Below are 57,671 nucleotides of genomic sequence, written 5' to 3'. Positions count from 1 at the left end.
CAACAGTTCAAAATTTTTATGTTACCGGCTGCAGTAAGGCTATTGAACTGCCGTTGCGTCGCACACTGCATCGTTCAAAACACTGCTCAGCCAAACCGCTCCGCAACAAACATTCCACCATCGAAGTAAAGTTTGTTATAAAATGGCATGTGCACAGCACGCAAAACTTTATAACAATATTTATCCGGGTATCAAAAAAAAACAGATACAAAAATGAAATCAATTAAAGAATGTTTACAGGAACGCATATTAATCATCGATGGAGCCATGGGTACTATGATACAACGGCATCAATTACAGGAGGCCGATTACCGGGGCGAAAGATTTAAAGACTGGCCGGTAGATGTTAAGGGAAATAATGATTTGTTGTGTATTACCCAACCCGAGATTATTAAAAATATACACCGCCAATACCTGGAAGCCGGTGCAGATATTATTGAAACCAATACGTTCAGCAGTACGGCCATTGCCATGGCGGATTATAAAATGGAAGCGCTGGCTTATGAACTGAATGTTGCAGCCGCAAAATGTGCCCGCTCTGTAGCCAATGAGTTTACCGCCAAAAATCCCGATAAACCGCGCTTTGTTGCCGGTGCCATGGGGCCGCTGAACAAAACACTCAGCCTTTCGCCCGATGTCAATAATCCAGGTTTTCGTGCTGTTACCTTTGATGAGGTAATGCAAGCCTACTACGAACAGGTAAAAGGTTTGGTACATGGCGGCGTAGATGTATTGCTGATTGAAACCATTTTCGATACCCTGAATGCTAAAGCGGCCATATTTGCCATTAAAAAATATTTTCGCGACCATCAGCAACCGGAACTGCCCATTATGATCAGCGGTACCATTACCGATGCCAGTGGGCGCACTTTAAGCGGACAAACACTCGAGGCGTTTTATACCTCTGTTATGCATGCACAACCCTTAAGTGTTGGTTTAAATTGTGCATTGGGTGCAGCAGAAATGCGCAGCCATATTGAAGAGTTATCGCAAATTGCTGCCGCATACACCTCTGCCTATCCCAATGCCGGCTTGCCTAATGCCATGGGCGAATACGATGAACAACCTCACGAAACGGCACATTTTATTGAAGAATGGGCAAAACAGGGCTATGTAAACATTGTTGGAGGTTGCTGTGGTACCACGCCTGAACACATAAAACATATTGCCAATAATGTAAAAAATATAAAGCCGAGGCCGTTACCTGTTGTTGAAAATGAAATTGTATAATCCTATACTAAGTGTAAATTATTGTTATGAGTGAGCTAATTGTAATACATCCTTATTTGCGTTTAGCAGGACTGGAACCCTTAGTGGTGCGACCCGAAACCAATTTTGTGAATATTGGAGAGCGTACCAATGTAACCGGTTCAAAAAAATTTGCCCGGCTTATTCGCGAAAATAAATTTGAAGAAGCGCTTTCTGTTGCCCGGCAACAGGTTGAAAATGGTGCGCAGGTGTTGGATGTAAATATGGATGATGCCATGTTAGATGGCGTATTAGCCATGACAACATTTTTAAACCTGTTACAGGCAGAACCCGATATTGCCAAAATTCCCATCATGATCGATTCATCTAAGTTTGCAATTATTGAAGCAGGCTTAAAATGTGTACAGGGAAAATGCATCGTCAATTCTATCTCCCTGAAAGAGGGAGAAGAAAAATTTATTGAACAGGCCATCATTTGTAAATCATTTGGTGCAGCAGTGGTGGTCATGGCTTTTGATGAAGCAGGCCAGGCCGATACCCTGCAACGCAAAGTAGAAATTTGTAAACGTGGTTATCAAATTCTTACAGAAAAAGTGCATTACCAGCCTCAGGATATCATTTTCGATCCAAATATTTTCGCCATTGCTACCGGTATTGAGGAACACAATAATTATGCAGTAGATTTTATAGAAGCTACCCGGCAAATAAAACAACTGATGCCAATGGCTAAGGTGAGTGGCGGTGTATCTAATGTGTCATTTTCTTTTAGAGGTAATGATGTAGTACGCGAAGCCATACATGCCGTATTCCTGTATTATGCTATTCAGGCAGGTATGGATATGGGTATCGTCAATGCAGGGCAATTAGCTGTGTACGATGAAATTGAACCTACATTAAGACAGTTATGTGAAGATGTGGTACTGAACCGGAATAATGACAACAACCAGGCTACCGAAGCCTTGATTGCTTATGCCGAAACTGTAAAAAGTAAAGGGAAAACAATTGTTAAAGATGAAGCCTGGCGCAATGCCCCTGTTGAAGAACGCCTGAAACATGCACTTGTAAACGGCATTACCGATTATATTGATGTAGATACTGAAGAGGCTCGCTTACAATATTCGCAGCCTTTAGATGTAATTGAAGGCCCTTTAATGGATGGCATGAATGTAGTGGGCGATTTATTTGGCGCCGGTAAAATGTTTTTACCACAGGTGGTTAAAAGTGCCAGAGTAATGAAAAAAAGTGTGGCCATATTAACGCCTTATATTGAAGCGGAGAAGGAAGTTCGTAAACAGGCACATTTGGCAGCAGGCACCGAAAATACAGAAGCAGCAGGTGCGGCAAAAATATTGCTGGCCACTGTAAAAGGTGATGTACACGATATTGGTAAAAATATTGTAGGTGTGGTATTGGGCTGTAATGGTTATGATGTAATTGACTTAGGCGTGATGGTGCCCACCGATAAAATTTTAGATACCGCTATTAAAGAAAAGGTAGATATTATTGGTTTGAGTGGATTAATCACTCCTTCACTCGATGAAATGGTGCATGTAGCCAAAGAAATGAAACGCCGCAATATGCAGCAGCCATTGCTGATTGGAGGTGCCACTACTTCACGCATACATACTGCCGTTAAAATTGCACAGGAATATCCAAATGGCGTAGTGCATGTGTTAGATGCTTCCAGAAGTGTAACAGTAGCAGGCGCTTTATTAAGTGCAGAACAAAAAGATGCTTTTTTACAACAAACTGCTGCTGAGTACCATAAATTACGTGAATCATTCTTAAATAAAAAGCCCGTAAAACAATACATCAGCTATCAGGAAGCGCTGACACATAAAACCAAAATAGATTGGAACAATTATACTGCTATTACTCCAAAATTTATAGGCAATAAAGTTTTTGATGATTTTCCTTTAAATGAATTAAGGCCTTTTATTGATTGGAAACCCTTTTTTATCGCATGGGAAATGCACGGAAACTTTCCGGATATTTTAACCGATGAAGTGGTGGGCGTAGAAGCTTCAAAATTGTATAAAGATGCCAATGCCTTATTAGATAAAATTATTCAGGAAAAATGGCTTACAGCAAAAGGCACCATTGGGTTTTATAAAGCCGGTAGCCATAACGATACCCTGTTGGTGCAGCATGGTAATGAAACCTACCGGTTAGAATGCTTGCGTCAACAGGTAAAAAAAGCTGCCGATCAGCCCAACTTATCATTGGCCGACTTCGTAAAACCTGCCAATTCAATCAATGAAGCAAATGATTATATAGGTGCATTTGCCGTTGCCATTCATGGTATTGAAAAACATATTAAAAAGTTTGAGCAGCAATACGATGATTATAATAAGATCATGTTACAGGCATTGGCCGACAGACTGGCTGAAGCTTTTGCAGAATGTTTGCATTATAAAGTTAGAACCAACTATTGGGGTTATGCTTCTAATGAACAGCTGAGCAATGATGATTTAATTCATGAAAAATACCAGGGTATTCGCCCGGCACCGGGTTATCCTGCCTGCCCCGACCATACCGAAAAATATAAGTTGTTTGCTTTGCTCAATGCTACTGAAACAACCGGCATACAATTAACCGAATCACTGGCAATGTATCCGGGAGCAGCAGTTTGTGGCTGGTATTTTTCGCATCCGCAAAGCCAGTATTTTGGTATTGGCAAAATTCAGCGCGATCAGTTGGAAGATTATGCACAACGTAAAAACTGGCCGTTGGAAGAAGCAGAAAAATGGCTAAGTCCGGTATTGGAATAGGTTGTACGCATTCAATTATGCTGCACAATGAATGAATATTAAAATTAATTGAATGCTGTAGCTGTAAAAAATTAGGCATATCTGCTGCATTTTGTATAGTTTCGCTCCCCGATAATCAAATTTTTTTATTATGTCATTAGTTGTTGTCGGTTCTATGGCTTTTGATGCCATTGAAACGCCTTTTGGAAAAAGCGATAAAATAGTAGGAGGTGCTGCCACTTATATAGCCTGGTGTGCCACTAATTTTACACCGGTTAAACAAATTTCTATAGTGGGGGGCGATTTTCCGGCAGAGGAATTGAGTGCTTTGAAAGCAAGAGGCGTTGATTTAGAAGGGGTGCAAATTAAAAAAGAGGAAAAATCTTTTTTTTGGAGTGGCCGTTATCATATGGATATGAACAGCCGCGATACATTAATTACCGAATTAAATGTACTCGCCAATTTTGAACCCAAAGTGCCCAAAAGTTATCAGGATTGCGAATTTTTAATGTTAGGAAATTTGGTACCATCTGTTCAGCGCAGTGTAATTGAACAATTACGCCAACGGCCAAAACTCATTGTAATGGATACCATGAATTTTTGGATGGATACCATGCCGGAAGAGCTGGAAAAAACCATTGCTATGGTAGATGTTTTGATGGTAAATGATAGTGAAGCCCGACAGTTAAGCGGTCAATATTCTTTAGTAAAAGCTGCAGCCACCATTTTAAGAATGGGCCCTAAATTTTTAGTGATTAAAAAAGGCGAACATGGTGCATTGTTGTTTCATGATAACAAAGTTTTCTTTGCTCCTGCATTGCCGTTAGAGGAAGTGTTTGACCCAACCGGTGCCGGCGATACTTTTGCTGGTGGCTTTATTGGTCACTTAGCCAAAACAAAAGATATTTCATTTGAAAATATGAAAACGGCAATTATTATTGGTTCGGCATTGGCCAGTTTTTGCGTAGAAAAATTTGGCACTGCCAAACTTCGTGAAATTTCAGCAAACGATATTACTGAGCGTATTGAAGAATTTGTACAATTGGTACACTTTGATATTAACCTGAAATAAAGGAAATTGAATGAAATGAATCGGGGCCGGAATACTGAAATGTATTTCGGCCTTTTTTATAAATCGCCCAATTGTGGCCTGATGATGATGTCTTCTACACAGGCTTGCGGTGATAAGTTTGCTGCTGAAAATATTAAATTGGCAATATCCTTTACTTCCATAATGCGTTGTGGGTCAATTCCACTGCCATACCAGCTTTCGGTATATACAGCGCCGGGCATTACAGCCGTTACTTTTACATGATGCGGTTTTAACTCTTCACGTAAATTTTTACTGAATCCCAATAAAGCAAATTTACTAATGCTATATGCTCCTCCGTTAGGATAGGCATTTAATGATGCAATTGAACAAATATTAAAAATATGTCCTTTTTTTTCTGATATCATTGCAGGGGCAATGATTCTGGTTAAATGATAAGCGCTAAAAAGATTTACCTGCATTAAATCCATCAGGGTACCTTCCGGTTCAGTTAAAATAGAGCCGGGCTTATATTGGCCGGTATTATTTACCAGAATATCCGGTGCGCCAATACCCAGGCACCAATCACCAAAAGCAGCTACTTCATTGTAATCAGACATATCCGTTGCCCTGAAATGAATAGTTGATTGCGGGTATTTTTGTTGCAATTCATCTGCTGTTGCCTCAAGTGTTACTGCATTTCTGGCACATAACAATAAGGTATACCCCTGCTCGGCAAATTTTCCTGCAATCGCTTTTCCCATTCCTTTTGAAGCGCCGGTAATAATGATATTCATGGTATTGCTGGTTAATTGGTAATAAATTCTGTTACATTTGTTCTCAAATATCGCACATTATTCAGAATAAATAATATGAAATATCAACATATATTTTTTGATCTTGACCATACGTTATGGGACTTTGAAGCCAATGCAAAAGCTACACTGCAGGATTTATATGCGCTGCATCAGTTGTCAGACAAAGGTATTGATTCATTCAACCATTTTTTTGAACGCTACAGTTATCATAACGAACGTTTATGGGATAGATATACCAAAGGGTTTATTAAACAGGATGAATTGCGTTGGAAAAGAATGTGGCTTGCTTTATTAGATTTTAAAATTGCAGATGAGCCACTTTCCCGGCAAATGGCTGTTGATTTTTTAGAAAGATTGCCATTCAAGAATGCAGTTTTTCCCTACACGAATGAAATACTCATTTACCTTACACAAAAAGGCTATCAGTTACACCTCATTACCAATGGCTTTGAAGCTGTTCAACACAAAAAATTATACAATGCCGGCTTGCAGGGTTATTTTAAAAAAGTAATTACTTCTGAGGTTTCCAATAGCTTAAAGCCCAATAAAGAAATTTTTTTATTTGCAATGGAACAAGCCGGTGCAGTTGCAGAAAACAGTATTATGATTGGCGATAATTTAGATGCTGATATTCAGGGTGCAGTGAATGTGGGTATGGATAGTATTTTTGTAAATCATTTGGGCATAGAGCCACATATTCAGGCCACTTATGCAGTAAGTCATTTACAGCAATTGGAAAATATTTTATAATTTTAGGAAATTAAAAACCGGCTACTCATGTTTGAATGGGCAGCCGGTTTTTTATGGGAATCAAAATATTTCTTATTTATACATGGCGGTAGTTCCGGACTTTTTGCAACAATCCTTTTTGCAAATTTTTTTGCACTCTTTTTTAGAACAGTCTTTACAATCTTTATTATTGCATTTCTTTTTTCCACCATCCTGAGCAATTACGGTTCCTGCCAATAGCAGAACCAGTATTCCTGCAGTTGCAAATTTTTTCATGTGTTGATGATTTGTTTGAATTAAAGTTAAGGAAATTTTAATTATTTGTACTGCCACAAATGTTAAATATTAAAAGTCCAGGTGGCTAAAACGGTTACTCCGCCCTGTACTTGTTGGTTAAGTTTTACTTTAATATTGGTATGTAAAGGCAATATAACATCTACCCGGCTGCCAAATTTAATAAAACCATATTCAGCACTCTGTTGCACTTTATCGCCCACTTTTGTATAATTACAAATGCGTTTGGCTAAAGCTCCGGCAATTTGTTTGTATAATACTTCACCATAACCATTTCTAACTACCACACTCCAACGTTCATTTTCAGTAGAGCTTTTCGGGTGCCAGGCTACCAGATACTTTCCTTTGTGATATTGGTTGTAAACAATTTCACCACTCATTGGGTTTCTGTTTACATGAACGTTGGCAGGGCTCATAAAAATGCTTACCTGAATACGTTTATCTTTAAAATATTCAGTATCTGTTATTTCCTCAATCACCACAACTTTCCCGTCTGCCGGACAAACAATGGCATTGTCCTGTATGGTTAATGTGCGATGCGGTATCCTGAAAAATGAAATAATAAATAATAACAAAATTAGAGTAATGATAAAAATGGCAATGGACAGCCATAGTACCGCGCCGCTTAAAAATGCAAATGATAAAACATTGATGAGCCCGAACAGCAAACTGGCAATGCCTATAGTACGGTAACCTTCGTGGTGTATTGTCATTCTAATTGGTTATGCTGCAAAGTTAATAGATGCAGGGTAAATTTGTAAATTCAGTGTTCTATTGGTTTTTCGCATATCCCGGATAATAGAATAGTACCCATTTTAATTTTAAATTCAAAATTAGTTGTTGCATAATTTTCGGAGCATAGTTAATACAATCTGCTTAATTTCAATTTTTGAATGAAGGTGGGCTTTGATGCTGTAATTTTTAAAATATTGATCCAGCAGCCTTCAACATCTAATCGTTAAATATTGTACAATGAAAAGTAGTTATGTTTTTTTAGGAATGGTATGGTTAATGACTTTTTCAAGGGTGCAGGCACAAAATATACAGCAAAAAAGCTCATTAAACGGCAATTGGCAGGTATTTGCGCCACTCAGTTATCAAGGTAACGGAAGTGTATACCGTTCTGCTAATGGCGCTCCGTTAGCAGATTATTGGCAAAATAGAAGCGATTATAAAATACATGCAACTTTAGATACTGTGCAGAATATACTCACTGCTTCTGAAACAATTACCTATACCAATAACAGTCCCGATGCGTTAAATATTTTGTGGTTGCAATTGGACCAAAATACCTATTTACCCAATGCCCGTTCTCAATATTATACCAATCGTATCCGAAATGAATCTACAAATGGTTTTCAAATTGCATCTGTGCAAATTGAAGAGAATGGAAAATTGCAGCAGGTAAACTATTTGGTGAATGATACCCGTATGCAGATACAATTATCAAAAGCGCTGGCAGCAAAAAATGGTAAAATTTTCATTCATATTCAATATCAATATCAGATTCCAGGTGCATTTGGCGGTAGAACCGATTATGTTGCTACGCAATATGGTAAAATTTTTGAGATAGCACAATGGTACCCAAGAATGTGTGTATACGATGATTTGGAGGGATGGAGTACTTTGCCATTTTTAGGTAGCGGAGAATTTTATTGTGATTATGGCGATTACGATTACACCATTACATTACCTGCAGGAATGATTGTGGCCGGTAGTGGCGAATTGCAAAATCCGGAAGAGGTATTAACTCCTTTGCAACTGAATAGGCTTGCCGAAGCTGCAAAAAGTAACCAAACCGTATGGATTAGAACACTTGCTGAAGTGCAACAACAGCCTGCTTTAAAGGGAAATAAAACCTGGCATTTTAAAATGTTTAATACACGAGATGTGGCGTTTGGTGCATCAAAAGCATATATATGGGATGCATCAAAAGTAAATTTACCAAGTGGTAAAAATTGTATGGCCATGTCGGTTTATCCGGTCGAAAGTATAGGGGATAGCGCATGGGGCAGGGCAACTGAATACTTAAAAAAATCAATTGAATATTTTTCTGAAAAATGGTTTGAATATCCCTATCCGGTAGCCATTAACGAGGCAGGCATTGCCGGTGGAATGGAATATCCGGGAATTGTATTTGATGGCATTACCGATAAAGGAAAAGAATTATACTGGGTAACTGCGCATGAAATTGGGCACAACTGGTTCCCCATGATTGTAGGATCTGATGAACGCAGGTATCCCTGGATGGATGAAGGCTTTAACACATTTATTGATGTGTATGCATCTGATGTGTTTAACCATGGCGAATATGCTCCTAAAAGAGATGGCGAGTATGCACCGGATGGAGGTAATCCTGCAGATGAAATAGTGCCTTATTTATCTGATCCGCATGCTCCGGTAATGATGACCAGGGCAGATGGTATTCCCGAAAAATATCGACATCCTATGGTATATTTTAAACCGGCGTACGGGTTGGTTTTATTGCGTGAAGTAATTCTGGGCCCTGATAGATTTGATGCAGCTTTTAAGCACTACATTCAGCAATGGGCTTATCGGCACCCTGCACCATTCGACTTTTTCAACACCATGAATAATCAGGGTGGCGAAGATTTATCGTGGTTTTGGCGGGAGTGGTTTTTTGACAATCAATCGCTCGATCAATCCATTGAAAATGTTGTGTATACAAATCAAAACCCGGCTGATGGTATAGATGTTACTCTTATAAATTTGCAATCCATGGTAATGCCAATACCCTTGGAAGTTAAATACACCAATGGCGCAAAAATGCAATTGCAGTTACCGGTAGAAACCTGGTTGCAAGGCAATCACAGAACGGTACATCTTGCTACCAGCAGCCCCGTAAAAAGCATTGTTATTGATCCCAAAAAGCTGTTACCGGATGAAAACAGAAAGAATAATGTATTTATGATGGCAACTGTGCAGCACAATTCTAATTAAGTTTTATGGTAAATTCCCATAACGTATTACGCAAAAAATATTGGCGGCAATTCTAAATGAATGAATAACTTTGAGTGAAAATCTGCTGAAATTGGCTGCTAACAATAGTATATTCAATTGTAATATTGCTGAATTGCAGTACCAAATAGCCTCTTATGAAGATGAGACTGCTTACAAGAAATTATTTTTTTGTGTCTTCCCCTCTCTTCAAAATCATGCCTATGCTATTTTGCAATCAAGACAATTAGCTGAAGAGGTTGTTTCAGATGTATTAATTGAAATTTGGAAACGCAGGGCAACCTTACTTGAAATAGAGAATTTAAGACTTTACCTGTTCGTGAGTGTTAGAAATGGTGCGTTAAAAAAATTACAGCAGGAGAAAAAAACATTTCGATACCAACCCATTCATGAGTTGAAGGTAGAATTGATTTCTGAATACATTCAACCGGATGAAACCCTTCAGCTTTCAGAAACAGCGCAACAATTAAAAGAAGCCATTCAACAATTACCACCACAATGTAAACTCATTTATAAACTGGCCAAAGAAGATCAGTTGAAATATCGGGAAATTGCCAGTATACTTCAAATCAGTGTAAAAACAATTGATCATCAATTGGCTATTGCACTTCGAAAGCTGGCAGAACGGCTTTCTATTTCCCGCAAACAAAAAAAATAATGATCCCCCTTTAGGGGATTTTCTTTTTTGAATACTCTTATTGATACAGAACTATGGAGAAAAATGACAGAATATGGCAATTATTGGCACGCAAGTTTACCAAAGAAGCTACGGAAGCTGAATTGGAAGAATTGGCTGGTCTTTTAAAACAAGATGAAGTCAATGCTGCAGTTGCTGCCATTCTTGAAGAAAACTGGCAAACATATCCGGATGTGGATATGGAATTTTTAGATGCCACTTTCTTATTGCACCTGCAACGTATGCAGGAGCAGGGTATAACAATGGGAACTGCCCATCAGAGAGATTCAACTGTTATTCATTCTGCACAACCACTTCATAGCAAACAACGTATCAATAAATACATGACAGCCGGTGTGTTCTCATTTATTTTGATATTGCTTATTGCAGGTTGGTGGCGTTTTTCAGAAAACAAGCAGCAGCCCATTCCACAACCTGCCGTTAAAACAGTAGAAATACCTAATGAAATTGTTACAAAAAATGCATCTAAAACAAAAATTATATTACCAGATGGTTCTACCGTTTGGCTCAATGCCGATAGTAAATTATGGTATTATAAAAGTTTTGGAAATGTACAACGTGAAGTTTATTTGACCGGTGAAGCATTTTTTGATGTTGCAAAAAATGCTGCGAAACCCTTTATCATCCATACCAAACTGATTGATGTAAGGGTATTAGGTACCTTATTCAATGTACGTTCATATCCGAATGATAAAACCGTAGAAACCAGTCTGGTAAGGGGTTTGGTGCAGGTTACTTTGCATAGTCGCCCGGATGAAAAGTACTTTCTGAAACCCAATGAAAAATTAGTAGTGTTGAATGTGCCTGATTCTGTAAATGCGCAGAAAAACATACAACCTGTTTTGAAAAACTTAGATGATAATCTTGTTGCCATTAAAAACTTAACACCGCTACAACAGGATGATTCATTAAAAATTGAAACTGCATGGACTAAAAACCGATTGTGTTTTATAGATGAAAGCTTTGATGAAGTAGCGCACCAGTTAGAACGTTGGTACGATGTACAATTTGTGTTTAAAAATGACAGATATAAAAATATAAGGCTAAACGGTTCTTTTGTAAATGAAACGCTAACTCAAGCGCTTGATGCGTTAAAATTTTCTACCAATTTTCATTATGAAATAAAAGATAAAACGGTTACCATTTATTAATTCAAATTTTAAAACGACTGCCTATGCCCATCCTCAACTCCGGTTAAATCAACAACTATATTCAAAAAAAAGCGGGAAATGCTGCAACATTCCCCGCCGGAAAAACACCAGAATGCTTGCTATGAATAGCAGGTTCTTAGCATTATTCACTTATTCAAACACTAATGTATGAAAAAATCGATTGCTGTTGCAGGGAAGTTGCGTCTTCCCTTAAAGCCATTAATTTATATGAAACTAACACTACTACTTAGTATTTTTTGCATTTTTAATGCCACTGCCGGTACCCATGCGCAAACGGTTTCTGTAAAAATGAATAAAACAGAAATAGCCAAGGTGCTGGGAAATATTGAGCAGCAGGGCGGATACAGATTTTTATTCAACAGCCGCTTGAAAGACCTGAAGGAAAAGGTAAACCTCAACGTTAACAATGCGGCCATTGAAACTGTGCTTGACCAATTATTTTCCGGCACCAGTTTAACCTATAAAATTTTAAGCAATAATTTAATTGCCATTCGTTCTGTTAATCCAGATGAACAGGATATTAAAATAACGGGAAAAATAGTAAACGAAAAAGGAGAACCGTTAAGCGGCGTAAGTATTTCCATTCAGGGTACATCAAAAGGTACGGTTACCGATAATAATGGTAATTACTCATTGAATGTTGCGCCTAATGCGGTTTTAATTGTTTCCTATATTGGCTATACCACACAGGAAGTAAAAGTAAATAACCAGAATGTGATTAATATATCATTGGTTGCTTCCGAGAAACAGTTAGATCAGGTAGTAGTAGTGGGATATGGTACCCAACGTAAACAGGATGTTACGGGTTCAATTGCTACCATTCAAGGTTCTGAAATTTCAAAACAGGCTTCTGTTAACCCCATTAGTGCATTACAGGGTAAGGTAGCCGGTGTGCAAATTACCAACTCTGGCGCACCGGGTAGTGCACCACAAATCAACATTAGAGGCCTAGGTACTTATTGGTCAAATACCGGCCCGTTATATGTGGTAGATGGTGTTTGGTTAAATGACGTTAATTTTTTAAACCCCGCCGATATTCAATCTATCAGTATTTTAAAAGATGCCTCCAGCGAAGCTATATACGGTATTAAAGGGGCCAATGGTGTTGTAATTATTACAACTAAAAAAGGAACGGGTGCTAATAGAAAGCCGGTAGTTAATTATACAGGTTATGTGGGTTATCAAAAAGCTACCAATCAGGTAAAAATGGCCGATGCTCATCAATATGCTGTTTTATTTAATGAATTGGGCAGAATGACAGGGGCTACCAACTTCTTAGATTCTTCGAAATTTGGCACAGGTACCAATTGGTTTGATCAGGTTTTACGCAATGCCATCATTACCAATCATCAGGTATCGGTAACCGGTGGTTCTGATAAAAACACCTATAATTTTTCTTTGGGTTATTTAACTCAACAAGGTATTTTAAAAACAAACGACTATACCCGTTATACTGCCAATCTGAGCAATGATATACAAGTTTCTAAAAACATTAAAGCAGGCTACACTGTAATTGGCAATTTTAATAATTCGCACAATGCACCAGGTGGAATTTGGCATGCATTGTATGCTGCTCCTCCTGTTTTACCTGTAAAATTTGCCGATGGTGTTACTTATGGCGATCCGGGTTATTATGGATTGGGTTCTGCAGTTAGCAATCCGCAGGCAACATTAGATTATAATAATTCATATAGCAGAGGATACAACTTTACCGGTAATGCTTATGTAGATATTCGCTTTGCCAGTCACTTTGATTTTAAAACAACCATTAGCGGGGTATATGGCGATAATGAATCTAAAAATTATGTGCCTGTTTATAAAGCTACCTCTACGCAACAAAATTCTGTTAGTAACCTGGGTGTTTCCCGAGGTGAAAACAGATCGTGGATCGCAGAAAATACCATTACTTATTCCAACACATTTGCTACCAATCATCGGGTAACTATTTTAGCCGGTCAGCATGCGGAATGGAATAATTATAATTTTATTTCAGCATCTGCACAAAATGTTCCGAATGTTAATTCCGGTAACTGGTTTTTGGGTTTGGGTAATAACCCCTATGTAAATGATGTGGATAATAGTTATAACCAGCAATATCCATTACAATCTACCATCTCCTCTTATTTTGGAAGAATCAATTATGCGTTTAAAAATAAATACATGTTGAATGCTACCATGCGTGCAGATGGTTCTTCTAAATTTACCGGAAGTGAAAGATGGGGATATTTCCCATCTATAGGTGCTGCATGGATTGTTTCTCAGGAAAATTTTATGCGCAATCAACACATATTTAATTCGCTGAAATTAAAGGCTAGTTGGGGTAAAGTGGGCAATGCAGGTGTACCCACATTTGTGAGTACACAACAAACCGTTTCAGGCGGCGCATACAGTGTAATTTATGGCAATAGTGGTACCGTTTCGCAGGGTGTAAGTGTTGCATCCATTCCTCCACCACCATTAAAATGGGAAAAGAGTGTTGGAACAGATATTGGCCTGGAAGCCTCTGTTCTAAATAGTCGCTTAACTATTGAGGCAGATGTGTACAATAAAAAAACACAGGATATTATTATGAATGTTTATTTGCCGGGCTCTGCAGGATTGGCCAACCAATTTATTACAACTAATGTGGGTGATGCACAAAATCAGGGTTTTGAATTATCGTTGAACTGGCATGATAATGTAAACAAAGATTTCAGTTACTCTATTAATGGTAATGTTTCTTATAATGAAAATAAATTTTTAAGTAACAGTGCAGGCGGGCAAAAAATTTATGATGGTGGTTCCGGTGCTACCGGTGGTCAGTTTACTACGTTAACAACAGTAGGCCAACCTATTGGGGTATTTTATGGATACAGAGTAGTGGGCATTTTTCAAACTGCTGCAGATGTAGCGAATTACAAAGACAAATCCGGTAACTTATTTCAACCCAATGCTCAACCGGGCGATTTTAAATATGCCAGCACAACAGGCGTAGGACCCATATCTGCTAACGACAGAGTAGTATTGGGCAACCCAAATCCAAAATACATTTATGGTATCAGTACCAATTTTGTTTACAAACAATTTGATTTGTCGGTTGATTTTCAGGGAGTAGCAGGTGTAGATGTGTACAATGCCAATAAGGGTTTGCGTTATGGTGCTGAAAACTGGACACAGGATTTTTACAATAACCGCTGGCATGGTGTAAATACTTCTAACAGTTACCCTTCTGTAAATATTGGCGGTGGTAATAATTACTGGCCCAATTCATGGTATGTAGAAAGTGGCAGCTATTTCAGAATTAGAAATATGCAATTGGGTTATACTTTACCGAATGCCCGTTTACAACATTTAGGTATCCAAACACTTCGGCTATATGTAAATGCGCAAAATGCATTTAATTTCTTTAGCTACAAAGGTTTCTCTCCTGAAGTGGGTGGTAGCCCGGGTAATATTGGTATCGACAACAATACCTATCCGTTATCTGCTATTTACAACTTTGGTGTAAATCTTTCTTTCTAAACTTATTAAAGCATATTATTATGAAAAATATATTGAAAATAAAATTGGTCACCCGGGTGGTAAAGCCGGCAATATTATGTTTGTCGATGGCAGTGATTGTTTCCGGTTGCTCAAAAAATTTTTTGGAAGTACCCGTTCAGGGTCAGCAACCCGCTACACAAATTTGGAAAACCGCTACCGATGCAGCTAATGCAGTAAACGCCATTTATGGAAATTTACGTAGTTGGAATAATGTGGCTTTTGCCCCTATTTGTGTAGAAAGCGTAGGATCTGATGATGCAGCAAAAGGCAGTGTGCCCAGCGATGCTACTTTCATTAACGCTTACGATAATTTTACTGTAACAGCTACTGATGGCCAGTTAGATGGTTTTTGGACAGGCCAGTATCAGAATATTAATTTATGTAATCAGGTGCTTGATAATGTGCCCAATATTAATATGGATGCAACTTTAAAAGCACGGTATTTGGCAGAAGCAAAATTTGTAAGGGCTTATTCTTATTTTAGATTGGTACGCGCTTTCGGAAATATTCCACTCATTTTACATGTGCCGTCAAAACCTGCTGAATTAAACCCTGTACAAAGTAAACCTGCTGATGTGTATACTGCCATTGAACAGGATTTAACAGATGCTGCCGGCGTTTTACCCGCTACTTATGGCCCTGCCGATATTGGCCGTGCTACCAAAGGTGCAGCATTAGCTTTGCACGCCAAAGTTGCCATGTATCAGAAAAAATGGAGTGATGTAAAAACATATACCGATCAAATTATTGCATCGGGTACCTATAGTCTTTTCCCTAGTCCGTATAAGTTGTTTAGAATTCCGAATGAGAATAATGTAGAATCCATTTTTGAAATTCAGTGCAATTATGTTGCGGGCAATGGCGGACTCTCTAATAGCCAGTATTCACAGGTGCAGGGTAACCGAGATGCCAATGCAGGATGGGGTTTTAATGTACCAACCCAAAATTTGGTGAATGAATTTGAGCCCGGTGATCCGCGTTTAAATGCAACCATTATGTTTGCCGGTACTACTACACCGGATGGTGACGTAGTGCCGTTGCCGCAAGCCGGTGCTCCTTCCATGTATAACATGAAATCTTATGTTCCCTTTGCATTAGCGTTAGTGGATAATCAGGGTGCCGATCAAAATGTTCGGGTAATTCGTTATGCTGAAGTGTTGTTAATGAATGCTGAGGCGAATAATGAATTGGGTAACACAGCAGCAGCATTGGCTTCTTTAGAAAAAGTAAGAGCCCGTGCCAGAGCACAAAGTGCTAACCCTGCAGTTGATTTACCCCCGGTTGTTACCACCGATCAGGCTACACTTCGTAATGCCATTTGGCACGAAAGAAGGGTTGAACTGGCCATGGAGTTTGATCGTTATTTTGATGTAATTCGTCAGGGCCGTGCAGCCACTGTTTTTGGCCCATTAGGTTGGAAAGCCGGTAAAAATGAAGTATGGCCTATTCCTCAAAACCAAATTGATATTAGTGGCGGGGTATTGGTTCAAAATCCCGGATACTAATTGTTTTATTCATTAATTAAACTTCTGATTATGAAACGGAATAAAAAATATAATTTTTCAACATATATTTCCGAAATTTTATTGTTGGCCGTTGGAATAACTTCCTGCCAAAAATCCTTCGATCCTGCCAGTTATGCACCTGCCCAAACATTTGGGGGTTATACAACATCAAGAGAAATTGCAGCTTCTAATCTGGTGGGCTATTGGGGCTTTGAAAACTCGCTGATTGACAGTGTTTCAAATAAAAATGGCAACGGAGTAGGTACTTCATTTACAACTGGTATTAAGGGAAATGCCTTGCAAGGTGCCAATAACGGCTATTTTATTACTACACCCAGCAGTGCAGTGGTGGGTTTAAAAAGTTTTACCATTTCATTTTGGGTAAATTCACCACAAAACACAAATGGTACTTTTGGATTGGTTTGCTTATCCAATACGCAGGATTTTTGGGGCAATATTGATATTTTCTTTGAAAATGGCAGTACACCTACCAATGCAAATTTAAAAGCGCATATTGAAAACTGGGTGAATCCTACAACTGATAACGACCAATGGTTGGGTACTTTTGCCGCAGGCAATATCTGGAATAAATGGTCACATATTGTGTTGACTTACGATGCTACCACTTCTACATTTGTTACTTATTTAAATGGCAGCGCTATCAATACTACCGTAAAAGCAGGAAATGGTCCATTAACTTTTCAAAATGCGTCAGCTTTAATTTTTGGTACTATGCAGTTTAATACAACACCTTCATTGGGTACTGCAGGTAGTGCGCAGGGGTGGGCCAGTTATATGCCAGGTGCTATGGATGAGGTGCGTATATACAATAAAGCCATTGCTGCAGCAGATGTAAAAGCTTTGTATCAGTTACAAAATTTGGGTAAATAATTTTTTCATTGTTGTAAATAAAAAAGTGTGTCCTGTGGTAATCATGCGTACAGCAGGATGCACTTTTTACTTTTATTATGAAACTTTTTTTTAAAAACGGTTGGATGGCTTTTATGCTGCTTGTTTTTTTTAGCGGTTGCAAGAAAAAAGATACAACTGTTTTACCAGGCCCTGCACCTGCACCGGCATCATTTAGCCTGAACAGTTTAAAGGTAAATGGGCAATACAGCGGATTTACCTATTACAATGTAAATACAACTCCCTTCATTTTATTTTCATTTACAGCCCCCATTAATAACACTTCATTGGCAAACAGTATTCAATTAGTGGGTGGCAGTGGTGTAGTAATACCCATCAATACTACATTGCAAAATAATGATAGTGCAGTTTTAATACAACCTGTTAATAACATTAACCCTATTACGTTATATACTTTAACTGTATCAACTGCATTACAATCAAAAGCCGGAGGAAATTTACAATCGCCGGTTTCGGTTAAACTCATTACAGCCATCGATTCAACCGATAAATTTCCCCAAATTGCCGATACTGCATTGCTTACGTTGGTGCAACAACAAACCTTTAAATATTTTTGGGATTTTGGTCATCCGGTAAGTGGTATGGCAAGAGAAAGAAATACGTCTGGCGATGTGGTAACAACAGGCGGTACCGGATTTGGTATCATGAGTATACTGGTTGGCGTGAATCGTGGATTTATTTCCAGAACTGACGGACTGAACAGAATCAATACCATTGTTTCGTTTTTGATGAATAATTGTACGCGTTACCATGGTGCCTTTGCGCATTGGATAAATGGCGCCACTGGGGCAACGGTACCTTTTAGTACGCAAGACAATGGAGCTGATTTGGTAGAAACTGCTTATTTAATGCAGGGCTTATTGTGTGCCCGACAATATTTTAATGGGGCTGGTACAACGGAAACCACTTTGCGCAACAACATTAACAAATTATGGAATGGAGTAGAATGGAATTGGTTTACACAAAATAATCAGCAGGTGCTTTACTGGCACTGGAGCCCTAATTATAACTGGAATATGAATATACAGATTAAGGGATGGAATGAAGCTTTAATTACTTATGTGCTTGCAGCATCTTCAACCACCTCTTCCATTAATCAGGCTGTATATACCAATGGATGGGCTTCGAATGGAGGTATGAAGAACGGAAATACCTATTACGAAAATGTATTACCGTTAGGACCTGCATTAGGCGGCCCATTGTTTTTTGCGCATTATTCTTTTCTCGGTATTAATCCCAATGGGTTGAATGATGTTTATGCCAATTATATGATACAAAACACAGCACATGCAAAAATAAATTATGCTTATTGTGTGGCCAATCCTGCACATTATAATGGGTACAGCAGCGCTGTATGGGGGCTTACCGCCAGCGATGATAATGTTTCCGGTTATTCAGCACATTCCCCAACTAATGATGTGGGTGTAATTAGTCCCACTGCTGCTATTGCCTCTTTGCCCTATACACCAACAGAATCTATGGCCGCTATCCGATTTTTCTATTACAAATTAGGCGATAAAATTTGGGGGCAATATGGATTTACCGATGCATTCAACTTAACCAACATCTGGTTTGCCAGCAGTTATCTGGCTATTGATCAGGGTCCTGAAATTATTATGATTGAAAATTACAGATCGGGGTTGTTATGGAACCTGTTTACTTCTTGTCCGGAAGTGCAAAATGGTATGCGTAATTTAGGTTTTACGGCACCTTATCTGTAAATGAAATATTGCATTATTGAAAAAACATTTCTTATGAAAAAATTATGTTTTATTTTGTTGTGTATGATTGCTATAATGCCTGCATCCTTTGCTCAATATAAAGCAGGCAATTCAAGATTATCAGACAGTGCGCTGTTAGATTTGGTACAACAACAAACATTTAAATATTTCTGGAATTTTGCTCATCCCGTTAGTGGTATGGCACGTGAACGCAGCAATGTGGCTTATGATTATGGTGATGAAGTGGTAACTACCGGCGGTACCGGTTTTGGCGTAATGGCTATGATTGTGGCAGCAGACAGGAAATGGGTACCACGTGATACCATTGCTGCAAGGTTGCTGAAAATGATTCGCTTTCTTTCAAAAGCTAATTCCTATCATGGTGTATTTCCACATTGGATGAATGGCACAACCGGTGTTACCATTCCTTTCAGTAGAAAAGATGATGGCGCTGATTTGGTAGAAACAGCTTATTTGTTTCAGGGTTTATTATGTGCCAGGCAATATTTTACAAATGATAATGCAGTAGAAACAGAAATCAGAAACCGTATTAATTGGTTATGGAATGATATAGAATGGAACTGGTTCACCAAAGGCGGACAAACAATTTTGTATTGGCACTGGAGCCCCAACAATGGATGGGCCATGAATTTTCCGATACGTGGTTTTAATGAATGTTTAATTACTTATGTGCTGGCTGCATCTGGAACCCGATATCCCGTTTCTGCCGATGTGTATCATCAGGGCTGGGTACAAAGCGATTTTTTTAAAAATGGTAAACAGTTTTATGGTATTACCCTGCCATTGGGTTTTGATGGTGGTGGGCCATTATTTTTTTCTCAATACTCATTTCTGGGGCTTGACCCTCGTGGTTTAAAAGACCACTATGCTAATTATTGGGAACAAAATCGCAATCATACATTAATTAATCATGCCTATTGTTTGGCTAATCCAAAGCAGTTTAAAGGCTATGGGCCCAATTGCTGGGGCTTAACCGCCTGCGATACCTACAATGGTTACAATGCTTTTTCACCTACAAATGATGCGGGTACCATTGCGCCAACTGCAGCTTTGTCTGCTTTTCCCTATACGCCCGAATATTCAATGAAAGCATTGCGTTTTTTTTATGATAGTCTTGGCTCAAAACTTTGGGGTGAATATGGTTTTAAAGATGCATTTAATTTATCAAAAAACTGGTTTGCTTCTTCCTATCTGGCAATTGATGAAGGCCCAATAGTGGTAATGATTGAAAATTATAGAACCGGATTGTTATGGAAATTATTCATGAGCTGTAAAGAAGTACAGGGAGGGTTAATAAAATTAGGTTTCCAAAGCCCATGGTTGCAACAGAAAAATAATTAAACAATGAAAGTTAAATTTTTTTCGCTTTTGATAATATTGTGCTTTGTACATGGCGTACAAGCGCAATGGCAACAGAAAACTTATTGTAATCCTATTAATATTGATTATGGTTATACACCCATTCCAAATTTTAGTGAGGCCGGCCGTCACCGTGCAACTGCCGATCCGGTAATTGTTCGCTATAAGAATGATTATTATTTGTTTTCTACCAATCAGTGGGGTTATTGGTGGAGTACTGATATGTTACACTGGAATTTTGTTTCCCGTAAATTTTTGCGTCCCTGGAATGCTGGCTATGATGAGCTTTGCGCTCCTGCTGTTGCTGTATTAAGCGATACAATGATTGTATTTGGCTCTACTTATACTTCAAATTTTTCTGTTTGGATGAGCACTAATCCTAAAGCAAATGAATGGAAACCTTTGGTTGATTCCTTTGCAATTGGTGGATGGGACCCCGATTTTTTTGTAGATACAGATGGTAAATTGTACATGTATAATGGTAGCAGCAACCGATATCCGTTATACGGTATTGAATTAAACAGGAATAATCTGGCACCTATGGGTTCCAGAAAAGAAATGTATTTATTGGAACCCTGGCGTTATGGATGGCAACGTTTTGGTGAGTATATGGACAATACCTTTTTAGATCCATTTATTGAAGGTGCCTGGATGACAAAACACAATAACAAATATTATTTACAATACGGCGCACCGGGTACTGAATTTAGTGGCTATGCTGATGGTGTGGTTGTGGGTGAACATCCTTTAGGTCCTTTTACGCCACAATCTGATCCGCTTTCATTTAAACCCGGAGGTTTTGCCCATGGTGCCGGTCATGGCAGCACTTTTCAGGATGCATGGAATAACTGGTGGCATGTTTCAACCATGGTTATTAGTGTTAAAAACAATTTTGAAAGAAGGTTGGGAATATGGCCTGCCGGTTTTGATGAAGATGATGTGATATATTGTAACACTTCATTTGGCGATTATCCACATTATTTACCCAATGTAATTAAAAACAGTAACCATGCTACTTTAAACGGTAGTGGCTTTACGGGATGGATGTTGCTGAATTACAACAAACCTGTTCAGGTATCTTCAACATTGGGTGCGTTTGAGCCGAATAATGCTGTAGATGAAAATATTAAAACCTACTGGAGTGCCGCTACCGGCAAAAAAGGAGAATGGATTCAAACAGATTTGGGCGCTCAGGATTCTGTATATGCCATTCAAATCAACTATGCCGATCAAAATGTAGACAGTAGTTTTTTAGGAAAACAATCCGGCTCTTTCCATCAATATAAATTGTATCAGTCCGCAGATGGCAGGAATTGGACTGTTTTAGTAGATAAATCTTTGAATACATCTGATATACCACATGATTATGTAGAACTACCAACACCGGTGCAAACCCGTTTTATAAAATTAGAAAACATACATATGCCTACGGGAAAATTTGCTATTAGTGGATTGCGTGTTTTTGGAAAAGGAATGGGTAGTGTTCCCGATTCTGTTAAAAACTTTATTGTTTTGAGAACAGAAAAAGACAAGCGGAGTGGCTGGCTGAAATGGCAAACCGTTAATAATGCCTATGCATATAATATTTATTTTGGAACACAGCCTGATAAGCTTTACAATTCAATTATGGTATATAACCAAAATGAGTATTGGTACAAAGGAATGGATAAAGAAAAGCCTTATTATTTTGCCATTGAAGCCTTGAATGAAAATGGAATATCGCAAAGAACAAAACCTGTTCTTGTAAAATAAATTTGCATTACCCAAAAATACAAAGTATGAAAAAAACGTCTTTATTATTCGCTGTTGTGATGATGTTCAATTATTCTGCAATAGCACAGCAATTACCTGCTTCGGTTAAAATGCACCAATTCATTGAAAAATTAATGCAGCAAATGACGCTGGAAGAAAAAATTGGGCAGTTGAATTTGCTGACACCCGGAGGAGGTATTCCAACCGGCGCCGTAGTAAGCACTGATGTAGAAACCAAAATTAAAAACGGACAGGTGGGTGGTTTATTTGGTGTAATTGGCGCCGATAAGGTATTACAGGCACAGCGGCTGGCAGTGGAAAAATCCAGGTTACACATTCCCTTAATTTTTGGTTCTGATGTGATTCATGGTCATAAAACAACTTTCCCTATTCCATTAGGCCTGGCTTGTAGTTGGGATACCACTTTAATTAAACAAACTGCCCGTGCTGCAGCAATTGAAGCTACTGCAGATGGATTGAGTTGGGCCTTTTCGCCCATGGTAGATATATGCCGCGATCCCCGTTGGGGCCGTATCGCGGAAGGTGCAGGGGAAGATGCTTTTTTAGGCAGCGCTATTGCCGGTGCCATGGTGCGTGGTTATCAAAACAATAATCTTCAGCAAGATAATACCGTTATGGCTTGTGTAAAGCATTTTGCATTATACGGTGCTGCTGAAGGTGGCCGTGATTATAATACGGTAGATATGAGCCGCATCAGAATGTATAATGAATATTTACCCCCTTATAAAGCTGCTATCGATGCCGGTGCAGGTAGTGTAATGAGTTCGTTTAATGTAATTGATGATGTTCCGGCAACGAGTAACCGTTGGTTGTTAACCGATTTATTGCGTAAGCAATGGCAATTTAATGGATTTGTGGTGAGCGATTATACATCTGTAAATGAAATGGAAGCACATGGTTTGGGAAATTTGCAACAGGTTGCTGCATTAGCGTTAAAAGCAGGGTTAGATATGGATATGGTGGGAGAAGGTTTTTTAACCACTTTAAAAAAATCATTACAGGAAGGCAAAGTAACCTTGAATGATATTAATACTGCCTGTAGAAGAGTGCTGGAAGCCAAATATAAATTAGGATTGTTTAACAACCCATATCGTAATGTTTCAGCCAACAGAGCATCTGTTATTTTATCGCCCGAACATATAGCACTTTCCCGAAAAGCTGCTGCCAAAGCTTGTGTATTATTAAAAAACAACAATAGCGTATTGCCTTTACAACATACCGGTACCATTGCCTTGGTTGGTCCTTTGGCTGATAGCCGAAGAAATATGCTGGGTACCTGGAGTGTTTCCGGTGACTGGCATCATGCAGTTACTTTGAAGGAAGGAATGGAAAATGTGGCCGGCCAACAGGTGAAAATTGTTTATGCCAAAGGCGCTAATATTTCAGATGATACCCTCTTCAATAAAAAAGTAAATGTATTTGGACCTGAAATTGAAATGGGGCCTACATCATCAGATGCCATGATTCAGGAAGCAGTGGCCGCTGCTATGCAAGCAGATGTGGTGGTGGCTGCATTAGGTGAAGCTGCCGATATGTCGGGTGAATCATCCAGCAGGGCTGATATAGGGTTACCCGAAAGTCAGCAAAAACTATTGCATGCACTGGTGCAAACCGGAAAGCCGGTAGTAATTGTGTTATTTAACGGAAGGCCTATGACGTTGGTAAAAGAAAGCCAAATGGCTACAGCCATTGTAGATGTATGGTTTGGTGGCACCGAAGCCGGCAATGGTATTGCAGATGTGTTGTTTGGCCATGAAAATCCTTCCGGGAAATTAACCGCTTCTTTCCCTTATAGTGTAGGGCAAATTCCGGTGTATTACAATCACTTAAATACAGGCAGGCCTTATGTTTTAGGTGGCCCAACCAAATTTAAATCAGACTATTTAGATATTCCTAACGCACCCCTGTTTCCGTTTGGTTTTGGATTAAGTTATACACGTTTTCATTATTCCCCGGTTACTTTATCTGACATTAATTTGAAAAATGGAAGAACCATTCATGCATCAGTAAATGTTACGAATACCGGTAATTATGATGGGGAGGAAGTGGTACAACTATACCTGCGTGATGAAGTGGCTTCTATTAGCCGACCGGTTAAAATGTTGAAAGGATTTCAAAAAATATTTTTAAAAAAGGGCGAAACCAAAACAGTTGACTTTCCGATAACGATTGATGTATTAAAGTTTTATAACAGCCAGTTAAAATATGTTACTGAGCCCGGAAAATATGAAGTGATGATTGGTACCAACAGTAATGAAGTGCAAACAGCTTCATTTACACTATTCAATAATTAAAAATTTGTGGTAGTCGTTTTTGTTAGATAGGGCCTGTTGCAATTACTTGCAATGGCCCTTTTTGTGCTATCAATGATTGGGTTTTATTTGTAGCGTTATTTTCTTTATCTTTTCTTTGAAATTAATTGATATGCAGCCGAATGATTTGTCTTTTCTCAATGATTTAAGAACGAATTTTCAATCAGGGGTTACCAAAACTTATGCTTTTAGAAAGCAGCAGTTACTGAATTTAAAAGCAGCCGTTCTTCAATTTGAAAATGACTTGTATACTGCGCTGGAAGCTGATTTAAAAAAAAGCAGGGAAGAAGCCTGGGTTACGGAAATTGGGATGGTGGTGGCTGAAATAAATCATGCTCTGCACCATTTAAAAAATTGGATAAAGCCAAAAATTGTTGGTACTAATTTAGCGAATCTGCCTTCTTCCAGTAAACTATATGCAGAACCTTGGGGCGTTGTATTAATCATTGCGCCATGGAACTATCCGGTTCAATTATTATTAAGTCCATTAGTAGGCACCATTGCTGCCGGTAATGTGGCGGTGGTAAAACCGAGTGAGTTTGCGGAGGCAACTGCAAATGTGTTACAAAAAATAATTGATACCACTTTTTCTAAAAATTATATTGCTTGCATTCAGGGAGATGGTGCTGTTGTGGTACCTGCTCTGATACGTTCATTTACATTCGATTATATTTTTTATACCGGCAGCACAGCCGTGGGTAAAATTATTTATAAAATGGCTGCTGAAAACTTAGTACCTGTTACCTTAGAATTGGGAGGTAAAAGCCCTTGTTTGGTGGATAAAGATGCAAATATAGCTGTTGCTGCAAAGCGGATTGCAGTAACTAAATTTTCCAACTGTGGTCAAATGTGCGTGGCACCAGATTATGTTATGGTACACCAATCTGTCTATGATGCGTTTGTGCAGGAATTGAAAAAAGTGATTCAACAATTTTTTGGGGATGATGTTGCCGGTAGTCCTGATTATGGTAAAATGATTAATGAAAAACAGTGGAATAGAGTAGTGGGCTATTTGGAACAGGGAACGGTATTAGAGGGTGGCACCTTTCAAAAAGAAAATCTTTATATAGCGCCAAGTTTATTAGCTGTTACTGATTTAAACGGGGCTGTGATGAAAGAAGAAATTTTTGGCCCGGTTTTACCTGTTATTCCCTTTCATACACCTGAAGAAGTAGATAATATCATCTCCGCAAACCCAAATCCGCTGGCGTTTTATGTGTTTACGCAATCCCAAAAAAATGCCGAAGATTGGATACAAAAAATACCATCAGGTGGTGCCTGCATTAATAATGCCAGTTGGCATTTAACCAATCCTAACCTGCCTTTTGGCGGCAGGGGTGCCAGTGGTATTGGCTTATACCATGGAAAATATTCCTTTGATACCTTCAGTCATAAAAAAGCGGTAATGCAAACGCCGGTTTGGTTTGATCCGGCTATCAAATACCCGCCTTTTAAAGGAAAGCTGAAACTCTTTAAATGGCTGATTCGGTAAATGATGCGTTTTTTTGAACAACATCCATCAATGATGTGTTGCATTGTTAGTACATTTTAAAATATAGTATGACAGTAAAACAAAGTTTGTTGAAATGGATATATCCCATTACCATGCAAATAGGTAAGTGGATGCCGGATAAAAAAAATTATCTGGTCAATTTACAACAAGTGATACCGCCGGTAGATTTTTACACTTTGCACGCCATTCAATCTGATGGCTCCGTTTTCAACTTTTCATCTTTACACGGGGAAAAAGTATTACTGGTAAATACTGCCAGTAATTGCGGTTTTACGGCGCAGTATAATGCGTTACAGAAATTATATGAAACTTATAAAGACCGGTTGATCATCCTGGCATTTCCATCCAATGATTTTAAAAATCAGGAACCGGATACGGATGCCAATATTAAAAATTTTTGCAGCTTGCATTACGGAGTACAATTTCAGTTAATGCAAAAATCGGTTGTGGTAAAATCTCAGGTGCAGCATCCTGTGTTTCAATGGTTGAGTGATGCGAACAGGAATGGATGGAATAATCAGGCACCAGTTTGGAATTTTAATAAATACCTTGTGAATGAAGCAGGTATGTTAACGCACTATTTTTCTTCTTTTGTTTCGCCTTTATCTCCTAAATTTTTGGCCGCTATTAAACAGTGATGCTGTAATTGCCGCTTGCCGCATAGCGATAGGAACGTACAAGTGTGCGACGCAACAGGCGCTGCACCACGATTTGTTGCCGGTAACATAATATTATACCGGGCATTTCTCGTGATAGTTAATCAGTTCAATGGGTGTGCGCTCAAAACTGTACCCTTCATAATTCTGTTCAATTTCAGATAAGATGGCAATAATTTCTTCTGTTTCTTTTACGGTCACCAATCTGTTGCGGTACTCTTTAATGCCCGGTAAGCCTTTTAAATAATTGGCGTAGTGGCGGCGCATTTCATTAATGCCAACGATGGGACCCTTCCATTCAACCGATTTTAAAAGATGGTTTTTACAAACGTCAATCCGTTCCCGTATAGTTGGTGAAGGTAATACTGTTTGTGTTTCGAAATAATGTTTAATTTCACGAAAAATCCAAGGATAGCCAATAGCGGCGCGGCCAATCATGATGCCATCTACACCAAACCTGTTTTTGTATTCAAATGCTTTTTCGGGTGAGTCAATATCGCCATTTCCAAAAATGGGAATTTTGATGCGGGGATTATTTTTTACTTTGGCAATCAGCGTCCAGTCGGCTTCTCCCTTATACATTTGTGAACGGGTGCGGCCATGAATGGCTAATGCTTTAATGCCCGCATCCTGCAAGCGTTCTGCTACTTCTTCAATATTTTTAGATTGCTCATCCCAACCCAAACGGGTTTTAACAGTTACCGGCAAATGCGTAGATTTTACAACGGATTCGGTCAGGCGTACCATTAAATCAACATCTTTTAAAACGCCGGCTCCGGCACCTTTGCTGACTACTTTTTTAACCGGGCAACCAAAGTTAATGTCAACCAAATCGGGTTGTACGGTTTCCACAATTTTAGCACTGAGCGACATGGCTTCTTCATCGCCGCCAAAAATTTGTATGCCAATGGGGCGTTCGTAATCAAATATGTCTAATTTTCTTCTGCTTTTAATGGCATCACGAATCAATCCTTCACTCGATATAAATTCGGTGTACATTAAGTCTGCCCCATTCTCTTTACATACTGCCCTAAAAGGAGGATCGCTCACATCTTCCATAGGAGCCAGTAATAAAGGGAAGGCCGGTAAGCTGATGTTTCCTATTTTTACCATTCCATTAAAAATTAATTGGTTGGTTAACAACCAAAGCGCAAATTTACAATCTTACAGATAAATTATGGATATGATTGAAAATACAACACCGGCACATGATGGTTTTGATGCCTTTACAGCAGAAAAGCCGGTTTTACGTAGTAGTAAAATTTCTTATTTTGGGCAGTTGGCCATTTTGATTGGCTTTGCGGGAATGGGTATTGTAGTGAGTAGTGTATTGGCAGTAATTATTTGGATGATGATGACGCACCAATCGTTTACCAGCATGGCTACCGATATTTTATTACCGGCTTATGCTAATGCAGCCAAACTAATTCAGTTGGTAATGTCTTTTTGTATGTTTTTTTTGCCGGCATATTTTTTATCATTGTTATTGAGCCGCAAGCCTTTGCAATACATGCAATATAATCGTAAAGTAAATATTCGTCAGGTATATTTGGTGATTGCAATGGTATTTGCGGGTTTGTTTTTAAGTGGTGCATTAACGCAGCTCAACCAAATTATTCCCATTCCACACAAATGGGAAGTGAGTTTTAAGGCAATGGAAAAAGCATATACCGATGGCGTGAAAGGGATGGCTTCCATGAAAAATTTTGGTGATTACCTGTACACATTGTTCGTTATTGCCATTGCGCCGGCCATTTTTGAAGAAACTTTTTTCAGAGGAGGGTTACAAAATATTCTGGTAAAATGGACTAAAAATGCGGCAGTAGGCATCATTATTACCAGTATCATTTTCAGTGCAGCGCACACCAGCTATTATGGTTTTTTACCCCGTTTTGGACTGGGCATTATTTTAGGCTATATTTATTATTACGGTAAAAATATATGGCTCAATATTTTGTTGCATTTTTTGAACAATGGCTTTGCTGTAACCATGTTGTATTTTGCTACCAAAAACGGACAGTTAAAAGAAGATGCTTTGGATGATACAACTTTTCCCTGGTATATTGGCATTGCAGCCGTTATAGCGTTAGTAGCATTATTTAAGTACTTTAAGCAGGTTACACCAACGCAGCAATCATTGGTATAAATTTTTTTTATGAAGGATAAACCCTCCTGGTATTTGTTATTCAGTACACAAAATTTTCCGAAAGCCAGCATTATAAAAGGGGTTTTGGAAGAAAACAGTATTCCGGTTCAGGTGCTGAATAAATTAGACAGCAGTTACCTGATATTCGGACAAATTGAAATTTATGTGCCCATGCATTTGAAAGATGTGGCACAGCATTTATTACAACGGTCGCTTTTAAATTAATTGAACGAATTGCTATGGCATTGAACCTGCAAACATTTAAAACCCGCACACTTACCGCATTGCTTTTTGTTATGATTATGCTGTCCGGGTTACTGATTAATCAGTGGAGTTTTTTTATATTATTTACCCTTATTCATTTTGGCTGCTGGCATGAGTATCAGCAATTAATTAAAAAAATATATCCGCCCTACAACGGTATTGGGTGGGTGCATGAATATGGAGTTATGTTTTTGGGATGGTGCTTTATGGTTTGGCGTTTTCATAACCCTTTTCCATTGGGCCAGGTAACCATGTATGGTTTGGGATGGTATTTGTTTTTATTAATGGCTGTTTTTTTAATGGCCAAAGAAATTGTGTTTAAGAAGGAAATAGATCTTAAAATAATCGGGTATTCCTTTTTGGGGCTTATTTATATATCATTGAGCTGGAGTTTAATGATGGATATTCGAATTGGTTTTTGGCCTGTAGCAGGTAGTAATAACGTACAAATTTTTCCGGGGCTTGCCATTGTATTGCTATTGATTGGTACCATCTGGATCAATGATACCATGGCCTATTTGGTGGGTTCCTTTATCGGTAAAAGGCCGCTTTCTGCTATTTCTCCCCAAAAAACCTGGGAAGGTACCATTGGTGGGGCTATTGTAGCCATAATTGTAGCTACTTTTCTGGGTATTCAGTTTACAGGTATTTCGCTAAACATTGCATGGGGTATTACCATTATTGCTACGGTGGCCGGAACTTTCGGCGATTTGTTGGAGAGCAAATTAAAACGAATGGCGGGTGTAAAAGACAGTGGACAAATTATGCCGGGGCATGGTGGTTTTTTAGACCGGTTCGATTCCTTGTTACTGGCTACGCCCATTGTTTGGCTTTTTTTATGGGCAATGAGTGGATTCCCTCTTTAAACTAACGGTATGAACTTTCATTTGGTGCTAACGTTAGTTAGTGTATTTTTGCAGCATGGGAAGAATTAAAACCGACACCAATAACTCTCGTAAAGAAGTAATTGTAGCCAAAGCCGCTACTTTATTCAAAGAAAAAGGTTACAAAGCAGCCAGTATGCGTGAACTGGCTGATATTGTTGGCGTAGAAGCCGCCAGCCTTTACAACCATATTAAAAGCAAAAGTGAATTATTACACGAAATATGTTTTAGTGTAGCCAATCGCTATGGGCATTTTATGGAAACTGTAGAAGCTGAAACTTGCAGTAGTATTGAAAAAATAGAAAAGATTCTCCGTTTTCATATACATGGCATGATTGATCATTTTGATGAAGTATATGTGAGCGATCGGGAATGGAAATACCTTGAAGATCCCTATCTGTCTAATTTCCAAAATCAGCGGCGTACTTATCGCAAACGTTTTGCTGCCATTATAGAATCGGGTATTCAAAAAAAAGAAATAAAACCCATCGATGCAACTACAGCGGTGCTGATTATGTTGCATGCCATCAGCGGCATTGAAAGCTGGCACAGAAGTAAACAACGCATTAGTGGTGATGTATTAGAAGAAAATATGATTACCATTCTGGTAGGCGGATTGAAAAATTAATGGATAGTACTCAATCAACCAGTTTCCCCAAATCATTAATTAAATCATTCGTTGTGGCACATTTTTATCCGGTAAAAGTGAATGAAGTATACCATGAAACCGATACGGCTGTTGTAATTGGTTTCGATATTCCAGATGAACTGAAGGCTGCATTTGCATTTACCGCAGGTCAGTACATTAACCTCCGGACATATATCAATGGGGAAGAAGTCAGGCGATCTTATTCACTGTGTTCTGCTCCTTCCGAACAACGGTGGCGTATTGCTGTAAAATTGTTGCCGGATGGTATTTTTTCAAATTATGCATTTCATTGTTTAAAACCCGGCGATAGTATTGAACTAATGCCCCCCATGGGTAAATTTTTTACCCCTTTACATCCCGAACAGCAAAAAAAATATGTTGCATTTGCTGCAGGAAGTGGTATTACGCCCATTTTATCCATCATTACCGCTACTCTGCAAACCGAAACTAAAAGTAGCTTTACATTAGTGTATGGCAATAAAAGCCGTGCTGATATGCTATTTAAAGAAGCCTTGGAAGCACTGAAAAATAAATACATGGATCGTTTTATACTTATACCTGTTTTTAGTAGGGAAAGAGTAGAAAGTCCATTGAACGAAGGACGCATTGATGCGCCAAAATGTGCTGTTTTAGCCAAACAGGCAATTGATCTTTCTGCCAGCGAATTTTTTATTTGCGGCCCTTTTGAAATGATTACCATTGTTAAAGATTTTTTGCTGCAAAAAGGTATTGCTGAGCAACATATTCATTTTGAGCTGTTTACTGCCTTGCATGCCAAACCAAGAACTGCAGCTATTGTTTATCAGGTGAATAAAAGTGTGTCTGCCAGTAAAGTTACCTTACAGTTAGACGGGCGTAGTTTTCAATTTCCATTGGCTGCTAATGGCATGAGTATTTTAGATGCAGCCCAGCAACAGGGCGCCGATGTGCCTTATGCCTGCAAAGGTGGTGTATGTTCAACCTGTCGTGCTAAACTATTAAAAGGTAAGGTAAATATGGAGGTAAATTATGCCTTGGAGCCTGATGAAGTGGCTGCGGGTTTTATACTTACCTGCCAAAGTCATCCTGCTTCTGATGAAGTTTGGGTAGATTATGATGCTAAATAAACTAACAATTGTTAGTAAATAGCCTGTATTTTTCTTATATTTGAAATCTAAATGGTTGGTTATGGATACAACAAAATTATCAGAGCAGTTTCAGCAAAAAATAGATAAGGATATAAAAATTGAGCCGCAGGATTGGATGCCGGATGAATATCGCAAAACATTAATTCGCCAAATATCGCAACATGCTCACAGCGAAGTGGTGGGTATGTTACCCGAAGGAAATTGGATTACCCGTGCCCCATCACTCAGGCGAAAAGCCATTTTATTGGCCAAAGTGCAGGATGAAGCCGGCCATGGCCTCTATCTGTATGCTGCTGCCGAAACACTGGGTATTACTCGCGACGAAATGTATCAGCAGTTACACAGCGGCAAAGCAAAATATTCTTCCATATTTAATTATCCCACCCTCACCTGGGCCGATATGGGTGCCATTGGCTGGCTGGTAGATGGGGCTGCCATCATGAATCAGGTGCCTTTATCGCGCTGCTCTTATGGGCCTTATGCCCGTGCAATGGTAAGGGTTTGTAAGGAAGAGAGTTTTCATCAGCGGCAGGGTTTCGAAATTCTTTTAACTTTATCGAAAGGCAATGCTGCACAACGTAAAATGTGTCAGGATGCCATCAACCGTTGGTGGTGGCCTTCGTTAATGATGTTTGGGCCTTCCGATAATGATTCACCACATACTGCGCAAAGCATGCAGTGGAAAATTAAACGATTTACCAACGATGAGTTGCGCCAAAAATTTGTAGATGTATGTGCTGAACAGGTAAAGTTTTTGGGAATGACCTTGCCCGATAAAGATTTAAAATGGAATGAAGCAAAACAGCACTATGATTTTGGTGCCATTAACTGGGATGAATTTTGGAATGTGGTAAAAGGCAATGGCCCCTGTAACAAAGAAAGATTGGCAACCCGTGTACAGGCATGGGAAAATGGTGCCTGGGTTCGGGAAGCTGCTTTAGCGTATGACGAGAAAAAAGCAGCAAGGCAGTACCGTTATAATACAACACAGGTTGAAAGCAAAATGCCTGTAGGATAGTTGAATTCATCATTTTTAAAGTAACTTTTATGTTGCAGTTAATAAAAAAATATTATTATGGCGATTATGGTGAAATTGAAGGGGGTGCTGCCCCGGCCTCTAATTCCCGTGAATGGCCTTTATGGGAAGTATTCATCAGAAGCAAGCAGGGGCTCGATCATAAACATGTGGGTAGTTTACATGCTGCAGATGCTGCTATGGCAATTGAGAATGCCAGAGATGTGTATACCCGCAGAATGGAGGGCATAAGTATTTGGGTGGTTGAAAGTAAATACATTCATGCATCTAATCCCGATGAAGCGGATGCTTTGTACGATCCCGCTAACGATAAAATTTATAGGCATCCCACTTTTTATCAGCTGCCCGATGAATTGAAATATATGTAGTGCCTTGCACCGCCGGTTTTTTAAAAGAATTTTTCATGGAGTCAGATACAATTGTTATGAATGAAACAGCAATTACAGATGCATTGATTGATTGCACACTGCAATTGGCAGATGATAGCTTAATTATGGGACATCGCTGCAGCGAATGGTGTGGGCATGGCCCTGTTCTGGAACAGGATATTGCTTTAACCAATATTGCGTTGGATTATGTAGGGCAATCTCGCAACTTATACCAATATGCAGCTTTGTTATTGGAACAGTTACCCAAAGAAAAGGCACTATCGTTGGTAGATTTTGATATCATACCTGAGTATATAACAGAAGACAGCCTGGCTTATTTACGCGATGTGGGTGCTTTTAAAAATCATTTGTTGTTTGAACAGCCCAACAGTGATTGGGCCCAAACCATACTTAAAATTTTCTTTTTCAGTGTGTATCGGTTTTATCTTTTTCAACAATTACAAAATAATGCTGATGAGCGATTGGCTGCCATTGCAGAAAAATCAATAAAGGAAGTAACCTATCATTTGAAGTGGAGTAGCGAATGGGTGATTCGTTTAGGAGATGGTACTGATGAAAGTAAATTTCGTATGTTGCAGGCCATTGATGCCTTATGGCCTTTTGTGGGCGAATTGTTTGAACCTGCAGGATATGAAACTCTATGCTATCACTCAAATATGCTGACTTTTGAAAGGCTTCGTTCAGATTGGCTGAATAAAATCAATCAAATTTTCGAAACAGCAACCTTGCCACCACAATCAATTGGCTGTTGGCATCAAACCGGTGGAAAAAACGGTTATCATTCTGAACATTTGGGTTATATACTTGCTGAAATGCAATTTTTACAAAGAACTTTTCCCAATGCAATATGGTAAATGTATCCAATCATACTGAAGAAGCAATATGGCAGTTGCTGGAAACGGTAAAAGATCCCGAGGTTCCGGTGCTTTCTGTGGTTGATTTAGGTATTGTAAGAAAGGTTATCATTGAAGATGAAAACACAATTTCAATTGCTGTAACACCAACGTATAGTGGCTGTCCGGCCATGGATGTAATTCGAATGCAATTGCGAATATTGTTATTGGAAAATGGGTTTAAACAGGTAAATATTCAGCAGGTACTGTCACCTGCCTGGACTACAGACTGGATGTCTGAAAAAGGAAAGGAACAACTAAAAGCTTACGGCATTGCCCCACCGCTACCTAAACAAACAGTCTGCCATCCCGATGCTTTTCAGGAAGAAGAAGCCATTCAGTGCCCGTACTGTTTATCTTACCATACCCGTTTGGTTTCCCGATTTGGAAGCACAGCCTGTAAAGCATTGTATCAATGTTTGGATTGCAAAGAACCTTTCGATTATTTTAAATGTCATTAATCAAAAACAATGGCTGAAATTAATTTTGAAATACACAACGGTATAGCCTTTATTACACTAAACAGGCCTGAAAAGTTAAATGCTTTTAATCGATCTATGGCCTTACTGCTGCACGAAAAATTAAATGTTTGTATGGATGCATCTGTTCGCTGTGTATATATTACAGGCGCCGGTAAAGGTTTTTGTGCCGGACAGGATTTGGAAGAAGTAATGGATCCAAATGGTACTGGAATGGATAGGATTTTAAAAGAACAGTTTAATCCTATTATTACCCGATTACAAGAGTTACAAAAACCCGTTGTGGCTGCAGTGAATGGAGTTGCGGCCGGTGCCGGCGCCAATATTGCGCTGGCATGCGATATTGTTGTGGCGCATGAACAAGCATCCTTTATCCAGGCTTTTTCTAAAATAGGATTAATACCCGATAGCGGTGGCACTTTCTTTTTACCGCGTTTAATTGGCTGTCAAAAAGCAATGGCATTGATGCTTTTGGGCGATAAAGTTACTGCTGCCGATGCCTGTAATATGGGTATGATTTATAAAACATTTGCTGCCGATGTATTTGAAACAGCATCCAAACAATTAGCTCTTACCTTAGCCACCATGCCTACCCGGGCATTGGCGTATATTAAACAAGCAGTGCATTTATCTGCCGTTCAAACGCTGGAGCAGCAATTGGCATTGGAAGATCAGTTACAACAAAAAGCGGCCGCTACGAACGATTTTAAAGAAGGCGTAGCCGCTTTTATGCAAAAAAGAGTACCCAATTTTAAAGGCAATTAAATAATTCAACCATGCAAGTGCAAAGTAGTTTTGAACAGGTGGTGCAGCAAATGATGAAAGATGACCTTTTTTCACAATGGCTGGGTATTCAGGTATTGGAGGTAAAAGAAGGGTATAGTAAAATTTCAATGTTGGTAAGGCCAGAAATGATGAACGGTCTGGGTATTGTGCATGGCGGTATTGCCTTTTCGCTTGCCGATAGTGCATTTGCATTTGCCTGTAATAACCGCAACCAATTATCGGTGGCATTAGATACCTCCATTCAATTTTTGAAACCGGTGCATGTGCATGATATATTAACTGCTGAAGCTGTTGAATTACATAATGGAAAAAGTACAGGTTTGTATTTAATTAAAATTTTTAATCAAAACCAACACCTGATTGCTTTATTCAAAGGCACCTGTTTTAGAACCTCAAAAAAAATAATACCATGATTTATCGGTTTCGTCAGCATATACCCGTTATTCATCCTTCTGCATGGGTGCATCCACAGGCAGCCGTAACCGGAAATGTAATGATAGGCAGTGATGTGTATATAGGACCGGGCGCCGCCATTCGGGGCGATTGGGGTAAAATAATCATTGAAGATGGTTGCAATGTGCAGGAAAACTGTACCATACACATGTTTCCCGGTGTAACGGTTGTTTTAAAACAGGGTGCCCACATTGGGCATGGAGCCATTATTCATGGTGCTACTATTGGCGCCAATTGTTTAGTAGGTATGAATGCAGTGATAATGGATAATGTTGTATTGGGTGATGAATGTATTGTTGGGGCATTATCATTCATCAAAGCAGATACTGCATTTGAACGCCGAAGTTTAATTTTTGGCAATCCTGCCAAAAAAATAAAAGAGGTGAGTGATGATATGATGCAATGGAAAACGGAAGGCACAAAATTGTACCAATCACTACCCGCACAAATGCGGGAGCATTGGGCAACTTGTGAAGCCATTACTGAAATTCCGGTTCAGGTTGGAGAACAGGATCGTTCCATTGCTTACAAAACATGGAATGAATCAAAACCCAATCAGTAAATACATTGCCGTACCTTTGTATTTCAATCATGCTGTTATATTGTGTCTGAAAAAAACAATTTCATAGATTATATCCGGGTTTTTTGTCGCAGTGGTCATGGTGGTGCCGGTGCCAAACATTTCATGCGCAATAAATTAACTGCAAAAGGTGGCCCTGATGGTGGCGATGGTGGTCGCGGTGGTCATATCATATTACGTGGTAATGCCAATTTATGGACGTTACTGCATTTGCGTTATTACAAAAATGTGCTGGCAGAGAATGGTGAACCGGGATCAAAAAATAATTGTACCGGACATGACGGTGCGGATATTATTCTTGAAGTGCCTCTGGGAACCATTGCAAAAGATGAATTGACCGGTAAAATTGAAGCTGAAATTTTAGAAGATAAGCAGGAAGTAATTTGGTTGAAAGGGGGTAGAGGCGGTTTAGGGAATGCCAATTTTGCTACACCTACCAATCAGGTCCCGGAGTATGCCCAACCCGGCGAACCGGGAACGGAGGGCTGGAAATATTTAGAATTGAAAGTGTTGGCCGATGTGGGTTTGGTGGGATTTCCCAATGCAGGAAAATCTACTTTATTAAGTATAATTACTGCTGCAAAACCTAAAATTGCCGATTATGCTTTTACCACCTTAATTCCGCAATTAGGAATGGTGGAATATCGGGATGGCAAAAGTTTTTGTATTGCCGATTTGCCTGGTATTATAGAAGGCGCTGCCGAAGGCAAAGGTTTAGGGCATCGTTTTTTACGGCATATTGAACGCAATTCGGTATTGCTTTTTTTAATACCTGCCGACAGTAATGACCATGTAGCGGAGTTTAAAGTTTTATTGGAAGAATTAACCGCTTACAATCCTGAAATGCTGCAAAAAGATTTTATGATTGCTATTAGTAAAGCCGATATGCTTGATGAAGAATTAAAAGAAGCCATCCAACAACAATTACCATCCCATATACCTCACCTGTTTATATCCTCTGTAACCGGTCAGGGTTTAATGGCCTTAAAAGATGCGCTCTGGCAAATGTTGAACAAGCCTCTTTCAGCATAAACAATTCGTTTTTGCCGGATACTTTTAAATGTATATTTATTTATTATATGTATTATTTTTGGTGAAATATTATTAAAAATACAAACGATCGTTAGTGTTTTGTTTGGTAACAATTCGTTAATGTGACAATTTTTTGTGTATTGGGTTACCTTTTTTCTATTTTTGTATTAATAGTTGAAATGAAGTAGGCCTTACTGATTTTTTCTTCAACGCACCGCTTGCCTACTATGAAATACACCATCTGGTTGGTTGTCAAATGAAATCAAGTTTTTTTAATTAAAAAAGATGCTTCGGCATCGGCGGGAAATTATTATTTCATTTAAAACCAAAAAACATGAAAAAAGTAGCATTAAACAAAGTAGCCAACAAATTTTTTGCAGGTAGTTTAGTAGCAGCAGCATTATTTTTATCAGTACATGCACATGCAGCCAACAACATTACCAAAGCAGAAAACGACAACAACAAAGTTCAAATTAAATATACCGGTAGTAATGATGAGTATTTAAATTTTACTGTATCATATTCCAATCCAACCGGTAACAAATTTGATTTAACTTTTTATGATGAAAGTGGCGATGTAATTTATTCTAACACTTTTAAAGATCAGAATTTTGTAAAACGTTTCAGCGTTCCAAAATCTGCTTATCAAAAGTTAACGGTGGTGGTTAGCAATGCCAATGGTGTTGACCAAAAGAAATTTGATATTGCTATTCGTACCAAACAAGTGGATGATGTAAAAATCAGCCAACTGTAATAGTGTAAATTAAAAATTTTGTAAAAAGAAAAAGCTATTGCAAACAAATGTTGCAATAGCTTTTTTGATGGGTTGCAATGCTTTTTAGCTAAATAAATATTCCAGATCTTCTCTGCTCAGTGATTTTACAAAGCCTTCATCATCTGTTATTAAATCTCTTGCAAGGGCTCTTTTTCTTTCCTGAAGGTTTAAAATTTTATCTTCTACCGTATCAGTACAGATCATGCGATAAGCAAAAATATTTTTGGTTTGTCCAATGCGGTGTGTTCTGTCAATGGCTTGTTGTTCTACTGCCGGGTTCCACCATGGGTCAACAATATACACATAATCGGCAGCGGTTAAATTTAAACCAACGCCACCGGCTTTCAGTGAAATAAGAAATACCCTGCAACTTTCTTCATTTTGAAAACGTTCAATGGCTTTTTGCCTGCCTTCTGCCGATGTGCTGCCATCAAAATATTCATAATCAATACCCAGTTCATTTAATTTTTCTTTGATGAGTGCCAGCATACCCAAAAACTGTGAAAATATTAATGCCTTATGGTTACTGATGTTTTCAGTAATTTCTCTGCCCAATTCTTCCAGTTTAACCGAAACATTCGGGTACTTTTCATCTTCTTTAATAATGGCCGGGCTATCGCAAATTTGCCGTAGTTTCATTAAGCCCTGCAGAATGGTTAACTGCGATTTTTGAACGCCTTGTGTATCTACCACACCCAGAATTTTTTCACGAAAATCATTTCTGTATGCATCGTAAATTTTTCGTTGTTCTGCACCCATTTCGCAAAATAAAACCATCTCCTGTTTTTCGGGTAGATCCTGCGCCACCTGTTCTTTGGTTCTTCTTAAAATAAATGGGTATAATAATTTTCGAAGATGTTCTTTCTGTTCTTTTTCATTAAACTTATCGATGGGTATGGCAAATTCCTGTTTAAAAAATTCAACCGTACCCAACATGCCCGGATTTAAAAAATTCATCTGTGCAAAAATGTCGAATGTGTTGTTTTGAAGCGGTGTACCACTTAAGCATAGTCTGTTTTTCGCCTTCAGTAAACAGGCTGCTTTTGTTACTTTGCTGGAAGGGTTTTTAATTGCCTGACTTTCATCCAATACCACATAATCGAAAGGTATTTCTATAAATTGTTTAATGTCGCTACGTAAAGTGCCATACGTTGTAATGATTACATCGTAATTGGTATTGGTTAATGATTCTTTTTCTCTGGCTCCGCCATGATGCACGTAATGTGATAATTCAGGCGTAAATTTTTTAATTTCATTTTGCCAGTTAAACATCAGCGTAGTAGGACAAACCACTAAGGTTCTTAAATGGCCTTGTTCTTTTTTGATATGATACATAAATGCCAATGCCTGAATGGTTTTACCCAAACCCATATCATCTGCTAAAATTCCACCCCATTGTACTTCGCGTAAGTAATTTAGCCATTGAAACCCACTTTCCTGATAAGGCCTTAAAACACTTTGTAAGTGTGCCGGAGCAGGTGTAGGCTGAATGGCATGATTATCTTTTAATTTTTCATATTTTTTTTCTAATTGAATAACTAATTCTTCGTCGTTACGCTGCGCATATAGTTCTTCTATTATACCAAAATGATACTTGCTTAGCTTCATGTTGATGTTCTTTCCTTCACCAATTCTAAAAAGCAGCGCATATTTTTTTAGCCATTCTTCGGGTAAAATTCCCAAAGTGCCGTCGGCAAGTTGTACAAACTGTTGTTTGTTTGCCAATGCTTTTTTTACATCTGCTACAGTAATTTTTTGTTCGCCAAACTGAATTTCTACTTTGGCATCAAACCAATCTGTATGTGAACTGATGAAAATTTTGGTAGAAGGTTTTGCGGTATTGAACCTGAATTTTTTCAGGCTTTCAAAACCATAAATAGGTGTTGCCCTATCTTTTAAAGTATCTATAAAAAGAAAGAACCAATTGTTTTTAAGTACATCAACTCCCTTTAACGCCAATGCAGTTCCGCTATCAGATTGTAAGAAATGGGAATGGAGTTTTTGTATTTCCTGAATAAATGATTGCTCTGCTTCTGTATTGCGATAAATCATTAAAATTGTATCGCCCTGAGGTATAATTATTTTTTCATTATCGCCTGGTTGTATCTGGTAACCCTGGTAAGTGAATATGGGTTGAAACAATAAGTAATCGCCCTTTTCTTTTAGCAGAACGCCTGTTTCGGGTTTACTGTCTCTTACTTCTTTTTTGCGAATATTTCCAAATTGTATGTTGTATTGTTTAGAAAGCGGAATGATGAATTGCTCTAATTTATTTTTCCATTCTTCTGCTGCAATCACAATTTGCCCATCCGGCAAAAATTGTTCAATCAATAAAATATCTTCCGGTCGTTCCCAGTTATAAAATCTGCCATTATTTAAAAATATAAATGGGGTATTTATTTCGTTTTCATTTACACTAATTCTGCCAACAGGTAATTTGGCATAACATTCTATAATGTATTGATTATCTTTTTGCTGAATAAAAAATTCAGGTACAAGTGTTTGCTGTTCAAATTCAGCCGGTTCAATATTTGCGGTAGTAAAATTTTTTCCGGCGGGTAAATAGAAAGTAAAATTACTCTCGGCCAGTTCAACAAATAATTTTTTGAATTTAGGGTGCAGGTATTCGTTAATCAGATGTTTGGTTTCTTCCGGCAATTCATCGCCATGTTGCTGAATAATATTATCCCAAATGCCGCTGAATGGTGAGTTTCTGGTTAAATATCTGCTTACTTCTGTTGGTAATAATTTACGTAATTGTTGTACTAAAATTTTATCCTCTTCATTAAAAACTTCCGTATTAACAAATTTATTTAAATCAACTTTTTCAATTTTACCGGTGTATTTGCTAAAGTCTTCATCAATTTCTCCTTGTATGGCATCTACTTGTATGTATGGGTATTGTGGTTGATTTAATATAATAATGGTACCCAACTTCTGTTGTATTTTGCCGATAATGGTATTGGTTTCCTGAACTGCCTGTTCGGCAACATGATTTTGTTGCTGGTTTCTTTCTGCAAGATATGCAGGCTGAGGTACCAATTCGGTATGTGTATTTTGGGTAATGCGTTTAATAGATGGATCTAATACTTTTAAAAATGGCTTTCCATTGGTATAAGTAAACTCAAATTTGCCGGATAAGTCATCAGTTAATGCATAGCCATAGAGTGATAATAGTTTATTTTTTTCATTGTCCCAATTTCTGATGGAATCAAAATAATTGGGGCCATAATTATTGAGTAATTGAAGCAGTACAATGGTTTTATGAACACATAAAGGGTGATGTGTATCACTGTTACAATTACATCCTGTATCAAAATTGCGTTCTTCATTTTTTTGCAGAAAAATGGTGAACTTTTGTTGATCAATGAATAGTTCGGCAACTACTTTTTCATCTTTTGCTTCAATAATATTGGCAGTATTGGAACGAACAAAATTTTCCGCAAAAAAATAGTTCTCCTGGCCGGCGAGCATGCGGATAAGCTTTACGTCTAAAACTTTCATTTTAACAACCGTATGCTTTTGGTCGTAACTAATGTCTTTTTCGCCCAATAAATTTTTATCAATCATTTCCTGCAACTGGAATAATGCACCGGCTTTGTGCCTGCAAATTTCAGTTAAGTTATAAGGACAGGTACAACGAAGCGAAAGTGTTTTGGGATCTTTATAATGTTGAATATAAACTTTGTAAAAAGTACCGTAGGTATCGTCTTTTACCCTGAAAACAACGCTGTTCATTAAAGCATCATGTTCAATCAGTTCTACGTTGCCGGATGCATGTATTTTTTTTCCACGGCGAATGACTTCTTCGGCTCCGTTATTATAAATATGCTTAATTAAATAGGGTAATGCCATAATTCCTGAACACTGCTAATATGAATAATTTGCTTTTCAAGGATGCCTTTTTTTACTGAAAAGTGCAATTTGCAAATTTACGGCTTTGTTGCGTAGCAGGTGTCAAAAATTTTGATTATTATATGAAATGTTTGTTAACTCACTGGCTTAGCTTTCTATTAAAAACCTTAATGCATGGCCAATAATGCACCATTTTTATACAGTGGTAAAACATTGGCTACATTTGGAGTTACACAATATTCTAAATCTTTTTCCAGACCATATGCCGATAGGCGATGCCAGTGTGTTGTTTTTCGGATAAATGTGTGCATATTATCTTGATGCAAGGTATACATTTCCTGTGCCATGAGCGATGCATCACAATGAATTTTAAAATGATTGGTCACTTTGTTTACAACAGCCCCTGCAAATAGGGTATCTTCTAAATTAAATTTATCTTTCCAGGCTGAGCATCCTAAAATAACATTCTTTTTTTGTTGCATTAAAAATTCTGTTACTGCAGCAAGATTTGGAAAAGAACCTGTTATAATTTCTGCAGCACCATTGTTTAATGCCATGTGTAACAAGCGGGTACCGTTAGTAGTTGTTAATACCAATGTTTTACCCTCAATAAAAGATTTAGGATAATCACCGGGTGAATTACCATATTGTAATCCTTGAATTACTTTTCCATCCCGTTCGCCGGCGGTAATACTGTTTGGCGTGGCTTTCCCAATTGATATGCAATTTTCAACACTATCAACCGGAATAATTTTTTCCGCTCCATTGTATAAAGCAGTAGCAATAGTTGAAGTGGCTCTGAACACATCTATTATCACTACAATCGTATTGCTTAAATCATATAAATGTAAAAGTGCAGGCGATAAAACAGTATGCAAAACCGGTTGCTTCATTGATGATAATTTAAAATATGCGTTGCCGTTTAATGGCGAATGAGCAGGCATAAAAAAAATAATGAATGCCTAAACATGTACAAATATACTGGCTGTATTTGAATGTTAAGGGCAGTGATGAATGCTTATTTTCTGTATTCAATTTTTACTTTCACCACACCACTTCGCAACATATCTAAACTTTTGGCTGCATTCTTACTTAAATCAATAATTCTTCCTTTTACAAACGGCCCTCTGTCATTAATACGCACAATCACCGATTTTTGATTGGCTAAATTAATAACTCTTACCTGGGTACCAAAAGGTAAATGCTTATGTGCTGCCGTAAAAGCAGATTGATGAAAAGCTTCGCCGCTGGCAGTTTTTCTTCCTTCAAATTTATCGGCATAATAAGAGGCGTAGCCCATTTCTGTGTGTATCCTTCCACTTCCTGCTAAAGTATTTTCCGGAATTGTTTTTCTATGACAGGCAACTGCCAGTATGCAAAGCAAAAGAATAATGCTTTTTTGAGGCAACAATTTGTTTAAGTTCATTTTTCGGAAGAATATCATCATGTATTTTATTTTGTAAACGATGGGATGGGTGCAATATATTAAAAAAAACAGGCAACAAAATTTGTTGCCTGTAAACAATGCTTTATTAAAAATTTATCAGGATAAAAAGGGCATTTTTACAATTTGTGCTTTCACTAAACTATTCCTGATTTCTATAAAAATAAAATTGCCCAATGCGGCATTTGCTGTATTTACATAGCCCATTCCAATTCCTTTGTTCAATGAAGGGGCTTGTGTACCACTGGTAACATGGCCAATGGTTTCGCCCTGTTCATTTCTTATCAGGTAATGATGGCGTGGAATACCCCGGTCAATCATTTCAAATCCAACTAATTTTTTTTGTATGCCATTTTGTTTTTGTTCCTGTAAAATAGATTTGGCAGTGAACTCTTTGGTAAATTTTGTAATCCATCCTAAACCAGCTTCTAATGGGGTAGTGGTATCATTAATATCATTACCATACAGGCAATAACCCATTTCCAAACGTAAAGTATCTCTGGCGCCGAGCCCTATTGGTTTTAATCCCTGTGGTGTTCCGGTTTGCATGATGGCATTCCAAATGGTTGCTGCTGAACCATTGCTGTCTTCAAAATAAATTTCAACTCCGCCTGCACCCGTATAACCGGTGGCACTAATTAAAACATTTTCAATACCTGCAAATGTTGTTTTGATAAAAGTATAATAAGACAGGTTCAAAATATCTGCATCCGCTAATGGTTGTAAAATTTTGGTGGCATTGGGGCCTTGTATGGCCAGTAAGCAGGTTTTATCGCTAATGTTGTGCATTTCGGCACCAAAAGTTTCATTATTTTGACGAATCCAGTTCCAGTCTTTTTCTATGTTGGCTGCATTTACAACCAGCATATACGAATGGTTTTCATCTAAGCAATACACAATTAAATCATCTACAATACCTCCGTTTGTATTGGTTAGACAACTGTATTGCGCTTTGCCTTTTGTTAATTTTGAAGCATCATTGGTGGTAATTTGTTGAATGAGTGGCAATGCCTGTGGGCCTTTCAGAATAAATTCGCCCATATGGCTTACATCAAAAATACCTGCATTGTTTCTTACAGTTTGGTGTTCATCGTTAATGCCGCTGTAACTAATGGGCATATTGTATCCGGCAAATTCGGCCATTTTAGCGCCTAACGCTATGTGGTACTGGGTAAAAGCTGTGTTCTTCATGTATGCATTTTGTTGGTAACAAAAGTAAGTGAAGTAACAATGGTGTAAAAAAATAATTGCATACATGTATTAAATGATATATACAAAGTGCCTCTACCGTGAACGGCAGTGGCACAGGGGTATTCCCAACTTCAACCTATTTTAAATCGCGAATCGCGTTCTGATTAAATCTGTTACATTTTGTTGTTGCATGTCAATAGAATCATTAGTGGTAGCGGTAACCTTTGTTTTTTTGGGTGCTTCGGGCTGGTAGTGATAGCGGTTGCTGTCTTTGCTGTCCGGTTGGTTCAATTCTTTTTTTAAATCTTCCGATTCTTTTTGTAATTGCTCTAATCGTTGTTGCAGTTCTTTTTTGCTTTCTTGCAGGTTGGTATCATTACTGTCATTATCATTTGAAACATCGTCTAAACCTTTTAACCCATTTTTAGTCATTAAATAAGTTACATTTGATTTCCAGTTGAATGCTCCATTGTCATTCCAACCCCAGTTCCAATTATCATCAAACCCAAGCGAAATATTGTCTGTACCATCATCCCAATTGTTTTTGCTGGTAATTTTTATTTTTTTTCCTACCGGTACAGCTATGGTAACAATTAAATGTTGGTTTCTGAATTTATTGTTTTGGTTAATAGCAATGCCATTGTTAAACCGGATAGTAGAATCGTTTTGTGTAAGCTGAAAAGTAATGGCATCGGCATTTACATTGGCTACAGTTCTGGATGAACCATTGGCTAATTTTACGGCAGTGATGTAAAAACTGTCGGTGGCTGATTGTACAATTCGAATGTTGATATTTCTCACAAATACACTATCTTCATCTATACTGGTAAAAGGTTCTAATCTAAACCACCGGTTATTGTTATAGTAAAATTTATTTTCATTCCCGCGAATAATTTCTAAATAGCCTTTAGTGGGTTGTTGAATGCTGATGTTTTGTTCAATGGGGTTATTGCGGTATCTGAAATCATTGCGCAATGAAACCATTAATCCAATAAAGCAAAACAATCCAATTAACCAAAGTGCCGTAAAACTATAGCGGATAATGTTTTTGTTGCCTTTTACATTGGCTATTTTTCTAATAATAAAAGTAACAATACCAATTACCGGCACCCAAATAAAGAACAGCAATGTACCCCAGGCAAAAATGCTTTGCCAACCACTTTCTAATATGTAATTTTTTAATGGCATTAATCCGGTAAACACTACACCCAACGCAAATAATGCAGCTACAATAGCAAATACTACCACACCAATAATGAAGTAGGCAAATATTTTAAACAACAATACAATTACATCACCCAATCCTCTACCTGTTTTGCGTGCTACGTTAGTTGCTTCTGTACCCATTTCTGTACTCTTTTCGTTAAAGCTTTTGCCAAATTCCTGTGCTTTATTTTTAATATCGTTTCCCATTTTTTCAGCACGTTCTTTAAAGCCTTCCATATCGCTCTGAATGGTATTTTTAATACTTTCTACATCTACCTTTTCGCCGCGTAGTTCTAATTTTTCAGCAGCCGTTTTTGCTTCGGGTAATACTATCCAGAATATAATATAAATTACCAATGCACCCGGGCTGAATGAAAAATTTACAAAACTTGGAAAATCAAATAATCCCCAATGCCAGTGCCTGAAAGCAAATGATATAAAAGGCAGTATGAATAGTGCCCTTGGTATCCAAACATTGATGCCAAAATATTTTGATAAGCCACTGCACACACCTGCAATCATTTTATCATCCGGATCGCGGTATAATTTTTTGCGTTGTGCGCCAATCATTTTGGAAGCAGTACTGGGTACTGCAATCCATAAAACCAAATAGGGAATGAAGGTTACACCAATAAAAATGGCAGTAAGAATACGAATAATTAGGGGGTCAATATTTAGGTAGTTGGCAATGCCACTACACACACCGCCCAAAATTTTATTGTTTTCATCGCGAAATAAACGATTGCCGGAAGTTGAGCTGCTGCCGGTATTGTTTCTTTTGTTTTCTGCAGTGGTTTGTTCTGCACTGTTTACGCCTTCTGCATCAAAATCCTGTGGCCTTCCCATACTATTTAATACAGATTCTACATCTGCATCTGTAATACAGGTATTGCCTTTTTGAAGCACTTCTGCAAATAGTTCTGCAATTCTTCCTTCTATGTCATTAATAATTTCATCACGCCCCTCTTCATTGGCAAAATATACACGCAGGCTGTCTATATATTGCTGTAAATTGTCATAGGCAGATTCTTCAATGGGAACAACTCTTCCCTGAAAATTAATGTTGATTACCTTTTTCATGGTTAAATGTTTTGTTTGCCGAATAAAATGGGTGCCGACATGGTATGGCCGTTTCCATCATTCCATTCAGAAAGTTGGTTAAGGTTGGTCTGTTTCGTTGTTTTGGTTTTTAGGCTTAGTTAAGGCATGAACGGCATCGGCCAGTTCGTTCCAGGTATCTTTTAATTCTTCATAAAACGCCAAACCTTTATCCGTCATCATAAAGTATTTCCTCGGTGGTCCACTACTACTTTCTACCCATCTGTAACTAAGCAGGCCTGCATTTTTTAAACGGGTAAGTAATGGGTACAATGTTCCTTCTAAAATGTTTAAGTTGGCGGCTTTCATTTGTGCAACAATATCGCTCGGATACACTTCGCCCTGGCGAATGACTGATAAGATGCAAAACTCCAATACCCCTTTACGCATCTGGCTTTGTGTGTTTTGAATGTCCATACTTTTCGGAGTTTTAATGTTTGCTTTTTGTAAAGCATTTGTTTTTCAATTCATTTTTCTCACCCATAGTTATTATTGGGATCAATTTTATTATAAAGCCAAATATCTTCTCTGTCCCCTAACTTTTCTCATTCTGTGTATGTTCCATAAATTGGCGGCACTTAAAACCGGTTTAACGGTTTTTAAAATGGCTGCACTGGCAATGGTTTCTTTTGTTTCGGCGGTTAATTGTGCAACTTCTAATTGGGTTAAGTTAGCGAAGAATTGTTTTTGTTGTGTTTTCATTTTTTTATGTTTTTAAGATAATTTGTCTCATTGACAACACAAAGATACAATTTTATTTGGTACTATGTAACACATGGTACTAAGTTTATTTTAGTAATAGGTTGACTAAGGAATTCTATGATTATCTCAAATAAATGATTATCAATCATTTATGTAAAAATTCATGATTTTTTTCTTCGACTGATTAGGATGAACGGTAAAATAAAGTGATGAAAAACGTTTTTTTCAACCATTAATCGGGGCAAAAATTATTAGCATTATGGGTTTGAGCTGTTATTCAGGTATTTAAAAAACAGCTTAGTGCAAAATGATATTATTATTTATAACCTCTAAGAAAATTTGAATCATATTTTATTGAATGTTGATGATGCATTAATTGTGTTAGGTGTATGCTTTGTTTAAACTTTTCTGTTAGGTTTCGATGATATGTATTAAAAATTGATTAAAATAATTTAAAAATTTGTAAATTATAATATATATATTCGTATTATTAAACTATTAATTAATACATCTTAAAATGATTGTTTATGAAAAAAATAATACTTACCTCATTATTTGCCATGCTTTGTATAATTGGTAGTAATGCTGCTGAAAAAAAAGAAATCCCAAAGCAAAGTAGCCCAATAACATTCTCTTTGTGTAATGCTACATTCTTTACTTATGAATTTAATACTGCCTGTGGTTCATATACTTATTTTTTGTATGATATCACATACAATTGTAATACTTATGCAGTAAACTGGTACCTTTCTAATATCATTCCGGGAGATTGTAATAATGGGCAACTCTCTTTGATTGCTTAGTTTTTTTAAAATTATTATTATATTGATTAAACCCTTTTTGATAATGAAAAAATACATTTTTGTTGTGATTATGGTTGTGTTTAATTTACCTGTTTTGTATGCTCAAATCACAAGTAAAAAAGGTTACGCAGTTTATCATCTTTTTAATAATTATAATAATGAAACCATTGATTTTTGGTTTTCTGCAGATACCTATATATACAATGTTAGAAGAAAAGATTTCAGGGCAAGTAATGATTATAAAAGTAGAATTATAACATTGTCGAAACAAGATTCGCTCAATTTTGAAAAGGTGATTGATACCATTAACAAAAAGAATCAAGCACTACCTCCCAGATACATATATGGCAACTTACGTACAAATTTTACTTTGCAAAATGAATTAAATGCCAATTTGCAACCGGTTTGCGTAATAGATACCTTGCATTTTATAACCTGGCAAGTATTACCTGATACCCTTACCATTAATGGACTGTTATGCCGTAAAGCAAAAGGAAATTTTGCCGGTATGGAATACGATGCCTGGTTTGCCCCTTCTATACCCGTTGCTGTAGCACCGCTGCAACTCAGAGGTTTACCAGGGCTATTGGTGAAGCTTAATAATTTAACCACACATACACAGGTTGTTATGACTTATTTTGAATGGCCTGCCAAACAATGGGTGAAAGCAACACCTTGTAATGCTGCCACAGCTATTGGACGAACGGCTTTTAATGAACAAAACAAGATGAGACAAGCACAACACATGAAAAATATAAAAAGTGCAAAAACTATGAGTGATTTGTTGAATAGCATTCATAATAAATAACGAATTATTTGTTTATTTAGAATAGTAATGCAAAAATTATTTATATGTCTGCTTTTAACCATTCTTTCTTTACAGCTATTTGCACAAACAGTTATCATAAATGGATATGTAAAAGATTCATCCGATAAAGCTGTTTCATTTGTAATTGTAAGTTTTAAAAAAGATACAATCAGCCAGCCTTTTCTTTATGCTATAACAAATGAAGATGGCTATTTTACTATTTCGATTAAAAAAGAAAAACTCCCCGGTATTTTAGAAGTTAATAGCATTAATTATAATAGCAAAGTTTTTAAAATTGAATCGGATTTTAAACTCCCCAGTACACCTCTGGTTATTCACTTGCAACACAGAACAACTCCTTTGCCTGAAGTGATTGTAAAATCTGAAATTCCTATTTATGTGCGTGGTGATACGACTACTTTTAATGTAAAATCATTTAGAACAGGTAATGAAAAAAATATCGGCAACTTATTAAGCAATATGCCCGGGTTTGAAGTGTTAAATAATGGTAAAATTAAATTTAATGGAAAAATAATCGATAAAATATTAATTGAAGGGGATGATTTGATGGGAAGAGATTATGGAGACTTAACCAGCAAATTACCGCCAACTGGCTTAAAAGAGATTGAAGTAATTGATAACTATACCGATAATGAAAACATTATTTCAAGTTTTGATAACTATAGTAATCGTCAGGTCATTAATCTTAAGTATGATTCAAGTTTCATCAATCAAAATTTTGGGAACGCTGAGTTGGGCGGTGGATTCATTAATAGATATGTAACTAATGTACAAAACATGTCTGTTTTTAAAAATTTCAAGAATTTTTTACAAGTAAATGCGAATAATACAGGTACATTATCAAAAAAAATATTCCAAAATCAGGATGATAAAAATGATGAAACAGATTTGCTGAGCTTCAATAATCATTTTAGCAATACTTTGAAATCGTTAATTAATATGCCCAATGATGTGGATGCCAAAAACAATCCACTTTTTGAAAATAAAACAAGATCGCTTTTAGCTACTTCTTTTTTCAGGCCATTAAAGTATTTCATTGTTAGGAATACCTTGGCAATTTCTACTGATACTTTTGCACAGAAATTAAATACTAATATAGCATTTCTCCTTCCACCGCTGATTCTACGCACCTATAGCAATCAATATATTAATCAGCACATCAATGGCTTAAAAGAACAACTGAGCATCAATTATATCCGCCCAAATAATCAAATTTCATTACTTGGACGCTTCATGATGAATAATAATACATTATTGAACAGCGGGAGCCAATTTGGCTATTTATACAATGAAAATTATAATTTTAAACACAGTAATACTTTTATAAAGAGTTTGTATATACACAAGTTCAGTAATCATGCAGCAGTGTTGGGTAGCTTTCAATTTTCCTCTTCACAACTTCCTGGTAATTTGCAATTATTACCTGCTAATTATTTTAAACATTTTCCCCAATCGGTAAACTGGTGGCTTATACAGCAACAGGAATCGCAAAAGGCCAATCATACTATTGCATCTGTATCCTATATTCAAAAATTACATAATCATAAAATTTCCTTTCAATTATTGAATGAATCCAGTTCAAGTTCACTATCTAATTCAATTAGTGTAACCGATAGCATGTTTTATATGTATTCATTTTCAAATGATTCCATTAACCATTTTCAAATTCGTTATAATTATTTTATGGGTAAATTAGAAGACCAGTGGTGGTATCGAAAAGATATTAATTTGGTATATGGATTAAAATATTTTTACATCATCAATCTGCCTGGTTTTTCTGCTAACAGTTTACAACAAAATTTACTCACGCCTTTTTTTTCAGTATTTTTCAAACTGTCTTCCCATCAAAATCTGTCATTTGCTTATAATAATGAGCCGGTATATCCTAACATAAACAAAGCCGGAGCAGGTTATCAATTCACCGATTTTAATTCCATTTCTAAAGGGCAGGATTCCTTGTATATTAGCAATGCTCGAAGTTTAAATCTGAATTATTCCTGGTTGGATTTTTTTAATAAGAAACAATTATTCCTGATAGGGTTGTTGTATACAAAACAACCCCAAAATTATATCTCATTTTCTAATCCCGGATTAACAGATAATTTTATCTATAATGCCGTAACAGATAAATATATGGAGTTGTATACTGCTTTTATGAGGCTGGAAAAATTCTATCATAATTATACAATTAAAATAGCCCCACAATTAAGTTTCTCTCAAATTCAATCATATAATGGAATCGGGGCTGGTTTGTATCAGGCAAAAAATACTTCAACACGGGTAGGTTTAGCAACAAGTATAAAATTTAATAAAGCACTGATTGCCGATTGCAATTTTTTTCAAACATTTAACCGTTCAAGTTCTGCCAATAATTCCACTAACGTATTTACTTCCTACATTTCTTCCTTGGATATGGGTTTGTCATGGAAATATAAATCTATATTTTCTGTTACTGGAAAATTTAGCGGAAATTATATTGCTGCTCCTAATCAGCCTTCCAGATTTTCTTATATGGATGAATTGGCTTTTATGTTGAATGAAAAGCACCATGTATCGATTGGCTTAAATGCCAGCAATATTTTTTTCACTAAGTATTTTGCCAGCAACTTTATAACAGCAACCTATACTAACTATACACAATACACAAATTTTCCCAGATGGGTATTAATAACGGTAACGTACAACTGGTAGGTATTTGATGTATATTTTTTGGTAAATCATGATACAGCAAATTGTCGTGCATGCAGGTGTGCAATTTTGAATGTGGTGCAATCTGGTTCTATTGCTTTTCAAAATCAGTAAATATCATTCTATTTTGTTTCCCTTTCAGTAGGTCTTTTATATTGCCGGTAAAAATTATTACATCCCCTCATACACTATAGCTGCACCCTGCCCAACCCCTACACACATGGTTGCCAATCCATATTTGGCTTTTCGCTTTTTCATTTCATGCACCAATGTGGTTGAAATACGGGCACCACTACATCCCAAAGGATGCCCTAAAGCAATGGCGCCTCCGTTTACATTAATTTTAGTTGGGTCTAGTGATAAATCGCGCATGCAGGCAATACTCTGACTGGCAAAGGCCTCATTCAATTCTATCAAATCAAGATCATTGGCCTGCAAGCCGGCTCTTTGCAATGCTTTACGGCTGGCGGGTACCGGTCCAATACCCATAATGGAAGGATCCACCCCGGCAGTTCCCATACTCACCACCCTGGCCATGGGTTGCAAATTAAATAATTGAACTGCCTGTTCACTGGCTAATAATAAAGCTGAAGCCCCATCGTTAATGCCGCTCGAATTGCCGGCTGTTACTGAACCCTCTTTGGCAAAAGCAGCTTTTAAACCGGCTAATTTTTCCAAACTCGTTGGGCGTGGATGTTCATCCGCAGCAAAAACAGTTGGCGTTTTGTTTTCGGTAATTTCAACCGGAATAATTTCGTCTTTCCATTTACCCGCAGCCAATGCAGCTGCATATTTTTGTTGTGAAGCCATAGCAAAAGCATCTTGTTCTTCCCGGCTAATTTTCCATTGATTGGCCACATTTTCAGCCGTTTCGCCCATATTGTAGGGGTAATACATGGCTGCTAATTTTTTATTGGTAAAACGCCAGCCAATGGTGGTATCGTAGGTTTCGGTTTTACGGCTCCAGGCACCATCGCTCTTGGCAGTTACAAAGGGGGCACGGGTCATGCTTTCCACGCCACCGGCTATATACAGCATCCCATCGCCACAGGCAATAGCTCTGGCTGCATCCATAATGGCTTGCAAACCACTGGCACATAAGCGGTTTACGGTATTGCCGCCTACCGTAACGGGTAAGCCTGCCAATAGTGCGGCCATCCTTGCTACATTGCGATTGTCTTCACCCGCCTGATTGGCTGCTCCGGCAATTACATCTTCTATTTTATTTACATCTATGTTCTGATTGCGTTGAAGCAACGCTGATATCATCAATGCCAGTAAATCATCGGGCCGCATGGTGCTTAATTTGCCGCCATAACGGCCAATAGGGGTGCGTACAGCATCAATTATATAAACCGCTTTCATATATAAATTATTTTTTATGAAGTATCATCAAATAAATGTGTTGCAAAGGAAAACAAATCACATTATCTGGCAAAATATACCTCTTGACGCTTCTGTACTTATCTTTGCCGCATGAATCAATTACCGAATATACGTGCGTTGAGTAACGAACAGTTAGCCGGGTTTATGGAAAGCATTGGCGAAAAAAAATTCAGAATACAACAAATACAGGAATGGCTTTGGCTAAAACATGCCTCCGGGTTTGATGATATGACCAATTTAAGTAAGGTACTTCGGCAACAACTATCCGAACATTTTTCACTGCCCGCATTAACCATCGATACTACACAAAACAGCGCCGATGGTACCGTTAAAACCCGTTTTACCACTTTCGACGGGCATAAAATTGAAGGCGTTTTAATTCCTACCGATGAAAGAAAAACGGCCTGTGTTTCCTCGCAAATTGGTTGCAGTTTAAGTTGCAAATTCTGCGCTACCGGTTACATGGATAGAAAACGCAATTTAAATTTTGATGAAATTTATGACCAGGTCATGCTCATTAACCAACAAAGTGAAGCCCTGTACCAAAAAAAGTTAACCAATATTGTGTTTATGGGCATGGGCGAACCTTTATTGAACTATACCAACGTATTAAAAGCCATTGATCGCATTACAGCAGAAGATGGTATTCACATGAGTGCAAGGCGCATTACCGTATCAACTGCCGGGGTAGCCAAACAAATCAAAAAATTGGGCGATGATGCTGTAAAATTTAAACTGGCGCTTTCATTGCATGCACCTACCGATGCTAAACGTAATGAAATTATGCCCATTAATGAAACCAATAACCTGAAGGCATTGGTGGAAGCACTCAATTATTTTTATGCCAAAACAAAAAATGAAATTACTTTTGAATATATTTTATTTAAAAACTTTAATGACTCACAAAAAGATGCGGAAGATTTGATTAAATTATATCGTCAGGTTCCTGCCGATTTGGTGAATATTATTGAATACAACCCCATTGATGCATTTGCTTTTCAAAAACCGGATGAAGAAGGAATGGAACGGTTTATGCAACATCTGGAAAAAAACAGGGTAAATGCCCGTTTGCGTAGAAGCAGAGGGAAAGATATTGATGCCGCCTGTGGCCAATTGGCCAATAAAGGCAAATAAAATTATTGATTAGTCCTTATTAAATCGTTAAGAATGGCAGTTCATACACTTTGAGCTGTTTTTTTAATTATATTTATGCTTGTTTTAACCTATATGCTATTTGTATTTCATACGCTGCAATAATAGCTGTATACATTAGGCTAATGGTTCAGCACTGTGGTAATACAATAAAAATCAAAAAATGAGCAAATGAAAAAAATTTGGAGTGTACTTTCTGTAGCCCTGCTACTAAGTTTTGGGGCAATGGCGCAACCCTATCATTTTAAAGGCAAAAGCAGGCATCGCCATGCATGGCATAAACACATTAAAAAGTACAACAAAAAGCATTTGTAACGCCGGTTGCAAATGACTGTACACTGCTTTAATGCCTTACCGTGCATTATTTTACATACTTTTGCGCTGCCTGTTGTAAAACAGTAAAAGAAAATATATGGCGAAAGCATTTGAAAAGTTTATGGATAGCAGCCCCAAAGGTGCTAAGAAAAAAGAGGCCATACGCCAGGAAAAAAGAAAAGCAAAAGCCGCTTCCCGTGCAGAAGGTGAAGCATTCCGAAAAAAACAATGGGAAAAAAAACATGGTATTGCTCCTGCAGCACCTGCCCCACCATCCCGATCAAAAAATTTTGATAAAACCGCACTTATCCCTGAAAAAGAGGTGCGTCAGTCCTCTAAATCATTTCCCGATTCCTCAAAGCAAAAAGCAACTGCACCCGTTATTACGGTAGCTGCCGATCCCCTTGCGCCTATGCCACTAAATAAGTTTTTAGCGCATGCCGGTATTTGTGGAAGGAGAGAAGCGGCTGAATTAATTAAAGCCGGACAGGTTACCGTGAATGGCGATACCATTTTTGAACCCGGCTATAAAGTGTTGGGGAATGAAGATGTAAAATGGAAAGGCAAAAAAATATTTCTGCAAAAAAACTTAGTGTACATACTGCTGAATAAACCCAAAGATTATATCACTACCGCTAAAGATCCGGAAGGTAGAAAAACAGTGCTGGATTTGGTGAAAGATGCTGCCAAACAAAGGGTATATCCCGTAGGCAGGTTAGATAGGAATACAACCGGTGTTTTATTGCTTACCAACGATGGGGCATTGGCGCAGAAGTTAACACATCCCTCTTTTCAGGTAAAGAAAATTTATGAGGTGAAATTAGATAAGCCTGTGGCTAAAAAAGATTTCGAAGCTTTACTCGAAGGATTTCAATTAGAAGATGGATTTATTAAGGCCGATAGCGCTGCTTATGCCGATGCAAAAGATAAATCGGTAATTGGTATTGAAATTCACAGTGGCCGTAACCGCATTGTACGCCGTATGTTTGAACATTTGGGCTATGATGTGCGTGGGTTAGACAGAGTTTTGTTTGCCGGACTTACCAAAAAAAATATAGACCGGGGCACCTGGCGTTTTTTAAACGAAAAAGAAATCAGAAACTTAAAGTTTATGAACGGTTCCGGATTTGTGAAAGATAAAAATCATGCTTAAGTTCAGTTGCAATTATGATGAAATTGGATATTATTCTTGAAAACGAACAATTCATTGCCATACACAAACCATCGGGTTTATTAAGTATTCCCGACCGAATAGGAAAGGAGCTGAGTTTAAAAGATATATTGAAAGAAAAATATGGCAATATCTACACCGTTCACCGGTTAGATAAAGATACCAGTGGGGTGATTGTTTTTGCCAAAGATGAAGCCACCCACCGTACGCTCTCTCAAATGTTTGAAGCTAGGGAAGTGAACAAAATATACCATGGCCTGGTATATGGCGTTCCGGTGCATACAACAGGCACCATTGATGTACCCATATTTGCACATCCCGGCAAAAATGGTTTAATGGTAACAGACAACAAGGGTAAACCTGCTATTACTGATTATGCATTGGTAGAAAATTTTGGAAAATATGCCTGGATGCAATTTCAAATTCATACCGGTCGCACCCACCAAATCAGGTTGCACATGAAGTATATTGGGCATAGTATTGTGTGCGATGCTTTATATGGCAATCCTGCACCATTGCTGCTTTCTTCCATTAAGCGCAATTTTAAGTTAGCAAAACAGGCAGAGGAAGAAAAACCTTTGTTACAACGATTGGCATTACATGCTTCTGGATTATCTTTTAAATGGAACAATGAAACATTCCAATTAGAAGCTCCCATCCCTAAGGATCTTCGCGCTGTATTACAACAATTACGTAAGTGGTAATATTGCTGTTTTCTTTAAATTAGCCTTACTGCAAATGCGTATAACGAAAACAGTAAAGTGTTATCATTTATTTTGAATGAGTCTATGAATGAAAACGAATTATCATATAAAATAATTGGTGTGGCTGTAGATTTGCATACCCAATTAGGACCGGGATTATTAGAGTCTGTTTATGAAACCACTTTGGCCTATGATTTAAGGGAAATAGGGCTTGAAGTGAAAACACAGGTTCCCATGCCATTGGTTTATAAAGAAGTGAAGCAGGATATTGGCTATCGGATTGATTTACTGGTTGAAAATAAGGTAATTATTGAGGTAAAGTCTGTTGAGAATTTAGCTGCTGTTCATTTTGCTCAAACATTAACCTATTTAAAACTGGCAGATAAAAAGTTAGCACTGCTTATTAATTTTAATACAAAACTTTTGAAAGACGGTATTCACAGAATTGTGAATCGATTATAAATTTTGCTCTATATTGTTCTTTGTGCTCTTTGCGAGAAAAAATATGTTTCACGCAAAGCACGCTAAGGTTGTTCGCGAAGCCCGCAAAGTTTTTTTTGGTATCATTTCTTTGTGCTCTTTGCGAGAAAAAATATGTTTCACGCAAAGCACGCTAAGGTTGTTCGCGAAGCCCGCAAAGTTTT

Annotated in this window: 50 protein-coding genes; 38 read left to right on the top strand and 12 right to left on the bottom strand. The window is 37.8% G+C overall.

The window, feature by feature from the left end:
• The first annotated feature begins 213 nt into the window (after nt 1-213).
• From JK139_RS12395 to JK139_RS12385, 3 genes are all read left to right on the top strand, one after another.
• On the top strand, nt 214-1,230 hold the full coding sequence (locus JK139_RS12395; protein WP_074420894.1) for a homocysteine S-methyltransferase family protein: 1,017 nt from the start codon (nt 214-216) through the stop codon (nt 1,228-1,230).
• Between the two features lie 26 nt (nt 1,231-1,256).
• On the top strand, nt 1,257-3,980 hold the full coding sequence (metH, locus tag JK139_RS12390; RefSeq protein WP_074418469.1) for a methionine synthase: 2,724 nt from the start codon (nt 1,257-1,259) through the stop codon (nt 3,978-3,980).
• Between the two features lie 130 nt (nt 3,981-4,110).
• Nucleotides 4,111-5,031 carry a PfkB family carbohydrate kinase gene (locus JK139_RS12385; protein WP_074418468.1) on the top strand — a complete coding sequence of 307 codons (921 nt, stop codon included), beginning with the start codon at nt 4,111-4,113 and terminating at the stop codon, nt 5,029-5,031.
• Nucleotides 5,032-5,087: 56 nt separating this feature from the next.
• On the opposite strand, the gene JK139_RS12380 is transcribed toward JK139_RS12385, so the two are convergent.
• On the bottom strand, nt 5,088-5,786 hold the full coding sequence (locus tag JK139_RS12380) for an SDR family oxidoreductase (protein WP_074418467.1): 699 nt from the start codon (nt 5,784-5,786) through the stop codon (nt 5,088-5,090).
• Nucleotides 5,787-5,861: 75 nt separating this feature from the next.
• Here JK139_RS12380 and JK139_RS12375 point away from each other — a divergent pair, with 75 nt between their 5' ends.
• Nucleotides 5,862-6,557: a YjjG family noncanonical pyrimidine nucleotidase gene (locus tag JK139_RS12375; protein WP_068243789.1), complete on the top strand. Its 696-nt coding sequence runs from the start codon at nt 5,862-5,864 to the stop codon at nt 6,555-6,557.
• A gap of 72 nt (nt 6,558-6,629) precedes the next feature.
• Here JK139_RS12375 and JK139_RS12370 read toward each other — a convergent pair whose 3' ends face one another.
• Nucleotides 6,630-6,812, bottom strand: a complete 183-nt coding sequence (locus JK139_RS12370; RefSeq protein WP_141676812.1) for a hypothetical protein — start codon at nt 6,810-6,812, stop codon at nt 6,630-6,632.
• A 62-nt stretch (nt 6,813-6,874) separates the two neighbouring features.
• A complete protein-coding gene (locus JK139_RS12365; RefSeq protein ID WP_074418465.1) occupies nt 6,875-7,543 on the bottom strand; it encodes a phosphatidylserine decarboxylase family protein in 669 nt (222 codons plus the stop codon).
• A 259-nt stretch (nt 7,544-7,802) separates the two neighbouring features.
• Between JK139_RS12365 and JK139_RS12360 the strand changes: the two genes are divergently transcribed.
• The 12 genes from JK139_RS12360 (at nt 7,803) to JK139_RS12305 (ending at nt 26,972) form a co-directional block, all read left to right on the top strand.
• On the top strand, nt 7,803-9,791 hold the full coding sequence (locus JK139_RS12360; protein WP_074421154.1) for a M1 family metallopeptidase: 1,989 nt from the start codon (nt 7,803-7,805) through the stop codon (nt 9,789-9,791).
• 70 nt (nt 9,792-9,861) lie between these two features.
• A complete protein-coding gene (locus JK139_RS12355; protein WP_228733219.1) occupies nt 9,862-10,467 on the top strand; it encodes a sigma-70 family RNA polymerase sigma factor in 606 nt (201 codons plus the stop codon).
• 53 nt (nt 10,468-10,520) lie between these two features.
• A complete protein-coding gene (locus JK139_RS12350) occupies nt 10,521-11,657 on the top strand; it encodes a FecR family protein (protein ID WP_074421155.1) in 1,137 nt (378 codons plus the stop codon).
• Between the two features lie 168 nt (nt 11,658-11,825).
• On the top strand, nt 11,826-15,179 hold the full coding sequence (locus JK139_RS12345; protein ID WP_143439643.1) for a TonB-dependent receptor: 3,354 nt from the start codon (nt 11,826-11,828) through the stop codon (nt 15,177-15,179).
• 20 nt (nt 15,180-15,199) lie between these two features.
• Nucleotides 15,200-16,705, top strand: coding sequence for a RagB/SusD family nutrient uptake outer membrane protein (locus JK139_RS12340; protein ID WP_218331402.1), 1,506 nt, complete (start codon nt 15,200-15,202; stop codon nt 16,703-16,705).
• Nucleotides 16,706-16,735: 30 nt separating this feature from the next.
• Nucleotides 16,736-17,596 (top strand): LamG domain-containing protein, encoded by an 861-nt coding sequence (locus tag JK139_RS12335; RefSeq protein WP_218331401.1) that lies wholly within the window; start codon nt 16,736-16,738, stop codon nt 17,594-17,596.
• A 77-nt stretch (nt 17,597-17,673) separates the two neighbouring features.
• Nucleotides 17,674-19,356, top strand: coding sequence for a glucoamylase family protein (locus JK139_RS12330; protein ID WP_218331400.1), 1,683 nt, complete (start codon nt 17,674-17,676; stop codon nt 19,354-19,356).
• A gap of 33 nt (nt 19,357-19,389) precedes the next feature.
• Entirely contained in the window at nt 19,390-20,718 is a 1,329-nt protein-coding gene (locus JK139_RS12325) for a glucoamylase family protein (RefSeq protein WP_218331399.1), read from the top strand.
• Nucleotides 20,719-20,721: 3 nt separating this feature from the next.
• Nucleotides 20,722-22,488, top strand: coding sequence for a family 43 glycosylhydrolase (locus tag JK139_RS12320; protein WP_218331398.1), 1,767 nt, complete (start codon nt 20,722-20,724; stop codon nt 22,486-22,488).
• 26 nt (nt 22,489-22,514) lie between these two features.
• Nucleotides 22,515-24,803 (top strand): beta-glucosidase BglX, encoded by a 2,289-nt coding sequence (gene bglX / locus JK139_RS12315; RefSeq protein WP_218331397.1) that lies wholly within the window; start codon nt 22,515-22,517, stop codon nt 24,801-24,803.
• A 130-nt stretch (nt 24,804-24,933) separates the two neighbouring features.
• Nucleotides 24,934-26,313 (top strand): aldehyde dehydrogenase, encoded by a 1,380-nt coding sequence (locus JK139_RS12310; protein ID WP_074421273.1) that lies wholly within the window; start codon nt 24,934-24,936, stop codon nt 26,311-26,313.
• A 68-nt stretch (nt 26,314-26,381) separates the two neighbouring features.
• A complete protein-coding gene (locus JK139_RS12305) occupies nt 26,382-26,972 on the top strand; it encodes a glutathione peroxidase (protein ID WP_074421272.1) in 591 nt (196 codons plus the stop codon).
• 93 nt (nt 26,973-27,065) lie between these two features.
• Here JK139_RS12305 and dusB read toward each other — a convergent pair whose 3' ends face one another.
• Nucleotides 27,066-28,103: a tRNA dihydrouridine synthase DusB gene (gene dusB / locus JK139_RS12300; protein WP_218331396.1), complete on the bottom strand. Its 1,038-nt coding sequence runs from the start codon at nt 28,101-28,103 to the stop codon at nt 27,066-27,068.
• 70 nt (nt 28,104-28,173) lie between these two features.
• On the opposite strand from dusB, the gene JK139_RS12295 reads away from it, so the two are divergent.
• The 14 genes from JK139_RS12295 (at nt 28,174) to JK139_RS12230 (ending at nt 38,462) form a co-directional block, all read left to right on the top strand.
• Nucleotides 28,174-29,136, top strand: a complete 963-nt coding sequence (locus JK139_RS12295; protein ID WP_218331395.1) for a CPBP family intramembrane glutamic endopeptidase — start codon at nt 28,174-28,176, stop codon at nt 29,134-29,136.
• Between the two features lie 9 nt (nt 29,137-29,145).
• Nucleotides 29,146-29,361: a putative signal transducing protein gene (locus JK139_RS12290; protein WP_218331394.1), complete on the top strand. Its 216-nt coding sequence runs from the start codon at nt 29,146-29,148 to the stop codon at nt 29,359-29,361.
• A 14-nt stretch (nt 29,362-29,375) separates the two neighbouring features.
• Nucleotides 29,376-30,266: a phosphatidate cytidylyltransferase gene (locus JK139_RS12285; RefSeq protein WP_218331393.1), complete on the top strand. Its 891-nt coding sequence runs from the start codon at nt 29,376-29,378 to the stop codon at nt 30,264-30,266.
• 55 nt (nt 30,267-30,321) lie between these two features.
• A complete protein-coding gene (locus JK139_RS12280) occupies nt 30,322-30,912 on the top strand; it encodes a TetR/AcrR family transcriptional regulator (RefSeq protein WP_218331392.1) in 591 nt (196 codons plus the stop codon).
• Complete coding sequence (paaE, locus tag JK139_RS12275; RefSeq protein ID WP_218331391.1) at nt 30,912-32,039, top strand: 1,2-phenylacetyl-CoA epoxidase subunit PaaE; 1,128 nt, start codon at nt 30,912-30,914, stop codon at nt 32,037-32,039. The genes JK139_RS12280 and paaE overlap by 1 nt, the downstream gene beginning before the upstream one ends.
• Nucleotides 32,040-32,100: 61 nt before the next feature.
• Nucleotides 32,101-33,078, top strand: a complete 978-nt coding sequence (gene paaA / locus JK139_RS12270) for a 1,2-phenylacetyl-CoA epoxidase subunit PaaA (protein WP_074417959.1) — start codon at nt 32,101-32,103, stop codon at nt 33,076-33,078.
• A gap of 29 nt (nt 33,079-33,107) precedes the next feature.
• Complete coding sequence (gene paaB, locus JK139_RS12265) at nt 33,108-33,464, top strand: 1,2-phenylacetyl-CoA epoxidase subunit PaaB (RefSeq protein WP_081300470.1); 357 nt, start codon at nt 33,108-33,110, stop codon at nt 33,462-33,464.
• A gap of 35 nt (nt 33,465-33,499) precedes the next feature.
• Entirely contained in the window at nt 33,500-34,339 is an 840-nt protein-coding gene (gene paaC / locus JK139_RS12260; RefSeq protein ID WP_228733218.1) for a 1,2-phenylacetyl-CoA epoxidase subunit PaaC, read from the top strand.
• Entirely contained in the window at nt 34,333-34,839 is a 507-nt protein-coding gene (gene paaD / locus JK139_RS12255; RefSeq protein WP_074417958.1) for a 1,2-phenylacetyl-CoA epoxidase subunit PaaD, read from the top strand. The genes paaC and paaD overlap by 7 nt, the downstream gene beginning before the upstream one ends.
• Before the next feature lie 9 nt (nt 34,840-34,848).
• Nucleotides 34,849-35,622 (top strand): enoyl-CoA hydratase-related protein, encoded by a 774-nt coding sequence (locus JK139_RS12250; RefSeq protein WP_074420179.1) that lies wholly within the window; start codon nt 34,849-34,851, stop codon nt 35,620-35,622.
• An 11-nt stretch (nt 35,623-35,633) separates the two neighbouring features.
• Nucleotides 35,634-36,056: a hydroxyphenylacetyl-CoA thioesterase PaaI gene (gene paaI / locus JK139_RS12245; RefSeq protein WP_074417956.1), complete on the top strand. Its 423-nt coding sequence runs from the start codon at nt 35,634-35,636 to the stop codon at nt 36,054-36,056.
• Nucleotides 36,053-36,658 (top strand): acyltransferase, encoded by a 606-nt coding sequence (locus JK139_RS12240; RefSeq protein WP_074420180.1) that lies wholly within the window; start codon nt 36,053-36,055, stop codon nt 36,656-36,658. Before paaI ends, JK139_RS12240 begins: the two co-directional genes overlap by 4 nt.
• A gap of 42 nt (nt 36,659-36,700) precedes the next feature.
• On the top strand, nt 36,701-37,708 hold the full coding sequence (gene obgE, locus JK139_RS12235; protein ID WP_074420181.1) for a GTPase ObgE: 1,008 nt from the start codon (nt 36,701-36,703) through the stop codon (nt 37,706-37,708).
• A gap of 334 nt (nt 37,709-38,042) precedes the next feature.
• On the top strand, nt 38,043-38,462 hold the full coding sequence (locus tag JK139_RS12230; RefSeq protein WP_068246008.1) for a hypothetical protein: 420 nt from the start codon (nt 38,043-38,045) through the stop codon (nt 38,460-38,462).
• Nucleotides 38,463-38,546: 84 nt separating this feature from the next.
• On the opposite strand, the gene JK139_RS12225 is transcribed toward JK139_RS12230, so the two are convergent.
• The 7 genes from JK139_RS12225 to JK139_RS12195 all read right to left on the bottom strand — a co-directional run bounded on the left by JK139_RS12225 (nt 38,547) and on the right by JK139_RS12195 (nt 47,979).
• Entirely contained in the window at nt 38,547-42,338 is a 3,792-nt protein-coding gene (locus JK139_RS12225) for a DEAD/DEAH box helicase (RefSeq protein WP_074420182.1), read from the bottom strand.
• Between the two features lie 167 nt (nt 42,339-42,505).
• Nucleotides 42,506-43,231, bottom strand: coding sequence for a 2-phosphosulfolactate phosphatase (locus JK139_RS12220; protein WP_074420191.1), 726 nt, complete (start codon nt 43,229-43,231; stop codon nt 42,506-42,508).
• 125 nt (nt 43,232-43,356) lie between these two features.
• Nucleotides 43,357-43,785 carry a septal ring lytic transglycosylase RlpA family protein gene (locus JK139_RS12215; protein WP_228733217.1) on the bottom strand — a complete coding sequence of 143 codons (429 nt, stop codon included), beginning with the start codon at nt 43,783-43,785 and terminating at the stop codon, nt 43,357-43,359.
• Between the two features lie 96 nt (nt 43,786-43,881).
• Complete coding sequence (gene gcvT, locus JK139_RS12210; protein ID WP_074420192.1) at nt 43,882-44,973, bottom strand: glycine cleavage system aminomethyltransferase GcvT; 1,092 nt, start codon at nt 44,971-44,973, stop codon at nt 43,882-43,884.
• Nucleotides 44,974-45,114: 141 nt separating this feature from the next.
• The gene (locus JK139_RS12205; RefSeq protein ID WP_218331390.1) at nt 45,115-47,259 is read right to left on the bottom strand and encodes a PspC domain-containing protein; all 2,145 of its coding nucleotides are present in this window, start codon (nt 47,257-47,259) and stop codon (nt 45,115-45,117) included.
• A gap of 78 nt (nt 47,260-47,337) precedes the next feature.
• Nucleotides 47,338-47,694, bottom strand: coding sequence for a PadR family transcriptional regulator (locus JK139_RS12200; protein WP_074417953.1), 357 nt, complete (start codon nt 47,692-47,694; stop codon nt 47,338-47,340).
• A gap of 90 nt (nt 47,695-47,784) precedes the next feature.
• Nucleotides 47,785-47,979, bottom strand: a complete 195-nt coding sequence (locus tag JK139_RS12195) for a hypothetical protein (protein ID WP_218331389.1) — start codon at nt 47,977-47,979, stop codon at nt 47,785-47,787.
• A 527-nt stretch (nt 47,980-48,506) separates the two neighbouring features.
• Here JK139_RS12195 and JK139_RS12190 point away from each other — a divergent pair.
• Genes JK139_RS12190 through JK139_RS12180 form a run of 3 tightly spaced genes read left to right on the top strand, consistent with a single transcriptional unit; the run spans nt 48,507 to nt 52,302 of the window.
• Nucleotides 48,507-48,782 carry a hypothetical protein gene (locus tag JK139_RS12190; protein ID WP_218331388.1) on the top strand — a complete coding sequence of 92 codons (276 nt, stop codon included), beginning with the start codon at nt 48,507-48,509 and terminating at the stop codon, nt 48,780-48,782.
• Nucleotides 48,783-48,825: 43 nt separating this feature from the next.
• Nucleotides 48,826-49,590: a GLPGLI family protein gene (locus JK139_RS12185; protein WP_218331387.1), complete on the top strand. Its 765-nt coding sequence runs from the start codon at nt 48,826-48,828 to the stop codon at nt 49,588-49,590.
• Nucleotides 49,591-49,617: 27 nt separating this feature from the next.
• Nucleotides 49,618-52,302, top strand: coding sequence for a hypothetical protein (locus JK139_RS12180; protein WP_218331386.1), 2,685 nt, complete (start codon nt 49,618-49,620; stop codon nt 52,300-52,302).
• 168 nt (nt 52,303-52,470) lie between these two features.
• On the opposite strand, the gene JK139_RS12175 is transcribed toward JK139_RS12180, so the two are convergent.
• Entirely contained in the window at nt 52,471-53,664 is a 1,194-nt protein-coding gene (locus tag JK139_RS12175) for an acetyl-CoA C-acyltransferase (protein WP_218331385.1), read from the bottom strand.
• Nucleotides 53,665-53,775: 111 nt separating this feature from the next.
• Here JK139_RS12175 and rlmN point away from each other — a divergent pair, with 111 nt between their 5' ends.
• From rlmN to JK139_RS12150, 5 genes are all read left to right on the top strand, one after another.
• Entirely contained in the window at nt 53,776-54,819 is a 1,044-nt protein-coding gene (gene rlmN, locus JK139_RS12170; RefSeq protein WP_218331384.1) for a 23S rRNA (adenine(2503)-C(2))-methyltransferase RlmN, read from the top strand.
• A gap of 189 nt (nt 54,820-55,008) precedes the next feature.
• A complete protein-coding gene (locus JK139_RS12165; protein WP_179853755.1) occupies nt 55,009-55,152 on the top strand; it encodes a hypothetical protein in 144 nt (47 codons plus the stop codon).
• 97 nt (nt 55,153-55,249) lie between these two features.
• Entirely contained in the window at nt 55,250-56,305 is a 1,056-nt protein-coding gene (locus tag JK139_RS12160; protein WP_218331383.1) for a pseudouridine synthase, read from the top strand.
• Nucleotides 56,306-56,319: 14 nt separating this feature from the next.
• Nucleotides 56,320-57,027, top strand: coding sequence for an RluA family pseudouridine synthase (locus JK139_RS12155; protein WP_228733216.1), 708 nt, complete (start codon nt 56,320-56,322; stop codon nt 57,025-57,027).
• 57 nt (nt 57,028-57,084) lie between these two features.
• A complete protein-coding gene (locus JK139_RS12150; RefSeq protein WP_288073277.1) occupies nt 57,085-57,489 on the top strand; it encodes a GxxExxY protein in 405 nt (134 codons plus the stop codon).
• The last annotated feature ends 182 nt before the right edge of the window (nt 57,490-57,671 follow it).

The organism is Hydrotalea lipotrueae (genome assembly GCF_019249625.1).
Classification (GTDB): Bacteria; Bacteroidota; Bacteroidia; order Chitinophagales; family Chitinophagaceae; genus Hydrotalea; species Hydrotalea flava.
This window is presented reverse-complemented; position numbering and strand designations above follow the sequence as displayed.

Excerpts from the sequence above, each read along its gene's own strand:
- JK139_RS12395 (WP_074420894.1), top strand. The coding sequence starts at position 214 with ATGAAATCAATTAAAGAATGTTTACAGGAACGCATATTAATCATCGAT.
- metH (WP_074418469.1), top strand. The coding sequence starts at position 1,257 with ATGAGTGAGCTAATTGTAATACATCCTTATTTGCGTTTAGCAGGACTG.
- JK139_RS12385 (WP_074418468.1), top strand. The coding sequence starts at position 4,111 with ATGTCATTAGTTGTTGTCGGTTCTATGGCTTTTGATGCCATTGAAACG.
- JK139_RS12380 (WP_074418467.1), bottom strand. The coding sequence starts at position 5,786 with ATGAATATCATTATTACCGGCGCTTCAAAAGGAATGGGAAAAGCGATT.
- JK139_RS12375 (WP_068243789.1), top strand. The coding sequence starts at position 5,862 with ATGAAATATCAACATATATTTTTTGATCTTGACCATACGTTATGGGAC.
- JK139_RS12370 (WP_141676812.1), bottom strand. The coding sequence starts at position 6,812 with ATGAAAAAATTTGCAACTGCAGGAATACTGGTTCTGCTATTGGCAGGA.
- JK139_RS12365 (WP_074418465.1), bottom strand. The coding sequence starts at position 7,543 with ATGACAATACACCACGAAGGTTACCGTACTATAGGCATTGCCAGTTTG.
- JK139_RS12360 (WP_074421154.1), top strand. The coding sequence starts at position 7,803 with ATGAAAAGTAGTTATGTTTTTTTAGGAATGGTATGGTTAATGACTTTT.
- JK139_RS12350 (WP_074421155.1), top strand. The coding sequence starts at position 10,521 with ATGGAGAAAAATGACAGAATATGGCAATTATTGGCACGCAAGTTTACC.
- JK139_RS12345 (WP_143439643.1), top strand. The coding sequence starts at position 11,826 with ATGAAAAAATCGATTGCTGTTGCAGGGAAGTTGCGTCTTCCCTTAAAG.
- JK139_RS12340 (WP_218331402.1), top strand. The coding sequence starts at position 15,200 with ATGAAAAATATATTGAAAATAAAATTGGTCACCCGGGTGGTAAAGCCG.
- JK139_RS12335 (WP_218331401.1), top strand. The coding sequence starts at position 16,736 with ATGAAACGGAATAAAAAATATAATTTTTCAACATATATTTCCGAAATT.
- JK139_RS12330 (WP_218331400.1), top strand. The coding sequence starts at position 17,674 with ATGAAACTTTTTTTTAAAAACGGTTGGATGGCTTTTATGCTGCTTGTT.
- JK139_RS12325 (WP_218331399.1), top strand. The coding sequence starts at position 19,390 with ATGAAAAAATTATGTTTTATTTTGTTGTGTATGATTGCTATAATGCCT.
- JK139_RS12320 (WP_218331398.1), top strand. The coding sequence starts at position 20,722 with ATGAAAGTTAAATTTTTTTCGCTTTTGATAATATTGTGCTTTGTACAT.
- bglX (WP_218331397.1), top strand. The coding sequence starts at position 22,515 with ATGAAAAAAACGTCTTTATTATTCGCTGTTGTGATGATGTTCAATTAT.
- JK139_RS12310 (WP_074421273.1), top strand. The coding sequence starts at position 24,934 with ATGCAGCCGAATGATTTGTCTTTTCTCAATGATTTAAGAACGAATTTT.
- JK139_RS12305 (WP_074421272.1), top strand. The coding sequence starts at position 26,382 with ATGACAGTAAAACAAAGTTTGTTGAAATGGATATATCCCATTACCATG.
- dusB (WP_218331396.1), bottom strand. The coding sequence starts at position 28,103 with ATGGTAAAAATAGGAAACATCAGCTTACCGGCCTTCCCTTTATTACTG.
- JK139_RS12295 (WP_218331395.1), top strand. The coding sequence starts at position 28,174 with ATGATTGAAAATACAACACCGGCACATGATGGTTTTGATGCCTTTACA.
- JK139_RS12290 (WP_218331394.1), top strand. The coding sequence starts at position 29,146 with ATGAAGGATAAACCCTCCTGGTATTTGTTATTCAGTACACAAAATTTT.
- JK139_RS12285 (WP_218331393.1), top strand. The coding sequence starts at position 29,376 with ATGGCATTGAACCTGCAAACATTTAAAACCCGCACACTTACCGCATTG.
- JK139_RS12280 (WP_218331392.1), top strand. The coding sequence starts at position 30,322 with ATGGGAAGAATTAAAACCGACACCAATAACTCTCGTAAAGAAGTAATT.
- paaE (WP_218331391.1), top strand. The coding sequence starts at position 30,912 with ATGGATAGTACTCAATCAACCAGTTTCCCCAAATCATTAATTAAATCA.
- paaA (WP_074417959.1), top strand. The coding sequence starts at position 32,101 with ATGGATACAACAAAATTATCAGAGCAGTTTCAGCAAAAAATAGATAAG.
- paaB (WP_081300470.1), top strand. The coding sequence starts at position 33,108 with ATGTTGCAGTTAATAAAAAAATATTATTATGGCGATTATGGTGAAATT.
- paaC (WP_228733218.1), top strand. The coding sequence starts at position 33,500 with ATGGAGTCAGATACAATTGTTATGAATGAAACAGCAATTACAGATGCA.
- paaD (WP_074417958.1), top strand. The coding sequence starts at position 34,333 with ATGGTAAATGTATCCAATCATACTGAAGAAGCAATATGGCAGTTGCTG.
- JK139_RS12250 (WP_074420179.1), top strand. The coding sequence starts at position 34,849 with ATGGCTGAAATTAATTTTGAAATACACAACGGTATAGCCTTTATTACA.
- paaI (WP_074417956.1), top strand. The coding sequence starts at position 35,634 with ATGCAAGTGCAAAGTAGTTTTGAACAGGTGGTGCAGCAAATGATGAAA.
- JK139_RS12240 (WP_074420180.1), top strand. The coding sequence starts at position 36,053 with ATGATTTATCGGTTTCGTCAGCATATACCCGTTATTCATCCTTCTGCA.
- JK139_RS12230 (WP_068246008.1), top strand. The coding sequence starts at position 38,043 with ATGAAAAAAGTAGCATTAAACAAAGTAGCCAACAAATTTTTTGCAGGT.
- JK139_RS12225 (WP_074420182.1), bottom strand. The coding sequence starts at position 42,338 with ATGGCATTACCCTATTTAATTAAGCATATTTATAATAACGGAGCCGAA.
- JK139_RS12220 (WP_074420191.1), bottom strand. The coding sequence starts at position 43,231 with ATGAAGCAACCGGTTTTGCATACTGTTTTATCGCCTGCACTTTTACAT.
- JK139_RS12215 (WP_228733217.1), bottom strand. The coding sequence starts at position 43,785 with ATGATGATATTCTTCCGAAAAATGAACTTAAACAAATTGTTGCCTCAA.
- gcvT (WP_074420192.1), bottom strand. The coding sequence starts at position 44,973 with ATGAAGAACACAGCTTTTACCCAGTACCACATAGCGTTAGGCGCTAAA.
- JK139_RS12205 (WP_218331390.1), bottom strand. The coding sequence starts at position 47,259 with ATGAAAAAGGTAATCAACATTAATTTTCAGGGAAGAGTTGTTCCCATT.
- JK139_RS12200 (WP_074417953.1), bottom strand. The coding sequence starts at position 47,694 with ATGGACATTCAAAACACACAAAGCCAGATGCGTAAAGGGGTATTGGAG.
- JK139_RS12195 (WP_218331389.1), bottom strand. The coding sequence starts at position 47,979 with ATGAAAACACAACAAAAACAATTCTTCGCTAACTTAACCCAATTAGAA.
- JK139_RS12190 (WP_218331388.1), top strand. The coding sequence starts at position 48,507 with ATGAAAAAAATAATACTTACCTCATTATTTGCCATGCTTTGTATAATT.
- JK139_RS12185 (WP_218331387.1), top strand. The coding sequence starts at position 48,826 with ATGAAAAAATACATTTTTGTTGTGATTATGGTTGTGTTTAATTTACCT.
- JK139_RS12180 (WP_218331386.1), top strand. The coding sequence starts at position 49,618 with ATGCAAAAATTATTTATATGTCTGCTTTTAACCATTCTTTCTTTACAG.
- JK139_RS12175 (WP_218331385.1), bottom strand. The coding sequence starts at position 53,664 with ATGAAAGCGGTTTATATAATTGATGCTGTACGCACCCCTATTGGCCGT.
- rlmN (WP_218331384.1), top strand. The coding sequence starts at position 53,776 with ATGAATCAATTACCGAATATACGTGCGTTGAGTAACGAACAGTTAGCC.
- JK139_RS12165 (WP_179853755.1), top strand. The coding sequence starts at position 55,009 with ATGAAAAAAATTTGGAGTGTACTTTCTGTAGCCCTGCTACTAAGTTTT.
- JK139_RS12160 (WP_218331383.1), top strand. The coding sequence starts at position 55,250 with ATGGCGAAAGCATTTGAAAAGTTTATGGATAGCAGCCCCAAAGGTGCT.
- JK139_RS12155 (WP_228733216.1), top strand. The coding sequence starts at position 56,320 with ATGATGAAATTGGATATTATTCTTGAAAACGAACAATTCATTGCCATA.